58 protein-coding genes and 1 tRNA gene (1 of these 59 only partly in view) are annotated in these 54792 nt (G+C 69.3%); 39 read left to right on the top strand and 20 right to left on the bottom strand.

All coding sequences use genetic code 11. From position 1 onward, the window contains the following. Window positions 1–169: the 3' end of a SigE family RNA polymerase sigma factor gene (locus tag H5411_RS01805; RefSeq protein ID WP_183122850.1), read on the top strand. The gene continues 332 nt to the left of window position 1, outside the view; 169 of the gene's 501 nt are visible here — the last part of the coding sequence; its start codon lies beyond the left edge, outside the window; its stop codon occupies window positions 167–169. Continuing rightward, window positions 166–903 (top strand): hypothetical protein, encoded by a 738-nt coding sequence (locus tag H5411_RS01800; protein ID WP_183122764.1) that lies wholly within the window; start codon window positions 166–168, stop codon window positions 901–903. The genes H5411_RS01805 and H5411_RS01800 overlap by 4 nt, the downstream gene beginning before the upstream one ends. Here H5411_RS01800 and H5411_RS01795 read toward each other — a convergent pair whose 3' ends face one another. After that, a complete protein-coding gene (locus H5411_RS01795) occupies window positions 904–1857 on the bottom strand; it encodes a Gfo/Idh/MocA family protein (RefSeq protein WP_183122763.1) in 954 nt (317 codons plus the stop codon). It lies immediately after the preceding gene. Further along, window positions 1854–2960 (bottom strand): DegT/DnrJ/EryC1/StrS family aminotransferase, encoded by a 1107-nt coding sequence (locus H5411_RS01790; RefSeq protein WP_101436534.1) that lies wholly within the window; start codon window positions 2958–2960, stop codon window positions 1854–1856. Before H5411_RS01790 ends, H5411_RS01795 begins: the two co-directional genes overlap by 4 nt. Window positions 2961–3150: 190 nt before the next feature. Here H5411_RS01790 and H5411_RS01785 point away from each other — a divergent pair, with 190 nt between their 5' ends. From H5411_RS01785 to H5411_RS01745, 9 genes are all read left to right on the top strand, one after another. Further along, the gene (locus tag H5411_RS01785; protein ID WP_101436533.1) at window positions 3151–4221 is read left to right on the top strand and encodes an ATP-grasp domain-containing protein; all 1071 of its coding nucleotides are present in this window, start codon (window positions 3151–3153) and stop codon (window positions 4219–4221) included. After that, complete coding sequence (locus H5411_RS01780; RefSeq protein WP_183122762.1) at window positions 4200–4793, top strand: HAD family hydrolase; 594 nt, start codon at window positions 4200–4202, stop codon at window positions 4791–4793. The genes H5411_RS01785 and H5411_RS01780 overlap by 22 nt, the downstream gene beginning before the upstream one ends. A gap of 75 nt (window positions 4794–4868) precedes the next feature. Further along, window positions 4869–5108: an acyl carrier protein gene (locus H5411_RS01775; protein ID WP_101436531.1), complete on the top strand. Its 240-nt coding sequence runs from the start codon at window positions 4869–4871 to the stop codon at window positions 5106–5108. After that, window positions 5105–5839: an SDR family NAD(P)-dependent oxidoreductase gene (locus tag H5411_RS01770; RefSeq protein WP_101436530.1), complete on the top strand. Its 735-nt coding sequence runs from the start codon at window positions 5105–5107 to the stop codon at window positions 5837–5839. The genes H5411_RS01775 and H5411_RS01770 overlap by 4 nt, the downstream gene beginning before the upstream one ends. Continuing rightward, window positions 5836–7242, top strand: a complete 1407-nt coding sequence (locus H5411_RS01765) for an AMP-binding protein (protein WP_101436529.1) — start codon at window positions 5836–5838, stop codon at window positions 7240–7242. The genes H5411_RS01770 and H5411_RS01765 overlap by 4 nt, the downstream gene beginning before the upstream one ends. Further along, entirely contained in the window at window positions 7239–8291 is a 1053-nt protein-coding gene (locus H5411_RS01760; protein ID WP_183122761.1) for a LuxE/PaaK family acyltransferase, read from the top strand. Before H5411_RS01765 ends, H5411_RS01760 begins: the two co-directional genes overlap by 4 nt. Further along, window positions 8288–9532, top strand: coding sequence for an acyl-CoA reductase (locus H5411_RS01755; protein ID WP_183122760.1), 1245 nt, complete (start codon window positions 8288–8290; stop codon window positions 9530–9532). The genes H5411_RS01760 and H5411_RS01755 overlap by 4 nt, the downstream gene beginning before the upstream one ends. Window positions 9533–9546: 14 nt before the next feature. Continuing rightward, entirely contained in the window at window positions 9547–10563 is a 1017-nt protein-coding gene (locus H5411_RS01750; RefSeq protein ID WP_183122759.1) for a lysylphosphatidylglycerol synthase transmembrane domain-containing protein, read from the top strand. A gap of 245 nt (window positions 10564–10808) precedes the next feature. Then, window positions 10809–13394: an arabinosyltransferase domain-containing protein gene (locus H5411_RS01745; RefSeq protein ID WP_101436526.1), complete on the top strand. Its 2586-nt coding sequence runs from the start codon at window positions 10809–10811 to the stop codon at window positions 13392–13394. Between the two features lie 42 nt (window positions 13395–13436). Here the strand turns inward: H5411_RS01745 and H5411_RS01740 are convergent, their stop codons facing one another. Next, on the bottom strand, window positions 13437–15326 hold the full coding sequence (locus H5411_RS01740; RefSeq protein ID WP_312877374.1) for a DUF6541 family protein: 1890 nt from the start codon (window positions 15324–15326) through the stop codon (window positions 13437–13439). Between the two features lie 223 nt (window positions 15327–15549). Here H5411_RS01740 and H5411_RS01735 point away from each other — a divergent pair, with 223 nt between their 5' ends. After that, window positions 15550–17067 (top strand): hypothetical protein, encoded by a 1518-nt coding sequence (locus H5411_RS01735; protein WP_183122758.1) that lies wholly within the window; start codon window positions 15550–15552, stop codon window positions 17065–17067. Between the two features lie 65 nt (window positions 17068–17132). Next, on the top strand, window positions 17133–17864 hold the full coding sequence (locus tag H5411_RS01730; RefSeq protein ID WP_183122757.1) for a lysophospholipid acyltransferase family protein: 732 nt from the start codon (window positions 17133–17135) through the stop codon (window positions 17862–17864). A gap of 4 nt (window positions 17865–17868) precedes the next feature. On the opposite strand, the gene H5411_RS01725 is transcribed toward H5411_RS01730, so the two are convergent. Next, window positions 17869–18693 carry an HAD family hydrolase gene (locus H5411_RS01725; RefSeq protein WP_183122756.1) on the bottom strand — a complete coding sequence of 275 codons (825 nt, stop codon included), beginning with the start codon at window positions 18691–18693 and terminating at the stop codon, window positions 17869–17871. Window positions 18694–18750: 57 nt separating this feature from the next. Here H5411_RS01725 and H5411_RS01720 point away from each other — a divergent pair, with 57 nt between their 5' ends. After that, window positions 18751–19638: an LLM class flavin-dependent oxidoreductase gene (locus H5411_RS01720; protein ID WP_183122755.1), complete on the top strand. Its 888-nt coding sequence runs from the start codon at window positions 18751–18753 to the stop codon at window positions 19636–19638. A 41-nt stretch (window positions 19639–19679) separates the two neighbouring features. Here H5411_RS01720 and H5411_RS01715 read toward each other — a convergent pair whose 3' ends face one another. After that, a complete protein-coding gene (locus tag H5411_RS01715) occupies window positions 19680–21692 on the bottom strand; it encodes a DUF6541 family protein (protein ID WP_183122754.1) in 2013 nt (670 codons plus the stop codon). Between the two features lie 89 nt (window positions 21693–21781). Between H5411_RS01715 and glf the strand changes: the two genes are divergently transcribed. From glf to H5411_RS01695, 4 genes are all read left to right on the top strand, one after another. Further along, window positions 21782–23005 carry a UDP-galactopyranose mutase gene (glf, locus tag H5411_RS01710; protein WP_101436521.1) on the top strand — a complete coding sequence of 408 codons (1224 nt, stop codon included), beginning with the start codon at window positions 21782–21784 and terminating at the stop codon, window positions 23003–23005. Then, window positions 22998–23516, top strand: a complete 519-nt coding sequence (locus tag H5411_RS01705) for a phosphatase PAP2 family protein (protein ID WP_101436520.1) — start codon at window positions 22998–23000, stop codon at window positions 23514–23516. The genes glf and H5411_RS01705 overlap by 8 nt, the downstream gene beginning before the upstream one ends. Window positions 23517–23602: 86 nt before the next feature. Then, entirely contained in the window at window positions 23603–24553 is a 951-nt protein-coding gene (locus H5411_RS01700; protein ID WP_376772083.1) for a decaprenyl-phosphate phosphoribosyltransferase, read from the top strand. 113 nt (window positions 24554–24666) lie between these two features. Next, window positions 24667–25290, top strand: a complete 624-nt coding sequence (locus H5411_RS01695; RefSeq protein ID WP_101436518.1) for a hypothetical protein — start codon at window positions 24667–24669, stop codon at window positions 25288–25290. A 41-nt stretch (window positions 25291–25331) separates the two neighbouring features. Here H5411_RS01695 and H5411_RS01690 read toward each other — a convergent pair whose 3' ends face one another. Beyond that, window positions 25332–26024: an SDR family oxidoreductase gene (locus tag H5411_RS01690; protein WP_101436517.1), complete on the bottom strand. Its 693-nt coding sequence runs from the start codon at window positions 26022–26024 to the stop codon at window positions 25332–25334. A gap of 107 nt (window positions 26025–26131) precedes the next feature. Here H5411_RS01690 and H5411_RS01685 point away from each other — a divergent pair, with 107 nt between their 5' ends. Continuing rightward, on the top strand, window positions 26132–26500 hold the full coding sequence (locus H5411_RS01685) for a MerR family transcriptional regulator (RefSeq protein WP_101436516.1): 369 nt from the start codon (window positions 26132–26134) through the stop codon (window positions 26498–26500). Here H5411_RS01685 and H5411_RS01680 read toward each other — a convergent pair. Continuing rightward, the gene (locus H5411_RS01680; protein ID WP_244194643.1) at window positions 26497–27216 is read right to left on the bottom strand and encodes an ESX secretion-associated protein EspG; all 720 of its coding nucleotides are present in this window, start codon (window positions 27214–27216) and stop codon (window positions 26497–26499) included. The two genes, H5411_RS01685 and H5411_RS01680, sit on opposite strands and share 4 nt — an antisense overlap. Window positions 27217–27424: 208 nt before the next feature. On the opposite strand from H5411_RS01680, the gene H5411_RS01675 reads away from it, so the two are divergent. Next, window positions 27425–27670, top strand: coding sequence for a helix-turn-helix domain-containing protein (locus H5411_RS01675; RefSeq protein WP_101436515.1), 246 nt, complete (start codon window positions 27425–27427; stop codon window positions 27668–27670). On the opposite strand, the gene H5411_RS01670 is transcribed toward H5411_RS01675, so the two are convergent. The 3 genes from H5411_RS01670 to H5411_RS01660 all read right to left on the bottom strand — a co-directional run bounded on the left by H5411_RS01670 (window position 27667) and on the right by H5411_RS01660 (window position 30517). Continuing rightward, a complete protein-coding gene (locus tag H5411_RS01670; protein WP_101436514.1) occupies window positions 27667–28299 on the bottom strand; it encodes a VC0807 family protein in 633 nt (210 codons plus the stop codon). The genes H5411_RS01675 and H5411_RS01670 overlap by 4 nt on opposite strands. Before the next feature lie 92 nt (window positions 28300–28391). Continuing rightward, a complete protein-coding gene (locus tag H5411_RS01665; RefSeq protein ID WP_101436513.1) occupies window positions 28392–29147 on the bottom strand; it encodes a decaprenylphospho-beta-D-erythro-pentofuranosid-2-ulose 2-reductase in 756 nt (251 codons plus the stop codon). Continuing rightward, window positions 29144–30517 carry an FAD-binding oxidoreductase gene (locus H5411_RS01660; protein WP_101440903.1) on the bottom strand — a complete coding sequence of 458 codons (1374 nt, stop codon included), beginning with the start codon at window positions 30515–30517 and terminating at the stop codon, window positions 29144–29146. Before H5411_RS01660 ends, H5411_RS01665 begins: the two co-directional genes overlap by 4 nt. A gap of 145 nt (window positions 30518–30662) precedes the next feature. On the opposite strand from H5411_RS01660, the gene H5411_RS01655 reads away from it, so the two are divergent. The 3 genes from H5411_RS01655 to H5411_RS01645 all read left to right on the top strand — a co-directional run bounded on the left by H5411_RS01655 (window position 30663) and on the right by H5411_RS01645 (window position 34120). Further along, on the top strand, window positions 30663–31130 hold the full coding sequence (locus H5411_RS01655) for a GtrA family protein (RefSeq protein WP_167441935.1): 468 nt from the start codon (window positions 30663–30665) through the stop codon (window positions 31128–31130). Window positions 31131–31135: 5 nt separating this feature from the next. Then, complete coding sequence (locus H5411_RS01650; RefSeq protein ID WP_101436512.1) at window positions 31136–33043, top strand: glycosyltransferase; 1908 nt, start codon at window positions 31136–31138, stop codon at window positions 33041–33043. Between the two features lie 78 nt (window positions 33044–33121). After that, window positions 33122–34120, top strand: coding sequence for an acyl-CoA dehydrogenase family protein (locus H5411_RS01645; protein ID WP_167441934.1), 999 nt, complete (start codon window positions 33122–33124; stop codon window positions 34118–34120). Here the strand turns inward: H5411_RS01645 and H5411_RS01640 are convergent. Then, on the bottom strand, window positions 34117–34359 hold the full coding sequence (locus H5411_RS01640; RefSeq protein WP_101440900.1) for a hypothetical protein: 243 nt from the start codon (window positions 34357–34359) through the stop codon (window positions 34117–34119). The two genes, H5411_RS01645 and H5411_RS01640, sit on opposite strands and share 4 nt — an antisense overlap. Window positions 34360–34532: 173 nt before the next feature. Between H5411_RS01640 and H5411_RS01635 the strand changes: the two genes are divergently transcribed. Genes H5411_RS01635 through H5411_RS01625 form a run of 3 tightly spaced genes read left to right on the top strand, consistent with a single transcriptional unit; the run spans window position 34533 to window position 36945 of the window. Beyond that, entirely contained in the window at window positions 34533–35300 is a 768-nt protein-coding gene (locus tag H5411_RS01635; protein ID WP_101436511.1) for an ESX secretion-associated protein EspG, read from the top strand. 32 nt (window positions 35301–35332) lie between these two features. Further along, the gene (locus tag H5411_RS01630) at window positions 35333–35752 is read left to right on the top strand and encodes a hypothetical protein (RefSeq protein WP_101436510.1); all 420 of its coding nucleotides are present in this window, start codon (window positions 35333–35335) and stop codon (window positions 35750–35752) included. Next, a complete protein-coding gene (locus H5411_RS01625; RefSeq protein ID WP_101436509.1) occupies window positions 35749–36945 on the top strand; it encodes a hypothetical protein in 1197 nt (398 codons plus the stop codon). The genes H5411_RS01630 and H5411_RS01625 overlap by 4 nt, the downstream gene beginning before the upstream one ends. 58 nt (window positions 36946–37003) lie before the next feature. Here H5411_RS01625 and glfT1 read toward each other — a convergent pair whose 3' ends face one another. The 3 genes from glfT1 to wzm are packed head-to-tail and all read right to left on the bottom strand — an operon-like array spanning window position 37004 to window position 39684. After that, window positions 37004–37912, bottom strand: a complete 909-nt coding sequence (glfT1, locus tag H5411_RS01620; RefSeq protein ID WP_167442185.1) for a galactofuranosyltransferase GlfT1 — start codon at window positions 37910–37912, stop codon at window positions 37004–37006. Beyond that, window positions 37912–38727, bottom strand: coding sequence for a galactan export ABC transporter ATP-binding subunit Wzt/RfbE (gene wzt / locus H5411_RS01615; RefSeq protein ID WP_101436507.1), 816 nt, complete (start codon window positions 38725–38727; stop codon window positions 37912–37914). Before wzt ends, glfT1 begins: the two co-directional genes overlap by 1 nt. A gap of 3 nt (window positions 38728–38730) precedes the next feature. Beyond that, the gene (gene wzm, locus H5411_RS01610) at window positions 38731–39684 is read right to left on the bottom strand and encodes a galactan export ABC transporter permease subunit Wzm/RfbD (RefSeq protein WP_183122752.1); all 954 of its coding nucleotides are present in this window, start codon (window positions 39682–39684) and stop codon (window positions 38731–38733) included. A 156-nt stretch (window positions 39685–39840) separates the two neighbouring features. On the opposite strand from wzm, the gene H5411_RS01605 reads away from it, so the two are divergent. Genes H5411_RS01605 through H5411_RS01585 form a run of 5 tightly spaced genes read left to right on the top strand, consistent with a single transcriptional unit; the run spans window position 39841 to window position 42926 of the window. Continuing rightward, a complete protein-coding gene (locus H5411_RS01605; RefSeq protein WP_101436506.1) occupies window positions 39841–40470 on the top strand; it encodes a hypothetical protein in 630 nt (209 codons plus the stop codon). A gap of 33 nt (window positions 40471–40503) precedes the next feature. Continuing rightward, the gene (locus tag H5411_RS01600; protein ID WP_183122751.1) at window positions 40504–40947 is read left to right on the top strand and encodes a hypothetical protein; all 444 of its coding nucleotides are present in this window, start codon (window positions 40504–40506) and stop codon (window positions 40945–40947) included. Beyond that, entirely contained in the window at window positions 40944–41405 is a 462-nt protein-coding gene (locus H5411_RS01595) for a GNAT family N-acetyltransferase (protein WP_183122750.1), read from the top strand. Before H5411_RS01600 ends, H5411_RS01595 begins: the two co-directional genes overlap by 4 nt. A 23-nt stretch (window positions 41406–41428) precedes the next feature. Further along, window positions 41429–42478, top strand: a complete 1050-nt coding sequence (gene pseI, locus H5411_RS01590) for a pseudaminic acid synthase (protein ID WP_183122749.1) — start codon at window positions 41429–41431, stop codon at window positions 42476–42478. A 10-nt stretch (window positions 42479–42488) separates the two neighbouring features. Next, window positions 42489–42926, top strand: a complete 438-nt coding sequence (locus H5411_RS01585; RefSeq protein WP_183122748.1) for a DUF4345 domain-containing protein — start codon at window positions 42489–42491, stop codon at window positions 42924–42926. A 7-nt stretch (window positions 42927–42933) separates the two neighbouring features. Here H5411_RS01585 and H5411_RS01580 read toward each other — a convergent pair whose 3' ends face one another. Both H5411_RS01580 and pseB read right to left on the bottom strand, forming a co-directional pair. After that, on the bottom strand, window positions 42934–44103 hold the full coding sequence (locus H5411_RS01580) for a DegT/DnrJ/EryC1/StrS family aminotransferase (protein WP_183122747.1): 1170 nt from the start codon (window positions 44101–44103) through the stop codon (window positions 42934–42936). Continuing rightward, entirely contained in the window at window positions 44096–45079 is a 984-nt protein-coding gene (gene pseB, locus H5411_RS01575; RefSeq protein ID WP_101436500.1) for a UDP-N-acetylglucosamine 4,6-dehydratase (inverting), read from the bottom strand. The genes H5411_RS01580 and pseB overlap by 8 nt, the downstream gene beginning before the upstream one ends. A 63-nt stretch (window positions 45080–45142) precedes the next feature. Between pseB and H5411_RS01570 the strand changes: the two genes are divergently transcribed. The 3 genes from H5411_RS01570 to H5411_RS01560 are packed head-to-tail and all read left to right on the top strand — an operon-like array spanning window position 45143 to window position 48043. Further along, window positions 45143–45880 carry a cytidylyltransferase domain-containing protein gene (locus H5411_RS01570; protein ID WP_183122746.1) on the top strand — a complete coding sequence of 246 codons (738 nt, stop codon included), beginning with the start codon at window positions 45143–45145 and terminating at the stop codon, window positions 45878–45880. Further along, complete coding sequence (locus tag H5411_RS01565) at window positions 45877–46842, top strand: spore coat protein (RefSeq protein WP_183122745.1); 966 nt, start codon at window positions 45877–45879, stop codon at window positions 46840–46842. The genes H5411_RS01570 and H5411_RS01565 overlap by 4 nt, the downstream gene beginning before the upstream one ends. Before the next feature lie 43 nt (window positions 46843–46885). Beyond that, the gene (locus H5411_RS01560; RefSeq protein WP_183122744.1) at window positions 46886–48043 is read left to right on the top strand and encodes an epoxide hydrolase family protein; all 1158 of its coding nucleotides are present in this window, start codon (window positions 46886–46888) and stop codon (window positions 48041–48043) included. On the opposite strand, the gene H5411_RS01555 is transcribed toward H5411_RS01560, so the two are convergent. After that, window positions 48040–48618 carry a bacterial proteasome activator family protein gene (locus H5411_RS01555; protein WP_101436496.1) on the bottom strand — a complete coding sequence of 193 codons (579 nt, stop codon included), beginning with the start codon at window positions 48616–48618 and terminating at the stop codon, window positions 48040–48042. The genes H5411_RS01560 and H5411_RS01555 overlap by 4 nt on opposite strands. A gap of 100 nt (window positions 48619–48718) precedes the next feature. On the opposite strand from H5411_RS01555, the gene H5411_RS01550 reads away from it, so the two are divergent. Then, window positions 48719–49918, top strand: a complete 1200-nt coding sequence (locus tag H5411_RS01550; protein WP_101436495.1) for a cysteine desulfurase-like protein — start codon at window positions 48719–48721, stop codon at window positions 49916–49918. Between the two features lie 50 nt (window positions 49919–49968). Here the strand turns inward: H5411_RS01550 and H5411_RS01545 are convergent, their stop codons facing one another. Both H5411_RS01545 and ypfJ read right to left on the bottom strand, forming a co-directional pair. Further along, window positions 49969–50949, bottom strand: coding sequence for an NAD(P)H-quinone oxidoreductase (locus tag H5411_RS01545; RefSeq protein ID WP_183122743.1), 981 nt, complete (start codon window positions 50947–50949; stop codon window positions 49969–49971). Between the two features lie 20 nt (window positions 50950–50969). Beyond that, window positions 50970–51902, bottom strand: a complete 933-nt coding sequence (ypfJ, locus tag H5411_RS01540; RefSeq protein WP_183122742.1) for a KPN_02809 family neutral zinc metallopeptidase — start codon at window positions 51900–51902, stop codon at window positions 50970–50972. A gap of 513 nt (window positions 51903–52415) precedes the next feature. Between ypfJ and H5411_RS01535 the strand changes: the two genes are divergently transcribed. From H5411_RS01535 to H5411_RS01525, 3 genes are all read left to right on the top strand, one after another. Next, on the top strand, window positions 52416–52946 hold the full coding sequence (locus H5411_RS01535) for a MarR family winged helix-turn-helix transcriptional regulator (RefSeq protein WP_101436492.1): 531 nt from the start codon (window positions 52416–52418) through the stop codon (window positions 52944–52946). Beyond that, window positions 52910–52994, top strand: a tRNA-Ser gene (locus tag H5411_RS01530). The genes H5411_RS01535 and H5411_RS01530 overlap by 37 nt, the downstream gene beginning before the upstream one ends. Window positions 52995–53097: 103 nt before the next feature. Then, window positions 53098–53310, top strand: coding sequence for a KTSC domain-containing protein (locus H5411_RS01525; RefSeq protein ID WP_183122741.1), 213 nt, complete (start codon window positions 53098–53100; stop codon window positions 53308–53310). A gap of 8 nt (window positions 53311–53318) precedes the next feature. On the opposite strand, the gene H5411_RS01520 is transcribed toward H5411_RS01525, so the two are convergent. Continuing rightward, on the bottom strand, window positions 53319–53600 hold the full coding sequence (locus H5411_RS01520) for a DUF2277 domain-containing protein (RefSeq protein ID WP_183122740.1): 282 nt from the start codon (window positions 53598–53600) through the stop codon (window positions 53319–53321). Between the two features lie 92 nt (window positions 53601–53692). On the opposite strand from H5411_RS01520, the gene H5411_RS01515 reads away from it, so the two are divergent. After that, complete coding sequence (locus tag H5411_RS01515; RefSeq protein WP_183122739.1) at window positions 53693–54634, top strand: Ldh family oxidoreductase; 942 nt, start codon at window positions 53693–53695, stop codon at window positions 54632–54634. Window positions 54635–54792: the final 158 nt, after the last annotated feature.

Raw genomic sequence — 54792 nt, 5'->3', positions numbered from 1 at the left:
CGCCCGGGAACGCGCCGTAGTGGTTCTCCGGCATTTCTTCGATTTGCCGGAACACCAAGTCGCCGAGGAACTGGGCGTGTCCGTCGGCACGGTCAAGAGCACCAATTCGCGCGCGCTGGCAAAGCTGCGTGTCGACGGCGACGCGCTGGTCGGGGAGGTGAGCGCGTGACCGACGAACTCGACCGATTGCGTGCCGCGCTTCAGGAAGCGCCCGCGGAGCCTTTCGCCGAGCCCGATCTCGACCGGATCTTCAAAGAGGGCGGGCGGATCCGGCGTCGGCGGCGGGTTCTGACGTCGTCCGGCGCGGCGTTGGCCGTGGTCGCCGTCGTGTTCGGGGCGGCCTGGCTGCGTTCGCCGGGCAGTGCGCCGGAACCGGTGCACGCGGCGGCGTCACCGTCGCCGATGGTGACGAGCGTGGCCTCGTCGACTCCTCTTCCGGCGCCGACGTCGGCTGAATCGCGGCCGCTCGGCGAGGTGATTTCCACCGGCACCTACGCCGAAGGCGCCGAACTTGTCTTCTACGCAACGGAAATCGATGACCCGGAGAATCTGCCGAACGTCCAGTTCGGAGTGATGGCGAGCCTCTCCGAGCCGGACGGAAACCTGCGCCCGCTCTACCTCGCCAACGAATCCGACGGCAAGGACCGGTCTTTCGGCTTCCACGCCACCTCGGGCGGCACCACCGTCGCCGACGTCTGGGTGCCGGTGTACGGCTACTTCAGCGGCCCGGCCGCCCGCATTGAGACCACAGTGGACGGTCGCACGGTCCCGGCGCACACGGCGCGCTGGAGCGAGGACCCCGACGTGGTCGTGTTCTGGTTCGACCAGGACGACGTGCCGTCCGCCGAGAGCGCGACCCCGCTGGTCGCCTACTCCGCGGACGGCAAACGCCTCACCACGTAATCAGGCGGCTTCGGCCAAAACCTGCGCCACGACCTCGTGCGACGGCAGGATCAGCGCCCGCTCGACCTCCGCGTCGACCTTGCCTTCCAGCAGATCGACGAACCGGTCCAGCTGCGTCGCCAGCGGTTCGCGCGCGGTGACCAGCTCCGGGATTTCGATGACGGTCTGCTGCCGGTAGCCGAGGCCGTCCGGGGTGACCGAATCGTGCGAGACGTGCCGGTAGATCGTCACGTCGCGGCGCAGCAGGTCGATCTCCACCATCCGGTCCAGTTCGGACACCATCAGCGACCGCACCTTGCGCTGCGCCAGCCGCGAAGCCGACACGGTCGCCAGGCCGGTGGGGAAGGACAGCACCGTCTCGATGGTGTCCTCGGCGCCGGCGACCGACTGCGGGTGGAAATACCCCGCGCTGGAGGTGACCCGGCCCGGCGTGGCCCCGCCGAAGAACTGGATCGCCAGGTCGACGTCGTGCACCAGCAGGTCCCACGCGACACCGGTCTTGATCCGCGGCGCGTACGGGCCGTGCCGGCGCGCCATCAGGTGCACCGGTTCGTTCACCAGCGCCCGCGCGGTCATCACGGCCGGGTTGTAGCGCTCGAGGAGCCCGCACATCAGCGGGACGTCCTTTTTCGCCGACAGGGCAACGATTTCCTGCGAGAGCTCGAGGCTGTTGCACACCGGCTTCTCGACCAGCATCGGCTTGCCCTGGCCGAGAATCTCTTGTGCCAGCTCGTAATGCACCTCGGTGGCCGAGGCGAGCACCACCGCGTCCACATCGGACAGTGAGCCGATTTCCGGCGTCCACTCGGTTTCGTAGCGTTCGGCGACCGCGCGGCCGGCTTCCTCGCGCGGGTCGATCACGCGGGCCAGGTCCACCCGGTCGTTCTGCGACAGGACGCGGGCGTGCAGCGAGCCCATGTTGCCGGTGCCGACGAGTGCGATGCGGTGCGTCATGCGCCGAGCACCTCGCGAACGGTCTCGATGATCCGGTCCAGCTCGGACTCGGTCAGATGCGGGTGCACCGGCAGCGAAAGCGCTTGCGCGGCAACGGCGGACGCCACGGGGAAGTCCTCGACGCGAGCGTCCGGGATCAGCGGGTGCCCGCGGTAGCAGTCGTAGTCGAACACGATCTTCGGGTAGTAGATCCCGTTGCCGATGCCCTTTTCGGTCAGCGCGGCGGCGAACTCCTCGCGCGAGAGCATCGCGTGCGGGCCGACCAGCACGGTGTACTGGTGCCACACGTGCTCGCGGCCGGGCAGCACCTGCGGCACCTCGAGGCCCGGCGTGCCGGCGAGGCCCTCGGACAGCCGCTTCGCGTTGGCCTGGCGGGCCGCGGTGAGCTGGTCGAGCTTCTCCAGCTGCGGGATGCCGACCGCGGCGTGCAGGTCGGTCATCCGGTAGTTGTGGCCGGCCATCTCGTACTGGTACCGGGCCTTCATGCCCTGGTTGCGCATCACGCGCAGCTTGTCGGCCAGCGCGTCGTCGTCCGTGGTGATCACGCCGCCCTCGGCGGTGGTCACGTTCTTGGTCGCGTACAGCGAGAAGCAGCCGATGCCGTACGAACCGGCCTTGCGGCCCTCGAACGAGGCGCCGACAGCCTGCGCCGAATCCTCCACCACGTGCAGTCCGTGCTCCGCGGCCAGCGGCGCGAGCTTGCCCATGTCGGCGGTCTGGCCGTACAGGTGCACCGGCATCAGCACCTTGGTGCGCGGGCCGACGGCGGCCGCGACGGCGTCCGGGTCGATCGCGAAATCGTCGCGCCGGATGTCGGCGAACCGCACGGTCGCGCCCGCTTCCAGGATCGCGTTGAGCGTGGCGACGAAGGTGAACGGCGAGGTCACCACTTCGTCTCCGGGCCGCAGGTCGAGCGCCTGCAGGGACGCGACCAGCGCGGTCGTCCCGTTGTTCACGGCGATGGCGTGTTTCGTTCCGGACACGTGCGCGAACGCGTCTTCGAAACGCTTTACCATCGGGCCCTGGGCGATAGCGCCGGATCGCAGCACTTCGACGACCAGGTCCTCCGCAGCACGGACGTCGACCACGGTAATGGGGATCATCTGCAGTCTCTCGCTCTCGGCGGGCTCTTTCGGCGCGTCCGGTACAGTCTTGCCTCGGCATGGCACGAGCCCCGAGTTCGGTGCAGTCAGCACAGACGCGGGCGTCACGATACTCGCCGACCACAAGTGGGCTTCCGGCTACCGTCCCGGCTCCGGCGGGAACTGAACAGGTAAGGCTGAGAACACGCGAATGAGCAGCGCACGCATCCTCATCACCGGCGCCGGCGGATCTGCCGCCTACAACTTCCGGGACGCGCTCGCGGTCGCCGGAAACGACTACCAGGTCGTCGGCACCGACGTGAAGCCGTTCCATCTCGAGCTTCTCGACGTCGAGGCCAAATACCTGGTGCCGCCGGTCAGCGATCCCGGATACGCCGACGCGATCAACCGCGTCATCGAAGCCGAGCGCATCGATTTCGTGCACCCGCAGCCGGATGTCGAGGTCGGCTTCCTCGCCGAAAACCGCGACAAGCTCAACGCGCCGACGTTCCTGCCGGACGCGCGCGCCATCGCGTTGTGCCACGACAAGATGGCGTTCAACGCGCACATGAAGGCGAACGGCGTCTCGGTGCCGGAGGCCATCAAGATCGATTCGCCGGACGACCTCAAGGGCGGGCTCGAAGAGCTGCTCAAGATCAACCCGCGGGTCTGGCTGCGCGCCATCCGCGGCGCCGGTTCCCGGGGCAGCCTTCCGATCAACTCCTTCTACCAGGGCGACGCCTGGATCGACTACTGGCGCGGCTTCCGCGGCCTCGACTACGGCGACTTCATGGCCAGCGAGTACCTGCCGGGCGAGGAGTTCGCGTGGCAGAGCCTGTGGCACGAGGGCGAGCTGATCACCTCGCAGGCGCGCTCCCGCATCGAATACATCTTCGGCAACCTGACGCCCAGCGGGCAGAGCTCGTCGCCGTCAGTGGCCAAGACGGTCAACCGCGACGACGTGAACAAGATCGGCGAGTCCGCGGTGCGGGCGGTGTCGGACAAACCGCACGGCGTGTTCTGCGTGGACATGAAGGAGAACGCCGCCGGGGTGCCGATGGTCACCGAGATCAACGTCGGCCGCTTCTTCACCACGAGCAACTTCTTCGCGCACGCCGGGCTGAACATGCCCGACATGTACGTCCAGCTCGGCCTCGGCAACGAGCTGACCGAGCGGCCCGCGGTCTACAACCCGCTGCCCGACGACCTGTACTGGGTCCGCATGATCGACATGGGCTACCGCTTGGTCAAGGAAGGCGAATGGGCGTCGAAGCGGATCTGACCGGGCGGAAGGTGCTGGCCTTCGACTTCGACGGCACGCTCTTCCGGCTGCCGGTCGACTTCGCCGGCCTGCGCGCCGAGCTGGAGCTGGCGCCCGAGGACAAGCTCGGCGAGCTGTTCCAGCGCTGGCTCGACGAAGGCGACACCGCCCGGCTCGACGTCGTGACGCGGTTCGAACGCGCCTCGGTGCCCCGCGGCGAGTTCACCGACGGCGCCCGCGAACTGCTCGCCGAGCTGGCCGGGGACTACCGGCTCGCGATCGTGACGAGGAATTCGCGCCGGTGCGTCGAGGACGCGCTGGGCAACCTCGCCCGGGGCCTGCACGTCATAGGGCGGGAGGACGTCCGCCGGCTCAAGCCGGATCCCGAGGGCGTGACCGCGGTGCTCCGGCACTTCGGCGCGGCCCCGGAAGAGGCGGTGCTCGTCGGCGACACCTTCCACGACGTGGAGGCCGCGCACGCCGCCGGTGTCCTCAGCGTGGTCGTCCGCAACGACGCGCTGAAGTTTCGTCCCGAGGGCGCGGACCGCTACCTCGGGACGCTCCGTGAACTGCTGCCCGCACGCGCGGGCTGAAACCCCACGGTTGGTACCGTCGACAGTGGTCAACAGGGTCACCAGCCCCATTCGAGAAGGAAGTGCCGGGTAGACATGGCTGTGCAGGACAAGCTGAAGGAAGTCTTCATCGACGCTCTCCAGCTCGACGACGGGGTCGACGTCGAGAACCTGAAGTACCGCGACATCGAGGCGTGGGACTCGGTCGGCCACATGGCGCTGGTCGCGGCGATCGAGGACGAGTTCGACGTCGAATTCGACACCGACCAGGTGATCGACATGAGCAGCTTCAAGGTGGCCGTGGACATGGTCAAGGAGCTGCAGGGGCAGGCGTGAGCACGTTCGCGGGGAAGGTCGCACTGGTCACCGGGGGCACCAGGGGCATCGGCCTGGCCACTGTCCGCGCGCTCGCCGAGGCCGGGGCCACCGTGGTCCTCACCGGCCGCGACGAGACCGCCGCCAAGGAGACCGCCGCTTCGGTGGGCCCCTCGGTCAGCGGCCGCGCGCTCGACGTCACCGACGCGAAGGCCGTCGCCGCCGTGGTGAAGGACGTGGCCAAGGAGCACGGCCGGCTGGATGTCGCGGTCGCCAACGCCGGGATCATGGAGGGCGGCCTGCTCGGCATGATCCGCCCGGACGACGTCGACCGGACGCTGTCCACGAACGTCGCCGGCACGCTGCACACCGTGCAGGCGGCCGCGCGAGCCATGATGCGCAAGAAAACCGGCGCGATCGTGGTGCTGGCCTCGGTGGTCGGCGAGTACGGCAGCGCGGGCCAGACGGTCTACGCGGCCTCGAAGGCGGCGGTCGCGAACATCGCGCGCTCGGCGGCGAAGGAACTCGGCCGCTCCGGCATCCGGGTCAACGCGGTCGCCCCTGGCGTGATCGAAACCGCCCTCACGGAAAGCCTGAGCGAGGACGCCCGCGCCTCGAACGTCGCCAAGACCCCGCTCGGCCGCCTCGGCCAGGCCGAGGAGGTCGCGGCGGTGATCCGGTTCCTGGCGAGCGACGAGGCGTCGTTCGTGACCGGGCAGGTCCTGGGGATCGACGGAGGCTTGGTGCTGTGACTCTGGTGGGTGCGGGTTCCCGGCTGATCGACGTGGCCGGGGGCCGCACGCTGGACGACGCGGAACTGTCCGCCGAGGTGGCCCGGAAGACCGACGAGCTGGCCAAGCTGCCGGTGGGCGTCGTGTTCGCCCGGATGTCCGTCGACCTCGACAGCGTGCTGACCTACCTCGGCGCGTTCGAGGGCGGCCGGGCGATCGCGCTGATCGACCCGGCGCTGGACGCCGACGTGCTGATCGGCCTGGTCGAACGCTTCCGCCCGGCCGCCGTGCTCGCGGCGTCCGGCGACGCGCCGTCCGGGTACACCACCCGCGGCTCCGACTGGGTGCGCGACTCCGCCGAGGGCGTCGAGCCGCACCCCGACCTGGCCGTACTGCTGCCGACCAGCGGATCCACCGGCAATCCGAAGCTCGTCCGGCTGTCCCGCGACGGGCTGCTGGCCAATGCCGACGCCATCGCGCAGGTGCTGAAGATCGACGCGGACGAGGTCGCGCCGACCTGTTTGCCGCTGCACTACAGCTACGGGCTTTCGGTGCTGAATTCGCATCTTGTGCGCGGCGCGACGGTGGTTATCGAATCGTCTGGGGTTTTGGGTCGCGGATTCTGGGATGCGGTCAAGGAATACGGCGTGACTTCGCTGTCCGGCGTGCCCTATCACTACGAAATGCTGCGCCGGCTCAAGTTCGATCCGGCGAAGTATCCGACCCTGCGCACCCTCACCCAGGCGGGCGGGAAACTGCGGGACGAACTGGTCGCGGAATTCAACGAGAAGATGCTCGCGGTCGGCGGCCGGATGTACGTCATGTACGGCCAGACCGAGGCATCCCCGCGCATGACCACGCTGCCCGCGGAGCGGCTCGCGGACAAGATCGGTTCGGCCGGTCCGGCGCTGCCCGGCGGCTCGTTCGCCATCCGCCGCGACGACGGCGAGGAAACCACGCATCCCAAAATTGTCGGTGAGGTCCTTTACCGTGGACCCAACGTGATGATGGGTTACGCGGAGGACGAAGCGGGACTGAGCGCGGGCGACGAATACGGCGGCACGCTGGCCACCGGTGATCTCGGGTACCTCGACGAGGAGGGGTACCTCTACATCACCGGCAGGCTCAAGCGGATCGGCAAGGTGTTCGGCAACCGGGTCAGCCTCGACGACCTGGAGCAGGCCGTGCGCACGGCCGCGGTGGGCATCGACGTGGTGGCCGCGGTGGCGGCGGGCGACAAGGTCGTGCTGTTCGCCGAACTGCCCGAGGGCGACGGCGCGAAGGCGATCTGCAAGGACGCGTCGCGGGCGCTGGCGGAGCGGCTGCACCTGCACGCCAGCGGGTTCGACGTGCGTCCGATCGACACCGTGCCGCTGCTGGCCAGCGGCAAGATCGACTACCGGTCGCTGGAAGGACGGGTATGAGTGTGTTCACGCGCTCGCAGGCGGAGCGGGAGGCGGCGCTGCTCCCGGAGCTGGTGGAGCTGACGGCGCACCACCGGGCGAACTCCGCCGGGTACGAACGCATCCTGTCCTCGCTCGGTTTCGCGCCGGACGCGTCGTTCGACACGATCGCCGACCTGCCGTGGCTGCCGGTGCGCATGTTCAAAACGCACGACCTGAAGTCCATTCCGGACAGCGAGGTGTTCAAGACCCTCACGTCCTCGGGGACCACCGGAGCCGGTGCGTCGCGGATCTACCTCGACAAGGAAGCGGCGGCCGCGCAGACGAAGCAGCTCGGCGCCACCCTGCAGGAGGTGCTGGGCGCCGAGCGGCTGCCGATGCTGATGGTCGACACCATCGGCATCATCAAGAACCGCCGGTCGTTCTCGGCGCGCGGCGCGGGCGTGCTCGGCATGGCGAACTTCGGGCGCAAGCACACCTACGTGCTCGACGAGAACGACAAGCCGGACGTCGAGGCGGTGAAGAAGTTCCTCGCCGAGTACGGGGACCGCCCGTTCCTGATCTTCGGCTTCACGTTCATGGTGTGGCAGTACCTCTACGAGGTCGCCCGCGAGCACAAGCTCGACCTGTCGAACGGCATCCTCATTCACTCCGGCGGGTGGAAGAAGCTGATCGACCGCGCGGTGGACAACAGCGAGTTCCGCCGCCGGTTCGCGGCGGACACCGGCCTCACCCGGATCCACAACTACTACGGGATGATCGAGCAGATCGGCACCGTGTTTCTCGAGGGTCCGTCCGGGAATTCCTTGTACTGCCCCGATTTCGCCGACATCGTGATCCGCGACCCGGAGACCTGGGAAGAGCAGCCGGTCGGCAAGCCGGGTGTCATCGAGGTGGTGAGCACGCTGCCGCGCTCCTACCCGGGACACGTGTTGCTCACCGAGGATCTCGGTGTGTACAACGGCATTGACGACGGCGACTGGCCCGGCAAGCACTTCTCGGTGCTGGGCAGGCTGCCGAAGGCCGAGGCCCGCGGGTGCTCGGACACGTTCACGGGAGCCGCTGCGTGAGTGCTGTGGAACAGCGTTTTCCGCTGGGCGACCCGGTTTCGGTCGACGCGGTGCTCGACGAACTGCGCGAGGAACCGCCCGGCGGCCGGTTGACGGTCGGCGACCCGCGGGTGGTCGAGTTCGTCACCAAGTTCGCACGCAAGCTGCTCGCCCCCGCGCTGGCCCGTCGTTTCCCGGAGCTGGCCTCGCTGGGTTTCTTCCTGCGCAAGGGAGAACTCGCGAAGTCACTGTCCACTTTGGAAACCACGGGCACTTCGCTGCGGTTCCCGCGCGGGCTCGTTTTCCACGTGCCGCCGGCCAACGTGGACACCATTTTCGTGTACTCGTGGGCGCTGTCGGCGCTGGCGGGCAACAGCAACGTCGTGCGCGTTTCTTCGCGCTCGGCCGGTGCCGCCGAGGCCGTACTGGAAGCGTTGAACGCGGCGCTCGAAGACGTGTCGCCGGAAACCGCGGCCACCATCCGGGCCACCCAGCGCATGGTCACCTACGACCGCAGCGACGAGGTCAGCGGCGCGTTGTCACTGGCCGCCGACCTGCGGGTGATCTGGGGCGGCGACGCCTCCGTGGCCGCGCTGCGGAAGTACCCGCTGGCCCCGCACGCGCGGGACCTCACCTTCCCGGACCGCTCGTCGTTCGCGATCGCGTCGGTGCGCGGCTGGCAGGAGGCCTCGCCGGAGCGGCGCAAGGCCGCCGCCGAAGGCTTCTACAACGACTCGTACTGGTTCGACCAGGCCGCCTGCTCGTCGCCGCGCGCGGTGTTCTGGGTCGGCGACGCGACGGGTGCGCGGGCCGCCGGACAGGAGTTCCGCGAGCTGCTCGCCGAGGTGCTGGCAGCGAAACAGCACGTCACCGAGCCGGCGATGGCCGTGCAGAAGCGGGTGTCGGCCTATGGCGCGGCGGTCGACGGGCTGGTGTCGTCGATCCGCTTCGACGGCAACGCGCTGGCGACGCTGGAGCTGGCCGACGCCACGGTGATGCCGCGCGAATGGCTGGGCGCGGGCACGTTCGCGAACGCCTCGGTGGCGTCGCTGGACGAGCTGGTTCCGATCGTGCGGCGCAAAGACCAGACCGTGAGCCAGTTCGGGTTCACCCGCGAGGAACTGACCGGATTCGTGACGGCGCTCGCCGGACGGGGGGTGGACCGGGTCGTGCCGTTCGGGTCGGCCCTCACGTTCGCCGGAGTCTGGGACGGCTACGACCTGCTGTCCGAGTTCAGCCGGCTGGTCACGGTAGAGGCCTGAGGAGCTGAGAGGCAGTGACGACCGTTCGTACGCCGACGCCGGGGGATGACGCCCCGCCCACCGAGGACGCCCCGCCCACCGGGAAAGCCCGCAAGTCCACCAAGGCGCGGGTGCTCGACGTCGTGCGCTGGGTCGCCATCCTCTTGGTGATCGGCTTCGCGGCGAAGAGCCTCGCGTCCAACTGGCACGAGTTCTGGCACACGCTGGCGGACGTCGCCTGGCAGTCGTCGGTGCTGAGCCTGGTGGCGCTGATGGTGTCGATCCTCGTGTCCGTCTGGGGCTGGCAGGTCCTGGTCGACCATCTGGGCGGCAAGCCGGTCGGCTACGCCCGCGGCGCGCAGATCTGCCTCGTCGGCTCGCTCGGCAAGTACGTGCCCGGTTCGGTCTGGGCGTACCTGCTGCAGATGGAACTGGGTCGCAAGGCGGGCCTGGCGCGAGCCCGGATCTTCACCGGCTCGCTGATCCAGCTCGGCCTTGGCGTGGTGTCCGCGCTGGTCGTGTCGCTGCTCGCGGCACCGGCGCTGTTCAGCAACAGCCCGCGCGCGATGTGGCTGTTCGTGCTGATCCCGGTCGGCCTTGCGCTGCTGCACCCGCGCATCCTGAGCTGGGGCACGTCGCTGGTGCTGAAGATCCTGCGCCGCCCGCCGCTCGCCGAGCCGCTCGGCTGGGGCGTGGTGCTGAAGGCGTTCGGCGCGTCCATGGGCGCCTGGGTGTTCCAGGGCGTGCACCTGTGGCTGCTGGCGAACTCGGTCGGCGCGCCCGGCTTCAACGGCCTGATCCTGTGCATCGGCGCGATGGCCGTCGCGATGACGGTCGGCACGTTCGCGTTCATCCTGCCCAGCGGCGTCGGTGTCCGCGAGGTCGCCCAGGTCGCGGTCCTCACGGCGAGCGGCCTGACCGTCGGTCAGGCAACGGCGTTCGCGGTCGCGTCGCGAGTCATGTTCACGGTCGCGGACCTGCTGACCGCCGGTTTCGCGGCGCTGGCGGCCAAGGTGGCGGCTCGACGTCCGGCTGAGGTGGACGCGGCCTGATTCAGGCATCCGAGGAGGTCGCCCGTACTCGGGCGGCCTCCTTTTTTTGCCTGCGCGGTGAGCACGCTGTTCGTGCTCGGGGTAACGAAATCCGGTATTCCGCGGATTATTCTCAATAGGGACATATCCCTAGCCGCTCGGCGGTGCCCGCGTTCGACAGCGGAACCCTTTCCGCGCCGCGATGAACTGATTGGTCGTGCTCCTTGACAGCCTTCCGGGCAAAGCATGCGAAGCGAAGACCGCGGATGTCTTCCTCGCGGTGGCTGCTGGCGCTCGGCGCGGGGACGATCGCCCTCGCGCTGGCAATCCCGTTCGCGCCGGTGCGGTCCGACCAGGTGGACGTGAGCTGGCCCAAGGAGGGGCAGCCGGCCTCGTCCACGGTCGCGATGTTCATGCCCTACCGGCCGTTGCAGCTCGACGTGTCGCTGGCCTGCTCGGCCGTGTCGGCCTCCGTGGGCTCGGGAGCGGTCACGGCGTTCGCTACTTTTCCGCCGGACGCGGACGGCGCACGCAAATGGGGGATGTCGCTCGTCACGCGCGACCAGCAGCTGTTCCTTGCGGTCGCCGACCGCGAACACGCGCTGGGAAAGGCACCGTCGGCGGATTGTTCCTACCGCCTGCACGCCGAGGGCCGGCAGTTGGTGGTTTCCGTGGCCGACGGTTCTCAGCTACGGGAGCTGACCCGGATCGACACTCTGGTCCCGCAGGTGGTCGCTTTTGTCACCGACCTGCCGCCCGCGCAGGCAGCGGACACAGTCTCGGCACACGCGCAGGCTGACGCGCGATTCCAGACCTCGCCCACGCCGCTCAAATCGATCCTCATGATCGGCTGCGCGCTCGGAGTGCTGGCGTGTCTGGTAGCCGGGTTCTGCTTCTTCGGCAAGCGTGACCGGCCCCGCGAGGTCGACGCGAGCAGGCGGCGGGCGGCCGACCTGGTGTGGACCGGGCTGGCCGCGGCCGGGATCGTGGCGTGGGGGATTCTTGGCCCGCAAAGCGTGGACGACGGCTGGTTCCTCGGCATGCACCGGAACTTCGGCGCCGCCGGGTACGCCGGTGATTACTACATGTCCTTGAACGCGGCAGAAACGCCCGCGGTGGGACTGCAGTATCTGTTCGCTCCGCTGTTCCATTTTTCCTGGTCGCCGCTGTGGTTGCGGATCCCGGTAATGCTTGCCGGCCTCGCGATGTGGGGGCTCGCGCTCGGCGTCGTGCGCCTGGTACGCCGCTATACCGACCGGCCGCGGGTACCTCATTGGCTGTTCGCCGCGGCGTTCTTCGTCGCCTGGATGCCCGGAGGCGCCGGACTCCGGCCAGAACCGTTCGTGGCGTTGTGCGTAGCTGTGAGCGGCTACGCTGCCGTTCGAGCGCATTTGACGCAGGCACCTGCCTGGCTGCTCGTGGGCGCGGTGGCGGCAGGGCTGTCGTTCACGGTGACGTCCACGGGCTTCCTCGCGGTGGTCCCGCTCGCCATCGGTCTCGTCTACACGTGCCGGCGGCTGACCGCCTTGCCCGACCGCGTCATCCTGCTCGTCCTCACTCTGGCCGCGATGACTGTCGCGGTACCGATCGCTTTCCAGGCCACCGGTCTCGGCGGTTTCCTCGACTCCGCCGGAGCGCGCTACTGGTACGGCGCGGACCTGAGCTGGCATCACGAGTTCAACCGGTACCAGATGCTGCTCGGCGGGGGCATCTCCGACGAGTTCCAGTTCGAGCAGCACCCGATGCGCAGGCTTCCGGTCCTGCTGGCCATCGGACTGACGGTCATCGTGCTGGCGCTACGGGTGCGGCACCGGGACGGGAGCACTTTCTCCGGTCCGTTCGGCTGGCCGTTCGCCTGGTACGGCCTCGGGCTCGCGACCCTGGTGTTCACTCCTACGAAGATCGGTTCGCACTTCTTCGCACTCGCGTTCTTCACCGTGCTCGTGCTGGCTTTCGGGCTGTCCGGACTTCCCCGCGCCTTCGCCAGGGAGCACGTCGGCTGGGTCTTCCGGCTCAGTGCGTTGTTCCTCGTCCTGCTGCTGACCAGCGTTGCCTTCAACGGCATCAACTCGTGGTGGGCCTACCACCGCCTGGGGATGCCGCAGCTGAACAAGAAACTCCTCCACGGCGTCCTCGCCAACCCGGTGCTCATCTTGGTGGCCGGCGCGGTGACGGCGGCCGCGATCATGCTGGTCGTTCGCCGGTGGGGAAGGGGCTCGCATGACGTCGCTCCCGCGCCGGTCCGCTGGATCGGCTGGACCGTTGTCGCGATCGCCGGGCTTTCCGTGCTGGTGATGCCGCCGCTTACCGCCGGGCTGCTCACCAAGGCCGCGGTGAACCAGCACAACCGCGGTGCCTGGTCCACGGTCGCGTCCAATCTCCATTCCGTGACCGGTTCGACGTGCGGTGCTTCCGACGCCATCACGGTCGACGGCACCGACCGGACGCTCAGCCAGGTCATCGCCGGGCAACCCGGACCGACCCTGGTGGACTGGCCCATTTCCTTCTGGTTCCCGTGCGCGCGGTTTCCCCAGCTCGCCGACGGTCTGCTCGAAGCTCCGGCGACCGTCGTCGTAGCACCGGGCCCGTATCGCTTCGACGGCGACCTCACGCGCGCCGCCAAACCGCACGGCGGTGCGTTCGCCCCGATGACCAAGGTCGCCGCCTACCGCGAACTCCCGTCGCGACTGGTCAACGACCCGGAACTCACCGGTCTCCTGCTCGCGGTCGACTACCGGTACCCCGTCGGCGCGTATGACGTCCGCAAGACCGTCGCCGATCAGCCTGGCTGGCATCGGGATCCCCCGTACGCCAGCCAGGATTACGTCGGCCAGGCCCCGCCCGGAGGCTGAACGGTTCTGGCCCTGGGCTTCGAGAGCCGGAAGCGCTCAAGCTCAGCGATTCACCTGGTAAATCACCGCGTCCTCATTGCGGTAGACCTCTTTCAGGAACGGCAGCCCGTCCAGTCCGATCAGGCCTTCGTTCGCGTACGCGGGCTTCGGCGGCGCGGCCGGGCGGCCCAGGATCACCCAGTGGACGTTGAGCCGTGCCACCGCGGCACGGACCGCCGGATCCGTTTCGTAGTCTCGGAAATGCGCGGCGAGCAGTACCGCGTCCGACGGCGGGCGGGAGCCGTCGTCGTGGGCGGCGACGGTTCGGACCCCGCTGAGGGCGTACGTCCACGTCGTGCCGTCGTAGCGGTCGTTCATCGCCCATTCGCCGGGCTTGGCCAGCTTGCCCAACTCCACCATCGCGCGTTCCTCGCCGGGCGTGATGTTCTGGGTGCGCGGATCAGGGCTGTGGTAGCCGCCGGCGACCACGTCGCTGTTGGTCCGGGTGTACAGGCCCTTCGTGACGCCGGTGAAAGCGAGCAGCACCACCGCGGCGAGCACGGCCGGCGGCACCCGCGAAGGCAGCCGTTCCTTCAGCCATTCGTGCAGCGCCGCGACGCCGTGGCCGGCGATGAACGACAGCGGCACGATCGCCATCGTGATGAACCGGTACGGGTCGTCCCACCACGGCCGCGACAGTGCCATCACCAGGGGCGCGTCCGAGGAGGACACCGCCATGTAGAACAGGCCGGTGATCAGCGCGGTCAGCCCGATCCAGCGCAGCGCGCCGAGCCTGCGGAAGAAGATGAAGCCGACGAGCAGCGCCGCCGACAGCCAGATCTGCGGGCGCGGCTCGAAGTGCTGGAACCCGAGCAGCGCGCCGAGCGCGGTCGTCGCCCGCCATTCGCTGGGCCAGCCGAGATATCCCCAGCTGCTCGCCTGTCCCAGCGCGCCGAACAACTGCAGCGACGCGACGAGAACCGACACCGCCGCGATCGGCAGCAGCGCCAGCAGATCCCGTCCGATCGAGCGCCACCGCTCGATCCAGCGCTGCACGAGCAGCGGCCCGGCGAACAGGATCGCGCCGAACAACGCGGACGAGTGAACGCACAGCAGGCCGATCGCCGCGACCATCAGCACGAAGCCGGTGTCCGGCGCGACCCGGTCGAGGTAGCGGCGCAGCACCACGGCGGCCAGCGGGGTGAGGGCGATGCCCAGCAGGAAGGGGAACAGCGGGCCGCGATTCATCGACTCGTACAGGCCCATCACCGGCGCGACCGACGCGAGCGCGACGGCCCCGGCCAGCACCGCGCGGCCGCGGAACGCCCGCACCATCACCACGAGCGAAAGGGCCAGCAACCCCGGCAACAGAGCGGTGTTGACGTCCAGGGTCAGCGGGATCGAGCCGCCGCTGAGCGTGTACTGCACGGAAGCGAGCAGGTGGTAGGCGTTGGGGTAGAACGGCGCGGCGCCGTCGCCGTACCAGTTCAGCTTGCTCATGCCGAAGAGGCTGCCGTCGCCGCTTTCGGCGATGTAGCGCACGCCGTTGGCCGCGTACGGGGCGTCGCCGCCCTGAGCGATCGCGCCGAGGTGGCCCATGCCGTGCACGGCCGTGTAGAACCCGATCGCCGTCGCGAGGACGAGGCACGCGCCGACTGCCCAGTTCGCCCGCGGTTCCCAGGCCCGAGGTTCCGGTTCGGGCGGCCACCGGCGCACGGTGAGCCGCCGGAGTCCGAACGCGACAGCGGCGAAGATCACCGTGGTCAGTGCGAAGGTCCAGGCGTTGAAGGGCAGGCCGATCGCCGCCGTCCACGGACCAGCGAGCCCGCCGATCGCGTAGCTCAGCAACGGGGTCAGCCCGGCCAGCAGCCAGCCGCGCAGACCGGCGGCGAGACCGGTGACGAGCCCGGGAATTCCGAGCACGAGCAGGCAACAGGCGATGCTGGCTGCCACGGACAGCAAAGTGGGTTCGCTCGGCACAGTCTTCCTCAGGTCACGGGGCATCCGCCGGCCCCCGCCGTGGCGGATTGAATTCGGGGCCCAGACTAGCGGGCACCCACATACACTCGAACGGCTGATGTCGGCGGAGCGCGGCCGCGCGCTTGACTGGAACCGGTGAGGAGCGGTCCGCCAGGGGTCGGCTGGACGGGTGAGGGGCGCGGGAGGCAGGGGGCGCGTGGTTTACGCGGTCGTGGGGGGATGGCTGGCGCTTGCCGCGCTGGTCGTCGCCGCCTGGCGGCGGATGGGGCAGGACCGGCGGTGGCGGGTCGCGGTTCTTCTTTTCGTTCTCGGGTTTTCGCTGCTGCATCAGCTGTTGTTCGCCACCGCGACCGAGGACGCGTACGTCAGTTTCCGGTACGCGCAGAACATCGCCGACGGCAATGGCCCGGTATTCAATATGGGCGACCGCAGCGAGACGTACGCGAATTTCCTCTGGCTCGTGGTGATCGCATTGCCGCGCGGCGCATTCGGCGCGGAAGTGCCGACGGCAGCCGTGGTATTGAGTTGCGCGGCGGCGCTGGGATGCGTGTTGACGGCGTATTTCCTCGCCAATCGCATTGCCGCGCTCGGTTTGCCGGAAGGGGTTGAGCCGCGGCGGGCGATCGGGGTCGCGGCCGCGTTGCTGACCGCGGGGGCGAACGGGCTCGCGGTGTACGGGCTTTCGGGCACTGAGCTGCCGATGTTCTCGTTGCTCGTGCTCTGCGTCGCCTACGCGTTGGTCGCGGGGCGGCCGTTGGTTGCCGGGGTGCTCGTGGCCAGCGCGGTGATGACGCGTCCCGAAGGGCTGGTGCTCGCCGTCGTCGGCGCGGTATGGCTCGTTTCAGCTGCCGTGCGAGGGCGGCATACCTGGTGGGCGCCGGTCGGTTTTGTGCTGGGCGCGTTGGTGTTCCTGGTTCCGTGGACGGCTTGGCGCGTCACCTATTACGACCGATTCGTGCCCGCCGCGGAGCTGCCGCCCGGTCCCGATTGGCCGTATCTGGGCGGCTTCGCCTTGGCGCACTTGGGGTTTCTCGTCCCCGCCGCGGTTGTGGCGGGACTGGTCGCGGCCCGGGGACGCTCGGTCGAGGCCCGGTCGGCGTTGTGGTTGTTGCTGGCGCTCGCCATCGGCCACGCAGGGATCGTGCTGTTCTTCGAGAAGGATCCGGGACTTTCGTGGCGGCTGCTCGTGCCGGTGCCGCCGTTGCTCGCGGTCGCCGCGGTGGCGGGCTGCGGCGTCCTCACTCCGGTGCCGAGGCCGCGAGCGGTTTCCCGGGCGGTTCCGGCGGTCACCGCGGCGCTCACCGGGATCGCGGTGGCCGTTTCGGTGTTCAGCCCCGAGGTGCTGGAGCGCGTGCGGGCTTGGAGCACGCAGGGCGCGCAGCTGGCCGAGGTCGGCGACTGGCTCGCCCGCTACCTGCCGCCGGGATCCGTGGTGAGCGCCGGGTCACCAGGGCTGCTCGCGAGCCGCGCCGGTTCGAAGGTGCTGGTCGTCGGGCTGGACGCGGAACGGTCGACGCTCGCCGTGCCCGGCCGGTCCGGGTACGCCAGCCGCCAGGATTGTGCCGACGACCTGCCCGCCTGGTACCGCGTCGCGACCTTCCGGCGCATCGGGACCCCGTTCTGGATCTCGGTCTATCCGCGCGCCGACGACGCCAGCCAGCTCGTCGACGAGCTCGACCGCGCCCCGGACTTCCACTACGTGTCCTGCCCCTGAAGTGTGGCGGAACCGACCCGCGCGACCTACCGGCGGGAAACCTACGGTCCCGTAGCCTTGGTCGCATGGCTGACTTCGTGTACCCGCCCGTCCTGGTTGCCGCGCGGCTGATGTTCCGGCTGCTCGACAACCGGCTCCGGGTGACCGGCGCCGAGAACGTCCCCGCGCGCGGCGGTGCGGTGCTCGCCTGCACGCACGTCAGCTACCTGGACTTCATCTACTGCGGCCTCGGCGCCCGTCCGGCGAAGCGGCTCGTGCGGTTCATGGCCAAGCAGGAGATCTTCAGCAATCGGATCGCCGGTCCGCTGATGCGCGGCATGCACCACATCCCGGTGGACCGCGCGGCCGGACAGGCGTCCTACGACGAGGCCGTGGCGCGGCTGCGCGCGGGCGAGGTCGTCGGCGTCTTCCCGGAGGCCACGATCAGCCAGTCGTTCACCGTGAAGGACATCAAAACCGGCGCGGTCCGGATGGCCGCCGAGGCGGGCGTGCCGGTGGTTCCGATGGCGCTGTGGGGTACGCAGCGGCTGTGGACGAAGGGCCGTCCGAAGGACCTCACCCGCAGGCACGTGCCGATTTCCGTGGTGATCGGCGAGCCGATGCGCCCGGGCCCGGACGACTCGTGCGAAGCGCTGACGACGGCCCTGCGGGCCCGGATGACGGAGCTGCTGGAGAAGGCGCAGGCGGAGTACCCGGAGGTCCCGGAAAGCGACGCCGAACGCTGGTGGCTGCCCGCGCACCTCGGCGGCAGCGCGCCGACGCCGGAGGAAGCCGCCGCGCTCGACCGCCGCTCGTGAGCGCCTAGAACCAGCGCTCCAGCACCTGAGCCACGCCGTCCTCCGCGGCCGGGCCGGTGATCTCGTCCGCCACGGCCAGCACGGCCGGGTGGCCGTTGGCCATCGCGACGCCGTGGCCGGCCCACTGCAGCATCTCGACGTCGTTGGGCATGTCGCCGAAGGCGATCACCGAGGACTGGGGCACGTCGAAGCGTTCGGCGATGTCCGCGAGCCCGGTCGCCTTCGTCACGCCGTGTGCGGACAGTTCGATCAGCCCGCCCGACGACGAGTACGTGACGTCCACCGCGCCGTCGAGCACCGCGCTCGCCGCCTCGGCCATCTCCTCCGACGTCATCCCTCGACGGCTGACCAGCAGCTTGATCGCCGTTTTCCCGAGCACCTCCGCCCGCGGCGCGGTCCGGCTCTCCTCGTCGCCCCACGGGTTGTGGTACTCGGGCTCGATCACGAAGTTGCGCAGTTCGTGGTCGACCGACCCGGTGCTGATCCGTTCCGCCGCCAGCCGGCAGCCGGGCAGCGCCTTGTCGAGCGTCGAGGCCAGGTCGTGCAGCAGTTTCGGCTTGAGTTCGCCGTGCACCGCGACCACCGAATCGGTGCCGATGTCGAGCAGCACTGCACCGTTGGCACACACCGCGTACCCGGTCAGCCCGAGCGGCTCGGCGATCGGCGCGATCCAGCGCGGCGGGCGGCCGGTGCACAGCACGAACGGCACGTCGCCGGCCAGGATCCGCTGGACGACCGCCACCGTGCGCGGCGTCACTTGTTCGCTGGGGCCGAGCAGGGTGCCGTCGACATCGGACGCGATCAACCGGGGTTTCTCCACCCGTCCCATTCTCCCGGTCGCCGCCCGTTCGAGCGAATGTCAGTGCCGGACGTTACGGTCGGCCTCGTGCGAGCAGGCATCGTAATTCTTCCTGAAGACCGCTGGTGGGCGGCCGAGCCGAAGTGGCGCGCGGCCGAGGAGTACGGCTTCGACCACGCGTGGACCTACGACCATCTCGGCTGGCGATCGCTGGTCGACGGGCCGTGGTTCTCCGCTGTGCCCACCCTCACCGCGGCCGCCATGGTCACCTCCACGATCCGGCTGGGCACCTTCGTCGCCTCTCCGGTCGCGCGGCACCCGGTGCCGTTCGCGCGCGAGCTGATCACCCTCGACGACGTGTCCGACGGGCGGTTCGTGCTGGGCGTCGGCGCCGGCGTGGACAGTTCGCGCTACGACGCGCAGGTGCTCGCCGCACCGGAGCTGACCGCGCGGCAGCGGGTCGACCGCTTCACCGAGTTCGTCGAGGCCCTCGACGGGCTGCTGATGACCGACAACTTCGACTTCTCCGGCGAGTACTACTCCGCGCGCGGCGCGCGGAATCTGCCCGGCACGGTGCAGCGCCCGAGGCTGCCGTTCCTGGTCGCGGCCAACGGCCCGCGCACCATGACGCTGGCCGCCCGGTTCGGGGCGGGCTGGGTCACCACCGGTCGCGGCGGCGACACCCTCGACGAATGGTGGACCGGCATCGCGGAGCTGGTCCGCACGTTCGACCAGCGGCTCGAGGCGGCGGGCCGCGAACCGGGGAGCATCCAGCGGCACCTGAGCCTCGACGCGGCGCCGGTGTTCTCGCTCAGCAGCGTCGCGGCGTTCCGTGAGGCCACCGAACGGGCCCGCGAGCTGGGCTTCACCGACGTCATCTCGCACTGGCCGCGGTCGAGCGGGCCGTACGAGGGGCACGAATCGGTGCTGGAAAAGGTCGTCGAAGAAGTGCTGCCGGGCCTCAAGGCCGAATGACCCCTCGGGACCGCGGCCAGGCAAGGCCGCGGTCCCGAGGGTCACTTGATGATCGTGTAGATCTGCGCGCCGGGATTGCGGTAGACCAGCCGCAGGAAATCGCTGCCCATGAGGTTCCGCAGCCCGGGGGCGATCTGCGCGCCTCTGGCGATCGAACCGCTGCCGACCAGCACGTGGTGCACATTCAGTCGCCGCACCGCTTCGCGCACGCGGACGTCGAGGTCGTAGTCGCGGAAATGCAGCGCCAGGTACGTCGCGTCGGGCGAGATCGGGCCGCCGCCGTCGTAGTGGCCAGCCACCGGGTGCACGCCGGTCAGCGCGTACATCCACGCGGTGCCGTCCAGCCGGTCGTTCAGCACCTTCTCGTCCGCCGGGATGCCCATCCGGCCGAGGAAGTCCATGGCCGCGATCTCGTCCGGGCTGACCGGCGGCGTGACCTCGCCCTCCGGGCCGTTGTAGTACAGGAACGACACCGCGGTGGCGTTCGCGGTGCGGTAGAACCCGCCGGTCAGCACCGCGGTCACGGCCACGACGACCGCCGCCGCGGAGATCCCGAGCCTGGACACGACCTTCGGCCGCGCCTTCGCCCAGCTGACCGAGCGGATCAGCTGCGCGATCCAGCGCTGCAGTTCCGCCATGCCGTGCCCGGCGAGCAGGCACAGCGGGATCGCGGCCAGCGCCATCAGCCGGAACCGGTCGTTCCACCACGGCCGCGACAGCGAGATCACCAGCGGCGAGGCGCCGTAGGACGTGACCAGCACGAACATTCCGGACAGCCCGATCGCGGACACGATCAGCCAGCGCATCCGGCCGAGCGTGCGGAAGCTCAGCACGCCGACCACGAGCAGCACGGTGAGCCATAGCTGCGGTTTGTGCAGCACCTGCTGGAAGGTGGCGAGCATGTTCAGCGCCGACATGACCGGCAGGTCCGAATTCCACGGCTGATACGGGTACGCGCCGTTGGTGAAGCCGATCGCGCCCAGGATCTGCAGCGCGGCGAGCCCGAGCCCGAGCACCATGACCGGCACCGTGCGCACGATGTCGCCGCCGATCACGCGCAGCCCGCCGCGGCCTTCGGGCACACCGTCCACTCGAAGCCCGCGAAGCGACCGGTACCAGCGCTGCAGTACCAGCGGAGCCGCGAAGAGCGTGCCGCCGAACAGCGCGCTCGAATGCGCCACTAGCAAGCCGTCGACAGTGAGCGCGAGCACCAGACCGGTGTCGACGCCTGGGCGTACGAGGAAGCGCTGCAGCGAGACCACCATGAGCGGTGTCAGGACGACGCCCAGCGCGTACGGCAGCAGGCCGCTCGACACCGACTCGTACGCGCCCGTGGTGGCCGCGGAGGCGATGAGAGCCGCGCAGCCCGCGAAGACCGCTCGGCCGCCCATCTGGCGGACCACGGCGACCATCGACAGCGCGAAGATGCCCGCGACCGGCATGGTGACCGCGTTCAGCGTGACCGGGATGCTCGTCCCGGAGATCTGGTACACCAGCGCGGCGACCAGGTGGTAGCCGTTCGGGTAGAACGAGCCGTCCGGGTACCAGTTGATCTTGCTCATGCCGATGAGCGAGCCGTCGCCGGTGTCGGCGATGTAGCGGACGCCGTTCGCGTGGTAGACGGTGTCCCAGCGCTGGAAGACCGCGGTCGTCCCGCCGCGCGCGGACAGCACCACGGCGATCGACAGCGCCGTCGCCACCACGACGCACGCGGCGACCGACCAGTGCGCGCGCGTGCTCCAGACGACCGGGGGCTCCTCCGCGCCGGGGTTGATCCAGCCGCGCACGAGGCAGAGCCTGCGGACGCCCCACGCGACCCCCGCCAGCAGCACAGTGCAGACCGCGGCGGTCAAGACGTTGTACGGAAGGCCGACGGCCGCCAGCCACGGTCCGCCCAATCCGGTGACCGCATAGCTGAGCAACGGCGCCAGTCCGGCGAGGGCCCAGCCGCGCAATCCCGCGGCCCTCCCGACGATGCCGCCCGGGACCACCAGCACGGCCAGATAAGTGGCGACCGCGCCGAAATAAGTCCAGAAGGTGTCTGGTGCAGGCATGCTTCTCACTTGTGTAGTGCGGGTAAAACCCGGCGGGATGCCGAGGTCGGTTCGGGAGGCGGTCGCGCGACTGCGTACCCTGAGCGCCCGTGAGCGAGCACACGAACTCCGCCAAGATTACTGAAGACGACTTTCGCGGTTACGACCTCGTCGTCGTCGGGTCCGGTTTCTTCGGCCTGACCATCGCCGAACGGGCCGCGGCCGAGCTGGGCAAGAAGGTCCTGGTCCTCGAGCGCCGCCACCACCTCGGGGGCAACGCCTACTCCGAGGTCGAGCCCGAAACGGGCATCGAGGTGCACCGCTACGGCGCGCACCTGTTCCACACGTCCAACAAGCGGGTGTGGGACTACGTCAACCGCTTCACCGAGTTCACCGGGTACCAGCACCGGGTCTTCGCCCGGGTGAAGGACCAGGTCTACTCGTTCCCGATGAACCTCGGCCTGATCAACCAGTTCTTCGGCAAATCGCACACGCCGGACGAGGCGCGCGAGCTCATCGCGAAGCAGGCCGCCGAGTTCCGGACCGAGGACGCGCAGAACCTCGAGGAGAAGGCGATCTCCCTGATCGGCCGTCCCCTCTACGAGGCGTTCATCCGCGGGTACACCGCGAAGCAGTGGGAGAACGACCCGAAGAACCTCGGCACGAACATCATCAACCGGCTGCCGGTGCGCTACACCTTCGACAACCGGTACTTCAACGACACCTACGAGGGTCTGCCGGTCAACGGCTACACCGCGTGGCTCGAGAAGATGGCCGAGCACGAGAACATCGAGATCCGGCTGAACGTCGACTACTTCGACGTCCGCGAGCACATCCCGGCGGGCACCCCGACCGTCTACACCGGGCCGCTGGACCGCTACTTCGACTACTCGGCGGGCCGGTTCACCTGGCGCACCGTCGACTTCGAGTCCGAGGTCGCGCAGACGGGCGACTTCCAGGGCACCTCGGTCGTCAACTACAACGACGAAGAGGTCCCGTACACGCGGATCATCGAGTTCCGTCACTTCCACCCGGAGCGGGACTACCCGAAGGACAAGACGGTCATCTTCCGCGAGTACTCCCGGTTCGCGAAGGAAGACGACGAGCCGTACTACCCGATCAACACCGCCGAGAACCGCGAGAAGCTGGAAAGCTACCGCGAGCTCGCGAAGGCCGAGGCGCGCGAGAAGAACGTGCTGTTCGGCGGACGGCTGGGCACGTACAAGTACCTCGACATGCACATGGCGATCGGGTCGGCGCTCTCGATGTTCGACAACAAGATCGCCCCGCATTTCACCGAGGGTGCGCCCCTGGACGGGACGATCGATGCTTGAGAAAGACACCCCGCGCGGGGAAGTGGCCGTGCTCTCCAGCACCCAGAAGGCGCTGAAGAAGCCGGGCACGGTGAAGGTCGCGCGGGGAATGTCGCTGTTCGGGGAGCACAGCGCGGGATGGTTCGCGCTGGGCTTGCTCGGAGCGGCGGTGGACCGTGACCGGCGCAAAGACTGGCTGGTCGCGTCGGCCGGAGTGGTGGGCGCGCACGCCGCGTCGATCGCCGTGAAGCGCGTCGTGCGGCGGCGCCGTCCGGAGCACCCCAGCGTGGAGGTTCTGGTCGGCACGCCGAGCAAGCTGAGCTTTCCGTCGTCGCACGCGACGTCGACGACAGCGGCGGCGGTGCTTTACTCCGGATTGACCGGGCGTAACCTGGTCCCCGCCCTGGTACCGCCGATGCTCGCCTCGAGGCTGCTGCTCGGCGTTCACTATCCGACAGACGTTCTGGCCGGAGCCGCCCTGGGTGGCGTTGTCGGCGGTCTGATCCGACGGAAGCTGACCACAAAGCGATGAGCGAAACGACCGACGAGCGAACCGAAAACGCGTCCGGTACGGCCGAATCCGCGGAAGCGACGGAGCCGGCTGCCGAAAAGACCGACGTGTCCGAGGAGACCGAGAAGGCCGAAACCCCGACCCCGACCCCCGCGCCGGCCCCGGCCTCCGGCACGAGCCCGGTGGGCCTGGTGCTCGGGGTGATCAAAACCGCGCGCCCGAAGCAGTGGGTGAAGAACGTCCTCGTTTTCGCGGCGCCGTTCTTCGCGTTCTCGAAGGCGACGAACCGGACCGAGCTGGTCCTCGACGCGCTGATCGCGTTCGTGGCGTTCTCGCTCACCGCCTCGTCGGTCTACCTGATCAACGACGCGGTCGACGTCGAGGCCGACCGGGCCCACCCGACGAAGCGCAACCGCCCGATCGCGGCGGGCATCGTCCCGGTCCCGGTGGCCTACGCGTCAGCCGTGGTGTTCTTCCTGGCCGGGCTCGCCGTGTCGTTCGCGGCGGACTGGCGGCTGGCGATCGTGCTGGCGGTCTACGAAGCCGTGCAGCTCGGCTACTGCTTCGGCCTGAAGCACCAGCCGGTGGTGGACCTGGCGATCGTCGGCTCGGGCTTCCTGATGCGCTCGGTCGCCGGCGGCGTCGCGGGCGGCATCGCGATGTCGCAGTGGTTCCTGCTGGTCACGGCGTTCGGCTCGCTGTTCATGGTGGCGGGCAAGCGGTACGCGGAGATCATGCTGTTCGAACGCACCGGGGCGAAGATCCGGTCCTCGCTGAAGAAGTACTCGGCGAGCTACCTGCGCTTCGTGTGGGCGACGTCCGCGGCGATCCTGATCATGTCCTACTGCCTGTGGGCGTTCGAGATCCGGCAGGCCGAGCACAACTCGGTGTGGGCGGTCGTGTCGATGGTCCCGTTCGTGATCGCGGTGCTCCGCTACGCGGTCGACGTGGACGGCGGCAACGCGGGCGCGCCCGACGAGATCGCCTTGAAGGACCGCGTGCTGCAGGTGCTCGGCGCGACCTGGGTCGTGACCCTGTTCCTGTCGTTCTACCTGTGAACGGCGCGCGGATTTAAACAGCTGGGATTCAGCTTCTCCACAGCATCGACGGTCACCCTCGGGGTGGGAGCCGGTACCCCCGTCTCCCACCCGCACAGCCCGGAGGACCGACGATGAACGACGACAAGAACCCCTCGCCCGGCGAGCCTGCCGGGCAGGAGCCGACTGAGCAGTTCGGCCAGGTCGGTGACGCTTCCGGCGAGGGGCCGGCTGGCCAGCCGGGCCGATCCGAGGACGCCGCTCAGGCGGTGCCGCCTGCCGAGCGGACCAGCGAACTGGGCCAGCCCGCGCCGTCCGAGGGACGGGCAGGCCAGCCGGGTGAGTCCGTCCCTCCCGCCGGATCGGCGGACCACCCCGCACCGTCCGCGGAGCAGGCGACTCACCCGGGCCAGCAGGCCGCTCAGCAGCCGACTCAGCCCGCCCACTTCGCTCAAGCAGACCCGTGGGGCATGCCGCTGCCGCCGCCGAGGCAGAGCGGCTTCCGCCGGTTCGTTGCCCACCGGGCAACGCAGCTGGTCGCGGTCGGCGTCCTGGGCTTGGTCGTCGGAGGAGGCATCGTCGGCGGCGTCATGGCCGCGACGACGCACCACTCCGGCCGTCCGGGCATGAGCCAGCACCAAGGCGGTCACCGCTTCAACGGAGGCCCTGGTCAGCGCCACCGCGTTACGGACGGCCAGAACGGCGGCAACCAGAACAACGGGCCCGGCTTCGGCAACGGGAATGGCACCGGCAGCTGAGCGGATTACCCCTTTCGCGCGGAATCCCTGCCTGGTGAGCCTCAGTCGCCTAGCAGCATCGGGTACAGCACCGTCGGATGCTCGGACAGCCCGGCTTTCGCCGTCGCGCTGTCCGCATCCGCGATGATCTCGATTTCGCCGGCTTCCAGGCCGTCCAACGCGGTACGGACGACCTCGGCCGGGTCGTTCTTCGGGATGTCGAAGCCCGCCATCATGTCGGTGTCGGTGCTGGCCATGACCAGGCCGCTCACCAGCGTGCGCTGCGCCAGAAGCTCCAGCCGCACCGAGTTGGTCAGGCTCCACGCCGCCGATTTCGACGCGGCGTATCCCGCGGACCCCGGGTAGGTCGCCCAGGACAAGGCGGAGAGAACGTTCAGAATCGCGCCATTCTTCAATCCTGGCGCGAATGCCTGGATTACCTGAAGCGGGCCGAAGAAATTGGTTTCCATTTCTCGCCGAATCGTGGCCAGGTCGCCGGTCACCAGGTCGGTGAAGGAGGCGATCCCGGCGTTGTTGATCAGCAGGGTGACGTCCGGGGCGGCGGCCGCGGCAGCCGCGATCGAGTCGGGATCGGTGACGTCCAGCGGCAGGGACACGGCACCGTCGAGGTCGACCGGACGGCGAGCGGTCGCGTAGACCTTCGCCGCTCCGCGGTCCAGGAGGGCGCGGACGAAGTGGCTGCCGAGCCCGCGTCCGGCACCGGTGACCAGCGCGGTTGAGCCTGCGATCTGCATGAGGATTCTCCTGGGAAAACCGTCGGAAGGGGACAACGGCTATCGTGGATCCTGACGTCGGTGTCAGGTTCTCGTGTTTGTCGTGCGGATCACTGCGGAGGGCTCGGATGCGGATCGGCGAGGTGGCGGAGCGCGCCGGCGTCAGCGTGCGTTCGCTGCGGTACTACGAGCAGCAAGGGCTGATCGAGTCGACGCGCACGTCCGGCGGGCAGCGCCGGTACGGCGAGGACGCGGTGTCGTGGGTGGGGCTGATCCAGCAGCTTTACGCGGCCGGACTGTCGAGCGCGACCATCCGCGAGCTGATGCCGTGCCTGCAGTCGGGCGTCAGCACGCCCGAGTCGCGCGTTCGGCTGCGCGAGGAGAAAGCCCGGCTCGACGAGTACATCTCCGGTCTCGAACGCACTCGGGAGCGGCTGGAAGAGATGATCGAATTGGCGGAGACGCCGAATCCGCATTGCCCGGTCGTGCTGGGCTAAAGGGCGGCGAAGGTGTCGTTCAAAACCTTCACGATCGCCCGCGGGGTGCCGGAGATGAGTTCGGTCCGCCCGTCGGTCGTCGGGTAGGTGAGGATCCGGCCTGATTTCACATCGGCGGCGAGGACGGGACCGCCGGTGAGGTGCCTGCCGTTCGCGCGTCGCGCGACGTAGAGGTGATGGGTGGCGTCGGCGGGCTGGTTCAGCGTCGAGGCGAGGTATTCGTGGCTGTTGGTCTCGTCGAACGGGTCCGGGGCCGCGTCGGAAGCGGACGTGACCGAGACCGAGCGCACCGGTGCGCCGGGGATTTGCGGAAGTGTGTCGAAAAGCGTCGTGGCCAGCCGGGTCGGTGCGGCTGGCTGTATTTCGACCAAGCCGTCCTGGGCGGATACCAGAATCGCGGCTTGTTCTCGTTGCGCGACAATGACGGTCCGCTGGATTCCGCCTCGCATGGCCGACCAGGCGAAATACTCGCGTTCGGCGTCGGCGAGCACTTGCAGGGTGCTGCGCAAATGCGCGGACGGCGCGTCGTGGTCCGCGAGGCCGAGTTGAGCGAGGAGATTGATGGTGGCGGCGTGAAGTTCGCGCTGTGCCCCGGTTTTGACCCAGACTCGTTTCGCGCGCAGCATCGGGTGCTGTTCGCCGAGGTCGAGCATGTCCCAGACCGCGGAAAGTGCTTCGACCGGCAGGATCACCGCCTGATCGACGTCCTCTCGCACCTGCGCCCCCTCGGCCCTGGCTTTCGCAATCGGCTGCCGTGAGCACGGTAGCCGATTGATCACCCGCGTGGTGTTGGTGTCTGCAATTGAGAACAGGTAGCGGTTATCGGAAAAGCTGCTACCGGCAAGACGTATACGCTATAGACACCAATGTTCTGATTATTTCTTCTCTGGTCTTGGCGGCGGTAGACGTGTGTGATTACCGACGATGGCCAAGCCCCCGCTCTCCGCTGCGACGCGCACTATTGGCGAGCGCGTGCGCGAATTCCGCAACGACGCGGGGCTGAGCCAGGAACAGCTCGCCGAACTGGCCGGGGTGCACTGGACGTTCGTGAGCCAGGTCGAACGCGGGCTGCGCAACATCAATCTGCACAACCTGCTCAAATTCGCCGACGGTCTCGGCGTGAATCCGGCCCGGCTGGTGGACGGGCTGCGGCCGCCGTCCGGCGATTAGTCCACTGTGGACGGGCGCATGACCTGGCGCAGCGTGCCCTCCCGGAGCAGCAGGATCTGGGTGACCACCTGCAGTCCGACGAAGAACGCGATCGACAACCCGGCGTCGAGCGCGGGAACGTCGTCGACCGGCAGCGTGTAGGCCATTCCGATGCTCAGTCCACTGTGGATCAGGCTGCCGATGCCCCACACCACGGTCAGCGTCCGCCACGCCCGGCGGAACGACGGCCGCTCCTCCCAGGCAGAGTCCAGCCGGGAGCCGCGGCCGGGGAGCAGCGCGCGGGCTGCCTGGTAGGTCGTCGGATACTGGCCGATGACCAGGCTCGCGAGGAGCCAGACGCCGGCCAGCGTGCTGAACCAGGCGCCGCGAACCAGCATCAGCCGGGCGTCGCCGGTCATCAGGGTGGTGGCCAAACCGACGGCCAGGAACATCAGGACGAGCAGGCCGATCCCGTCCACGCGACGCCGGGTGACCAGCGTGTACAGCACGCGCAGCGCGGGCGGCAGGCCACTCAGCAAGAGCGCCCACACCGGCGGGACGTCGAAGGCGCGGAGCAGGTAGTAGCCGCCGACCGGCGCGGCGAGATCGAGCAGCAGCGCGGCCAGCGACGAGCGGAATTCGTTCCCCATGCCCCGAGTTTCGGCGCGCTGGGCGCCTCAGGGCATCGTCGAGCCGGTCAGCCCGGCATCCACCGAACGGTGGATGCCCGGCTGAGAGACCGTCAGACCGGCAGCTTGCGGAAGATCGGCCGCGGCACGTGCCGCAGGATCGACATCACCAGCCGGAACTCCGACGGCGACCACACGAGGTCCTTGCCCTTGCGAGCGGCCTCGACCGCGACGTCGGCGACCTGCTCGGCGGTCCGGGTCAGCGGAGCGTCCTTCATCCCGGCGGTCATCTTGGTCTTGACCTGCCCCGAACGGACGACGGTCACCTGCACGCCGTGCGGCGCGAGCGCCTCGCCGAGACCGAGGTAGAAGCCGTCGAAACCGGCCTTGCTCGAGCCGTACACGAAGTTCGACCGGCGGACCCGCTCGCCCGCGACCGACGACAGCGCGATGACCTTGCCGTGGCCCTGGGTCTTCAGCTTCTCCGACAGCGCCACGCCGACCGACACCGCGGCGGTGTAGTTGACCGTCGCCAGCTCAACGGCCTTGGCGTGGTCCTGCCACAGCTCCTCGGCCTCGCCGAGCAGGCCGAACGCGACCACCGTGACGTCGATGTCGCCGCCGGCGAACGCCTCGTCCAGCACCTTCGGGTGGGAGGCGAGGTCCTTGGCGTCAAAAGCCACAGTGGACACTTCGGCTCCGCGATCCTTCAGGCGCTGCGCGGCTTCCTCCAGCCGCGGCGAAGGACGAGCGGCCAGCACGACCCGCAGCGGCTTCTCCGCGAGGTACTTCTCCGCGATCGCCAGCGCGATGTCGGACGTGCCGCCGAGCAGCAGCAGGGACTGGGGGTTACCGACCGCGTCGATCACAGTGCGAGCCTCCGGCTCATGTCAGAGGCGAAAACGCCTTCGGGGTCAACGGAAGCGCGCACCTTGCGCCACTCCTCCAGCCGCGGGTACATCTTCGCGAACGTCTCGGGCGAGGTGCGCGAGTCCTTCGCGGTGTAGAGGCGGCCGTTCGCGTCCAGGACCATCTCGTCCATTTCCTCGCAGAACCGGCTGAGCCCGTTCTTGATCGGGAAATCGACACTCAGCATCCAGCCCGGCGCGGGCCAGGACATCGGAGCCGGGTTCGCATCGCCCATGCGCTTGAACACGTTCAGGAACGAGTAGTGCCCGGACCGCGAGATGGCCCGGCAGATGGTCTTGAGCTGGTCTTCCGCGCCGAACGGCACGGAGAACTGGTACTGCAGGAAGCCCTTGCTGCCGTACGCGCGGTTCCACTCGCTCAGCATGTCGAGGGGGTGATAGAACTGCGTGAGGTTCTGGATCTTGCCGCGCGCGCCCTTCTTGGGCACCGTCTTCTGCCACAGCTCGTTGATCAAGCCGAAGGTGAGCTTGTTGCCGAGCCCGTTCGGGAACACGTCCGGCAGCGTCAGGAGCTGCGGCGCGTCGAACTTCAACGGGTTGCTGCGCAGCTTCGGGGGCAGCTGGTCGAGCTTCGCGAGCGAACCGCGCGAGAACGTGGCGCGGCCGAGACGGCTGTCGGACGAGATCAGGTCCGGCACCGACATCGAGTAGTCGTAGTTGAGGTCCGAACCATCGGTGAAGAGGCCGAGGGTCTCGTCGAGGTTCGAGGTGCGGTCGGCGTCCACGTAGAAGTACGCCGTTTCCGTCTTCTTCATCCGGATCGTCGCGCGGACGATGATCCCGGTAAGTCCGATTCCGGCCACGGTCGCCCAGAAGAGCTCCGAATCCGGGCCCTCCGGGGTGAGCGTGCGCACGGAACCGTCGGCGGTGAGCAGGTCCATCGACACGACGTGGTTGCCGAAGCTGCCCGCCGAGTGGTGGTTCTTGCCGTGGATGTCGTTGGCGATCGCGCCGCCGATCGTCACCTGGCGGGTGCCCGGGAGGACCGGGACCCACAGGCCGTACGGCAGCGCCTCGCGCATCAGCTTGTCGAGGCTGACGCCGGCGTCGAGGTCGACGAGGCCGGAGTCCGGGTCGATCGAGTGGATACGGTCGAGCACGGTCATGTCGACGACCAGGCCGCCCGCGTTCTGCGCCGGGTCGCCGTACGACCGGCCGAGGCCGCGAGCGATGACCCCGCGCGGGCCTGCGGAGGCGACGGCGCGAGCGATCGCGTCGACGTCGCGGGTGCTCAGCACGTCGGCGACGGTCCCGGCGGTGCGGCCCCAGCCGGTGAGCGTGCGGCGCTGTGTCTGCGGTGCTTGGGTCACGCGGACCAGGGTAGCCACGCCGAACACCGCCCGGAACGTGACCCTGAAGTGCCCGCTTCTACACTTTGCGCATCAAGGCACAAGCGTCCGAGCGTCGAAGTGGGTAATACGGACACTGACGCAATAGGCCGAGAAGGTATTCCAAGTGGTGGCTACAGAACCGCAGAGTGACCAAGCGCAGGCGGCGCCCGCGGGCCCCGGGCTGCTCGGCCAGCTGATCCGGTTCGGGGTGATCGGCGGCTTCTGCGCGCTGCTCGACCTGGGCACGTACTCGCTGCTGCGAGCGATCGGCATGGACGCCACCCCCTGGGTGGACGTCGCGCGCGCGATCAGTTTCGTGGTGGGCACGACCACCGCGTTCTTCCTGAACCGGCGTTTCACGTTCGCCGACGGGCGGCGAGACGGGAACGCCCAGGTCGGCAGCTTCGTTCTGCTGTACGCCGTCACCTTCTTCGTCGCGGTCGGCGTGAACCAGCTCATGCTGCACGTGCTGCCGGAGTCGGGATGGAAGGCCACGCTGGCCTGGGTGGTTTCCCAGGCAACGGCGACTGTGATCAATTTCGTGATGCTCAAGTGGGTCGTGTTCCGTGTACGGCCGGTAAAGGAGAACTGAGTTCGATGCCCGGTAAAGCAGCCCCGGTCGCGGAGGCGGCCCCCGCAGGCGAGACGCGGTTCGCCGAACACGCCCCCGAAGGCAGGCTCACGGCCCAGCGCGGGCTGTACGCCGGGCCGGCTCCGATCGTCAGCAAGGACATGTACGCCGAGGTCGTGCAGGGCAACGCCCAGCGCGAGCGCGGCAGCGTGGTCCTCGAGCCGTCCGCGAAGGTCACCGGCAACACCTACTTCGGCCGCTTCCCGGCGAGCTACTGGCAGCGCTGGACCACGGCGACCGAGGTGAAGGCCGAAGCCGTCGTCACCGGCGACGGGCTGCTGTCGCTCGGCGCGTCCGACATGCTCGGCGACCCGCGCGTGGTCGACGCGCAGCAGGTCTCCGGCGCGAAGGGCGTCAAGATCGAGCTGACCGGCAAGCTGGACAAGTTCCACGACGGCGGCGCGCTGTGGCTCGACTTCGAGACCGAGGCCGGCCAGACGCTGCGGGTCGAGCAGGTCCGCTGGACCGTCGACGCGCCGGAGACGATCCGCCCGACCGCGGTCACCATCTGCACGATGAACCGCGCCGACGACTGCCTCAAGAACCTCCAGGCGCTCGCCGCGGACGTGTCCTCGCTCGACACCCTCGACGCCATCTACGTCGCCGACCAGGGCACTGACCTGGTCGAATCGCGCGAGGGCTTCGAGCAGGTCGCGAAGGACCTCGGCGAGAAGCTGCACTACATCAAGCAGCCGAACCTCGGCGGCGCGGGCGGCTTCACCCGCGGCCTGTACGAGGTCGCCGGGCACACCGCGACCGAGCACGCGAACGTGCTGTTCATGGACGACGACGTGCTGCTCGAGCCGGACCTCGTCGTGCGCATGACGGCGTTCTCCAACCGCGCGGCCAACCCGATCATCGTCGGCGGCCAGATGCTCAACCTGCTGCACCCCAACCAGCTGCACGTCGGGGCCGAGTACGCCCGGCTGAACACGCTGGAGCCGGGACAACCGGTGCAGCACTCGCTGTCCACCGCCGACCTGCTCGGCGTCGACGAGGACGGTAACCCGAACCGCCAGGAACGCCGCCTCGACGCCGGGTACAACGGCTGGTGGTCGTGCCTGATCCCGTACGAGGTCGTCAAGGCCATCGGCTACCCGCTGCCGTTCTTCTTCCAGTGGGACGACGCGGAGTACTCCTACCGGGCCCGCGAATACGGCTTCCCCACGGTGACCCTTCCGGGCGCCGGCGTGTGGCACGCGGACTTCCACTGGAAGGACTGGGACGAGTGGCACCGGTACTTCAACCTGCGCAACTCGATCATCACCGCCGCGCTGCACTCGCCGTTCAACCTGAACCTGCTCTCCCGCGTGCTGATGGCGCAGCTGGTGCGCTACCTGCTCGGCATGCAGTACGGGCTGTCCGCGACGCTGATCAAGGCGGTCGAGGACTTCCTGGAGGGCCCGGAGATCCTGCGCGACGGCGGCGTCGAGGCGATGAAGGAGATCCGCCGGATCCGCGACGCGTACCCGGAGACCAAGCGGCACAAGGCCACTGACGTGCCGGGCATCGCGTCCAACGACATCGGCATCATCAACAGCGCGCCGCGGCCGAGCATGCAGCGGCTCGTCCTGATCAAGCGCATCCTCGACAAGGTGCTCGGCCGCAGCCGTTTCGGGCTGGGCGCGGTGCCGGTCGACGAGGCGCACTGGTGGCACGTCGCGCTCTTCGACACCGCCGTGGTCACCGACGCGTCGCAGGAAGGCGTGCGCGTGCGCACCTACGACAAGGTCAAGATGTTCGACCTGGCCAAGCGCGGCGCGAAGGTGATCAACCGGCTGCGCAAGGAGGGGGCGAGCGTGCAGGAGCAGTACAAGCGCGCGATGCCGGAACTCACCTCGCGGGAGAACTGGAAGCGGCTGTACGAGCTGTGATCGTCTGAGCTGTCCGGGAAGGGCGTCTCGCGTTTCGGCGCGGGCGCCCTTTCTGTCTTTTTCGGTAGCTTTGAATTCATGGCCGACCTGGTTTCCCGCGCGCGTGCCCTTGCCGACGATCTGTTGTTTCCGGCGGCGGCCGAGGTGGACCGGCTCGGCGTGGTGCCGCGATCGCATTTCGACGCGCTCGCCGAGGAGGGTTTCTACGGTCTCGCCGCGCCCGGTTCCGGCGTCGATCTCGACCAGCTGGTCGGCGTGCTCGAAGCGCTGGCCGGCGGGTGCCTGAGCACCGCGTTCACATGGCTGCAGCACCACGGTCTCGTCGCCGGGCTGGCCGCGACGGACCGGGAGGACCTGCGCGAGCGATATCTGCCGGACCTGATCAGCGGGCGGTTGCGCGCGGGCGTCGCGTACGCGGGCGTGATCCCGACGCCGCCGCGGGTGCGGGTACAGCGCGTCGACGGCGGTTACCGATTTGACGGGGAAGCGCCGTTCGTGAGCGGCTGGGACGCGATCGACCTGCTGCAGTTGTCGGGGCGCGACGGCGACACGGTGGTCAACGCCTTGGTGTCGCCGATAGTCGGGCACAGTTTGGTCGCCGAGCCCTTGACCCTCATGGCCGCGCAAGGCACCGCGACCGTGCGGCTGAAGCTCGACAATCACTTCATTCCCGACGAATCGGTTTTCGCCCAGGTCAGCTACGACAAATTCGTGGCTGGCAATACGTTCGCTTCGCGGCTCAACGGATGCGCGCCGCTGGGGCTGGCCGAGCGCTGCGCGCGGTTGATCGAGGCCGCTGGCGAGGAAGAAACGGCGACGGCGGTGCGCTCCGAACAGGACGAAATCCGGCGTCGGCTCAACGCCGGCCTCGCCGATCCGACCACGCTCCCGGCCGCCCGCGCGGCGGGTGCCGACCTGGCGTACCGGTCAGCAGGCGCGCTCGCCGCGGCAACGGGCAGCCGCGCGGTGCTGGCAGGGGCGCACGCCGGGCGGCTGGTGCGCGAGGCGACGTTCCTGCTCGTGGCCGCGAGCAGACCGGAAATCCGCGCCGGACTGCTCGAACTCGCCCGTCGCTAAACGGACAGGCCGAATTTGCCCTTCCGGCTCAGATCCTCCACATAAGCGGCTGCCACGTGGACGAAATTTACCGAAACAGCGTTGCCGTCCCGGGTTTCCAGCGAATGGACGCCGCCGTGTTTCAGGAGGTCCGGGAGCTTTTCCTGAACGGCGGAGGAACTGTCGGCGGTGAGCGGGAAGATCAGCGGTTCGCCGCCCGCCGCGAGGTGCAGGACGAGTGCTGGTTTGGGATCTGCCATGAAGCCATCGCAGCAGCGAGTGATCATCGGCGGCAAGAGCGGTTCGCCGACAGCGGATCCGCTCACAGCGGAAGAGGGCCTGGCCCTGACCTTGGCGGCCCGGAGCCGATGGCCGCGACAGCGCGGAGTGGACTACGGTTTCGCCGGGGAGAGACCGGATTTAGGGGTGGGTCGTGCCGTACACGTTGACGCTGTCACCGGCAGCGGTGGATCTCCTGCTGGCCGAACTCGGACTCGGCCGCGCGCCGGTGCCGTTCGTGGTGCCGCACATCGGCATCACCGGCGAGGAACGCGCGGCGGTGCGCGACGCTGTCTTCCGCGACCTCGACGGACGCGGTCTGCTGCGGCGCGGGACCATCGACGATGACGTCCAAATCGCGCTCGCGACGTTCGCCCGGCCCGGCCTCGCGGTGTCCGCGGCGGCGAAGCTCGGCGACGAGCAGCTCTTTGCGCGGGTGGCGTCGAACGGCCAGTTCGCGGTGCTCGTCTGCCAGCGGGACGGGATGTTCGTCTTCGAGGAGGTTCGCCCGACGGGGATCGTCCCGGCGATCGTCGACCTGCTGCCGCTCACACCCGCCGCGCCAGGCCAGTCGGTGACTGTCGCGAAGCCGTCGAAGCAGCCGGTCCGGGGCGACGCGTACGACCCGTTCGCCGGGGTCAGCGGTCCGCGCACGCACAATCCGCAACTGCGGGCCGTCCAGCGGATCTTCGAAAAGCCGCGGCTGGCGGTCGGCCAGTTCACGCCGTACGTGGGCGACGGCGCCGGCCAGGAAAGGGCGCTGCCGCCGCTCGTGTGGTTCGACACCGAACTCGGCCGCTACCTGCTCAGCACGCGCGATTCGAGCGACGGCAACCGCTGGCTCACCTACGCCCCGGCCGACAATGCCCGTCTGGCCCAACAACTGTTCACCCAGCTTGAAGGCTATTCGGCAAACGCCTGACCGGAGCGGCTCGCGTCGGTAAACTCCGCCGCATGAGCACTGATCCGCTGGCGGCAGGCGGGCTGAACGCCAAGGGCATCGCCGAAGCCGCGGCCGAAACGCACAAGCTGGCCGGCACCGCGAAGGCCGGCGGGTTCAGCATCGACGGCGACGCACTCGGTGACCTGCGCAAAGCGCTCACCGACATGGTCACGCGCCTCGAACGGCTCAAGCCGCAGACGCAGGCGCTGACGACCGCGCCGAAGCTCGGCAGCCACCCGTACGGGCACACCGTGGCCGAGCACGACCGCAAGAGCGGCGCCGACGCGCCCGGGGCGGCCCTCGACGTGCTGGACCAGTTCGGCCGGATCCTGCGCGAGGCCGACGAGGCCCTCGCGCGCGCCGGCGGGGTCTACACCGAGAACGAGAACCAGGCCATCGACACCCACCGGACCGTGAAGGGCACCGAATGAGCACGCCGCAGCCGGGGCTCGCGCCGTCGGACGCCGACTACCTCGGGCACCCGCACGAGCAGCTGAAGTCGTACGTCGAGGCGAATCTCGACGTGGAGCAGGTTTCCTCGGTGTCGCACGCGTACACCGAGGTGCAGAAAGCGTTCGAGGATTTCGCGACGCAGCTGGGCGAGGCCGTGAAGAAGGCCGCACACGCCTGGAGCGGCGAGGCCGCGGCCAGTGCGCAGGCGTATTTCGTGAGCCTCGCGGAATGGGCCGAGGCGAATAGCCAGAACGCGAAACTGGCCGCGCAGATCGTCGAGGAACAGGCGTCCGCCGCGCAGGCGGCGAAGCATTCGATGCCGGACCCCGTCCCGTTCGACTGGTCCGAGGAATTCGACAAATGGTCGCACGCGAGCCCGCTCGAAATGGGTGACGCGATCGATGCGACGCTGAAGAAACAGCAGGCCAGCCGTTCCGCGCACGAGCAGGCCGCGGAGACGATGTCGAAGTACGACGCTTCGCTGTACTCGTCGGGCTCTCAGCAGCCGACTTTCGCGCATCCGCCGAAATTCGGCGTCGCCGCTGGTGGCGGTGCCGCGGTGGCGATGCCGACGGGGCCGGAGCACCACGACGCCGCTCCGGCCGGTCACGCCGCTCCTGCTCCGGCTAGCCCTGCTCCTGCGGTGGCCGACGCTGGCTCGGGTTCGGCTTCGGCCTCGGCGGGTGCCGCTGGTGGCGGCGGCGCGGTGGCTGGGCACGCTAGTGCGCCGACTGTCAGCGGCCCGAGCCAGTTCACCGGTGCCGTGCACCAGCCGATGCCGGACGGCTCGACCACCGCGGCGGGTTACGCACCGGCCGCCGGCCAAGCGGCCTCGAACGGCGGCGCAGCCGGGGCGGGCGCGGGCATGGGCGCGATGCCGATGGGCGGCATGATGGGCGGTGGCGGCGGAGGTTTCGGTGCCGACGAGGAGCACGAAACCAAGGTCGGCCGCGGCGGCGGTTCGTTCGGCCCCGGCGACGGAGCCATGGCCCCCGGCGCGGCGGACGTAGCGGCCGGCGGAATGGGCGGTGCCCCGGCCCGCCCCGGCATGGGCTTCGGAGCCCGCCCGTACGACGACGGCAACGACCAGCCCGCGTTCGTGATGGAAATCGAGGAGAACGAAGTCTTCGGCGGCGGACATCGTTCCGCGCCGCCGGTCATCGGGGAATAGCCGGATAGTCCGTTGTGGACGGTGGGGTTAGCGCACTGTCCACAACGGACTGACTGGCTCAGTACCGGTAGAACTTCTCCGCGCGTCCCTGCCGCAGCAGTTTCAGCCACTGCAGGAACGCCTTCGGGTCTCGCTTCACGCCCACGAAATACAGGCCGAAGCGCAGCACTTCCAGCGCGCCGATCTTCCGCATTCCCGGCTGCGACAGCAAATACCCGCGGTTGCGATACGTGTAGTACCGCTTGACCTCGTTCTCCGGGTCCTGCGCGTGGAATTTCCCGCCCAGCATCGGCTTGAACTCGTCCGAGCCGTCGGGGTGCAGGTAGGTCGTGCGCAGCGACGTGCCGAACGGCAGGCCGGACCGCACCAGGCGGCGGTGCAGTTCCACCTCGTCGCCGCGGAAGAACAGGCGCAGGTCGGGCACGCCGGTGACGTCCAAAGTGGACGCGCGGAACAACGCGCCGTTCATCAGGGACGCGATGCCCGGCAGGAAATCCGTGCCCAGTTCGGCCGACGAGCGCTTCCAGGTGAGGCCGCGGCGCAGCGGGAACGCCAGTTTCGCCGGGGAGTCGATGTTCGCCACCACCGGGGAAATCTCGGCGAGACCGCGCTTCTCGGCTTCCTCCAGCAGGATCTCGAGCACGTGCTCGTCCGCTGGGCGGCCGTCGTCGTCGGCGAGCCAGACCCAGTCCGCGCCGAGCGACAGTGCGTGCAGCATGCCGAGCGCGAAACCGCCCGCGCCGCCGAGGTTCCGGTGCGACGGGAGGTACGTGTACGGCAGCGGGTAGGCCTCGACCACTTCCCGCGCGGACTTGTCCGGGCCGTTGTCGACCACGACGAGGTGGTCGACCGGCCGGGTCTGGGCGGCGATGATCTTCAGCGAGTCCGCGAGCAGCTCGCGGCGATGCCGCGTGACGACCACGCCGACGACGGCGCCCTCGGGCAGCTCTCGCGTCTCGCCGGCCATCATTCCCCGCCGTTCTTCGTGGTCGCGGGCTCGATGCCGAGGCGCTCGAGACCTTCCTGGCTCATGTTCTCGAACGGGTCGCGGCCCTTGTACTCGGTGAGCACCTCGCGCAGCGAACCCTGCTTCTTCAGGTGCCCCTCGTCCATCCAGATCGCCGAGTCGCACAGCTCGAAGAGGAACTCGTCGGAGTGGCTCGCGAAAACCAGGATGCCGGACCGTTTGACCAGGTCCTTGAGCCGGTCGCGCGCCTTGTTGAGGAACGCCGCGTCGACCGCGCCGATGCCCTCGTCGAGGATCAGGATCTCCGGGTCGATCGAGGTCACCACGCCGAGCGCGAGCCGCACCCGCATGCCGGTGGAGTACGTCCGCAGCGGCATCTGCAGGTAGTCGCCGAGTTCGGTGAACTCCGCGATGTCGTCGACCCGCTTCTCCATCTCCTTGGCGCTCATGCCGAGGAAGAGGCCGCGGATGATGATGTTCTCCTCGCCGGAGATCTCCGGGTCCATGCCGATGCCGAGGTCGAACACCGGCGCGATCTTGCCGACGATCCGCGACGATCCGCGGGTCGGCTCGTAGATCCCGGCGAGCAGCCGCAGCAGCGTGGACTTGCCCGCACCGTTGTGCCCGACCAGGCCGACCCGGTCGCCCTCGCGGAGGCTGACCGACACGTCGTGCAGCGCCTCGATGATCGGCACCTTCTGCTCGGTGCCGATCTTGCCGCCGACCTTGCCGAGCACGCGCTTTTTCATCGAACGCGTCTTCGCGTCGAAAATCGGGAAGTCCACGTACGCGTTGTGGACGTCAATGCTGACCATCTGTCACACCCAATACGAGACGCGAGACCGGTAATTGCGCATGGCGACGAGCGCGAGCCCCCAGCCGACGACGGTGATCGTGCCGACCACGACCCAGCTGGTCCAGCTCACCGCCTGTCCGATGAGCGGCGACCGCACCACCTGCATGTAGTGGTAAAGCGGATTCAGCTTGATGATCGGCAGCGCCCACGACGCACCGTCGCGCGCCCCGCCGGACAGCAGCTGGTCGACCGGCCAGACGATCGGGGTGCCGTAGAACATCAGCTGGATCAGCGAGTTGATCAGCTGCGGGATGTCGCGGAACCGGGTCGAGATGATGCCGAGCAGCAGCGCGGCCCAGCCCGCGGTGAGCGCGAGCAGCATGAATCCCGGAATGGCGAGGAAAATGTTCCAGCTCAGGCCCGGGTGGCAGTACTTGTCCGGCGTGCACGCGCCGTCCTTCGAGCCCAGCGAGTACGGGGCGTCGAGCGCCGAGAAGAAGATGATCAGCAGCACGACGTAGACGATCATGTTGTGCGCCAGCAGCAGCGTCTGCCGCCAGATCGTGCGCAGCACGTACACGCTCAGCGGTGCGGGAACCTGTTTGATCAGCCCCTCGTTCGCGATGAACGTCTCCATGCCTTCGGTGAGGCAGCCCTGGATGAAGCCCCAGATGATGAAGCCGGTGGAGAGGTAGGGCAGGAACACCTCGATCGGCGTCCGGAACAGCTGCGAGTACAGCAGGCCGAGGCCGAGCGCGATGACGCCCTGGCTGATGGTGATCCAGAACGGCCCGATGATGGACCGACGGTAGCGCTGCTTGATGTCCTGCCAGCCGAGATGGGTCCAGAGCTCGCGGGCGGCGAAACCGGTCTTGATGTCGTCGATCGCACGCGCGAACGTCTTGCTGTCCGACGACGGTGGAGCCGGAGTCGAGACATCGGGTTCGGCTGCGTGAACCGTGCTGGTGGCATGCACGTGGACGAGGGTACCGATGGGACGCACCGGCCTCGGCTCGCCCCGGCCCGACCGGCTGGCGGCCGCTGAGCGGATACGGGCGATACGGACCCGGACGTTCCCGGTGTCCTGGTAGTTTCTTCCCCTATGACTGCTGCTCTTGGTGCGGCGAGCCTCATGGTCGACCTCCTTTCGGTGTACGCGGACCGGCCGGACCCGCGTTCGGTGGCCGTGGTCGGCAACCAGCCGCTGGAGCCGGACCCCGCCCGGGCCAAGGCGGTCGACGACTGTGACCTGGTCATTCGGGTCAACGGGTTCGTCATCGACGAACCGGACGGACCGGACATCACCGGACGCAAGGTGCACACGGTCGTCTTCAACCGGGCCGTGCGCGCCACCCGGCACGTGTTCAGCGACTACCGCTCCCGGCTGTACCTGCTGGTCGAGCCGGGCCGCCTGCACTGGGAGCCGGAGGCGCTGCCCGGCTGGTGGCCCTCGGATCTCGGGTTCGTCCCGGTGTCGAACCGCGACGTCGTGCTGCCCCTCTCGGACGCGCTCGGCCTGCCGACGCGCACCGAACCCACCTGGTCGACCACCGGTACGCTCGCGGCCTGGATCGCCCGCACCTCGTTCCCCGAGGCGCAGCTGGTGCTGACCGGGTTTTCGTTCATCGACAACCCGGAACAGACCTCGTGGGAACACGCGGCGGGCGACTCGTGCATCGTGGGGCCGGAGCACCAGATCGCCGCCGAGGGCAGGCTGCTGGAGTCGTGGACTCGCACCGGCACCACCACCTTGCTCCGCTGAAACCCGCTTGCACTCGTCGAAGGAACTTCCGTCATGCCCTTCACCAAGTTCAGAAACCTGTTCGGCTCCCGGATCGCCCGGCTCGTCGATTACCGCCTCGAAGAGCGCACGCGAGGTGTGCTCCAGGACTTCGAGACCCGGATCGACGAGCTTGAGCACTGCACAACCGACCACCGCCGCCGGCTCGCCGAGACCGACGAGAAGCTGGAGTCCGCGCTCGGCGACCTCCGCTGGATCCGCGGCGAGCTGGACCGGATGATCCCGCACGTCGCCGCGCAGGAGGAGCAGCTGGAAACGCTCCGGGAGAAGCTCGCGATGACTCCGCGCGCCAACGACGCCGAGGCTCTCGAAGCGCGTTCGCTGGTCGAGGAGATCCAGCGGCAGCACGCGCAGGTCCGCGTCCGGCTGGCCGGGATGGCCCGGTACGAGGAGCGGTTGAGCCGGCTCGAGGACGCGAAGTTCACCCCTGCGCAGTGACGTCCGTCATCGCCCGCGACGCGACCGAGGCCGACGCTGAACTGCTGCTGGCCTGGCGCAACGACCCGGCGACCCGCCAGGCGTCGCGGTCCACCGACGTGATCGATCCGGACAGCCACCGGCGCTGGCTGCGGGGGGTGCTCGCCGCGCCCGGCCGGATCCTGCTCGTGCTGGAGGAAGCCGGAAAACCGGTGGGCACGGTGCGGTTCGACGACGAGGGCGGCCGCGAGTGGGAGGTCAGCATCACGCTCGCGCCGGAAAGCCGCGGCCGCGGGCTGGCGCGACCGGTGCTCGACGCGGCGGAGCGGACGCTGGCGGCCCGGACGGACGCGGTGGCCGTGCTGGCCGCGGTGCACGAGGAGAACGCGGCGTCGGCGGCGTTGTTCGAGCGGGCTGGTTACCTGGAGGTCGCGCCCCCTGCCGACGGTTTCCGCCGGCTGCGCAAGACTCTGCACTGAACCCCACCGGAAGGACGCCACCCATGTCCGAAGTGCGCATCGGCAAGCACCTGGTCGGCCCGGCGCGGCCGCCGTTCGTGATCGCGGAGATGTCCGGCAACCACAACGGCGACCTGGACCGCGCGCTGGCCATCGTGGACGCGATCGCCGACGCCGGCGCGCACGCGGTGAAACTGCAGACCTACCGTCCGGACACGATCACCGTCGACGTCGACGGCCCGGCGTTCCGGATCGGCGACGGGCATTCCCTGTGGGGCGGGGAAAATCTGTACAAACTGTACGAAAAGGCGCATACGCCGTGGGAATGGCACGAACCGATCTTCGGTCGCGCCCGCGAACGCGGCCTGGAAGTGTTCTCCAGCCCCTTCGACCCGACCGCGGTGGAGCTGCTGGAATCGCTGGACGCGCCGGCGTACAAGATCGCCTCGTCGGAGATCGTCGACCTGCCGCTGATCGAACTGTGCGCCCGCACCGGCAAACCGCTGGTGATTTCGACCGGGATGGCGAACGTCGCGGAAATCGACGCGGCCGTGCGCACCGCTCGCTCGGTCGGCAATGACCAGCTGATCGTGCTCGGCTGCACGGCGAGCTACCCGGCGTCTCCGACGGAAAGCAACCTGCGCGGGTTGCCGTTGCTGGCCGGGCTGACCGGGACGCTGGTCGGGTTGTCCGACCACACGCCGGGGCTGGGCGCGCCGGTCGCCGCGGTCGCGCTGGGTGCGGTGGCGATCGAGAAACACGTGACGCTCGCTCGCAGCGACGGCGGCGTGGACTCGGAGTTTTCGCTGGAGCCAGCGGAGTTGGCCGCGTTGGTCACGGAGACCCATCGGGCGTGGGAAGCGCTCGGCGAGCCGGTGCTGGGCCCGCGCGAGAGCGAGAAGGAAGGGCTGCGGCTCCGGCGTTCGCTGTACGTGGTGGAGGACGTCAAGGCCGGGGATCCGGTGACGGAGCGGAACGTTCGCTCGATCCGCCCGGCCGGCGGGCTCGCCCCGGCGGAGATCGCGAACGTGCTGGGGCGGACGTTCCGGGTCGACGCCGCCAAGGGGACCGCATTGAGCTGGGATTTGATCTAGGCTCGGTCGCATGGCAGGCGAGAAGTCCCGCAAGGCGTTGCTGGCCACGCTCGGCGTCCTCGGGGCGATTCCGGTCGCCTCCGGGCTCACCGGAATCCTCGGCGGGCCGGAACGCGCCCCGGGCGGCGCCGCGACGACGCCGAGCGTCGACAGCGAGTACCGGTTCGTGAACACGTTCTGGACCGCGGCCGGGTTCGCGTTGTGGTGGTCGATCCGCCGCCCGGAGAAGCGTGCGGCGACGACCCGGCTGGTCTTGGGGACAGCGGCTGCGGGAGGACTGCCGCGGCTTCTCTCGGCGCGGCGGGCTGGGGCACCGCATCCGGTGTTCAGGGCGGCGACGGTGTTGGAGCTGGCTGTGGTGCCGGCTGTGCTGGTGTGGCACGCGAAGGTGGTTCGGGACGGTCAGCGCACGGAAGACCCGAGCGCAGACCTGCCAGCAGCCCTCTGATCGGCAGTCAGCTGCCGAAGAACCCGCGCACCCCGTCGATCACCCGGTCCACGTCGGAGTCCTTCAGCGACGGGAACAGCGGCAGCGAAAGCTCCTGCTCGTAATACGCCTCGGCATTCGGGCACAACCCTCGGCGGTAGCCGAGATCCTCGAACACCGGATGCCAGTAAGCCGGGATGTAGTTCACCTGCACCCCGATCCCCTGGCCGCGCAGGTGGTCGAACAGCGCACGCCGGCGGCCGTCCAGCACTCGCAGCGGGTACAGGTGCCACACCGGGTCCGCGCCTTCGCGGCGAGGCGGTGTCCGGACGCCGGGAACGTCCGCGAGCGCCGCGTTGTACCGCGCGTGGATCTCGGCGCGCCGCAGCTTGAATTCCGTCAGCCGCTTGAGCTGGCTGCTTCCCAGCGCGCACAGGACGTCCGGCAGCCGGTAGTTCAGGCCGAACTCGTGCACTTCCTGGTGCCACGCGCCCTCGTCCGGGTATCGCTGGTGCGACTTGTCCCGGACCAAGCCGTGGTTGCGGAACGCTTGTGCGCGCTGCAGCAACTCGTCGGAGCCGGAGACGACTGCGCCGCCCTCGGCGGTGGTCAGGTTTTTGGTGGGGAAGAAGGAAAATGTGGTCAGATCGGCGAGCGAGCCGACCGGGCGACCCTGCCAGGAACCGCCGACCGAGTGTGCCGCGTCTTCCAGCAGCAGGGCATCGGCGTCGTGCGCGAGCTTCGCCAGTGCGTCCAGTTCGGCGGGATGCCCGGCGTAGTCGACAGCGGCGACCACCTTGGTGCGGCTGGTGATCGCTGCCGCGGCCGCGTCGACGGACAGGTTGCCGGTGTCTGGCTCGACGTCGGCGAACACCACCTTCGCGCCGTGCAGTGCCGCGGTCGCCGCGGTGGCGACGAAGGTCATCGGCGACGCTACGACCTCGTCGCCCTCGCCGATTCCGGCCGCGGCGTACGCGACGTGCAAGGCCGCGGTGCCGGACGTGACGGCCACGGCGGGGGTGCCGCCGGTGTGTTCCGCCAGGTCTGCCTCGAACTTCGCGACCGCGGGACCCGTCGTGAGCCAATCGCCGCGCAGGACCGAGACGACGGCCTCGATGTCTTCTTCGCTGACGGACTGGCGGCCGTACGGCAGGAAGCCCGCCGACGGTCCCTCGGAGGCGGCGGGGGACTCAGGCATATTGCTCGACCAGTTCGCGGAGTTCGTCGGCCTCGAGCCAGAGGTCGTTGGTGTCCGAGCGGTACGCGAAGCCTTCGGGCACCTGCTCCCCGGCGGCGGGCGATTCGTAGCCCCAGCCTGCGAGGTGCGGCTGCACGACGTAGCGGTCGGTCAGCCGGAGAGTCCGTCGCGCGTCGTCCGGCGCGATCATCTCCTCGTGCAGTTTCTCGCCCGGTCGCACACCGACCTCGTGCATCGGCGAACCCGGCGCGATCGCCTGCGCGAGGTCGACCAGCCGCATGCTCGGAATCCGCGGCACGTACAGCTCGCCGCCGGACATCTGGTCGAACGAGTCGACCACGAACCGCACGGCCTGCGGGAGCGTGATCCAGAACCGGGTCATCTCCTTGTGCGTGATCGGCAGCGATTCGCCCTGCTCGGCGAGCTTGCGGAAGAACGGGATGACGCTGCCGCGCGAGCCCATCACGTTGCCGTAGCGCACCACGGAGAACCGCGTCGGATGCGCGGCCGCGTAGTGGTTGCCGCTGATGAACATCCGGTCCGCGCACAGCTTCGTCGCGCCGTAGAGGTTGATCGGGCTGGACGCCTTGTCGGTCGACAGCGCGACGACCTTCTTCACGCCGGTGTCGATCGCCGCCTCGATCACGTTCTGCGAGCCCGTGACATTGGTCTGGACGAACTCGAACGGGTTGTACTCGCCGGTGTCGACCTGTTTGAGCGCCGCGGCGTGCACCACGTAGTCGACGCCGTGCATGGCGCGCTCGAGGCGGCGGCGGTCGCGCACGTCGCCGATGAACCAGCGCAGCCGCGGGTCGTCGTTGAACAGCTGCCGGGCTTCGTACTGCTTCAGCTCGTCGCGGGAAAGCACCACCAGCCGGCTGGGGTTGAGCTCGGCCAGCGCGTAGGCGATGAACGCCTTGCCGAAGGAGCCGGTCCCGCCGGTGAGCAGGATGCTGGAACCATCCAGCTCGGACATCGATGACCTCCGCGATCGGGGTTCGTGGATCGGCGCGGGGCGCCGCAGGCCATCATGTCACCCATGCGTGCAGGCCCTGGCGTCAACGCCGTGATACAGGCCCGGTCGTCGTCCACCCGGCTGCCGGGGAAGGTGCTGCGGCCGCTCGCCGGGCGGAGCGTGCTGGGCTGGGTCGTGCGAGCCGCGGCGGCCGCCCCCGGTGTGGCCAAGGTAGTGGTCGCGACCTCGGACGACGCGTCCGACGACGCTGTCGCCGCCGAGGCGGAACAGTGCGGCGCGCACGTCGTCCGGGGGCCGCTGGACGACGTCGTGGCCCGGTTCGGGCTCGCGCTGTCGGAGCACCCGGCGGACGCAGTGATCCGTCTCACGGCGGACTGCCCGCTGCTCGATCCCGCCCTGATCGGCCGGCTGGTCGCGGTGTGGCGGGCCGAACCGGCGCTGGACTACGTCTCGACCACGCTCGTCCGCACCCTGCCGCGGGGTTTCGACGCGGAGCTGGTGCGCGCGCCGGTCCTGGCCGAACAGGTGGCGACCGCGACCGGGGCGGACCGCGAGCACGTGACGTCGGCGATCTACCGGCAGCCCGACCGGTACTCGTGCACCGGCATCGTGGTCAGCCCGGCGGCCGACGACCTGCGCGTCACCTTGGACACCCCGGAGGACTGGGAGCTGATCTCGGCTCTCGTGGCTGAGCTCGGCGACGTGCCGGGTTCGTGGCGTTCGGTGGTGTCGCTGCTGCGGTCGCGGCCGGATTTGGCGGCGGTGAACGCACACGTCGAGCAGAAGAAGGTCGGCCAGTGAAGCTGCTGCTCCGCGCGGACGCTTCGCCGGACATCGGGGCCGGGCACATCTCCCGGGCGGTCGCCTACGCCGAGCGCGCGGTCGCGCGGGGCTGGGACGTGCACTTCGCCGGCTCCACGACTAACGCGGAGTGGCTGGCGGCGCGGTTCGACGAGCTGTCGGTACCGCGTTTGCCGGTTTCTTCCTTGGCTGACTTGGCTTCCGGCTTCGATGCCGTGCTCGTGGACCACTACGGGATCGGCGACGTCCGCGCCGAGGTCAACGCCGCTGGTGCTCGTTTGGTGTCCATTGAGGACGATGTGTTCGGTCGTCGTCCGGCAGATGTGGTGGTGGATTCGGGGTTTGCGCCGGGCCCGCGTCCCGAGGATGGTTCGGGCGTGCTGTTGCGCGGGGTGGAGTACACGCCGCTTCGAGACGTCGTGCTGCGCGCGCGTTCTCGCCGGAGCACCTCGTCGCCGCCGCAGGTGACTGTGGTTTTGGGCGGCGGTGCCGAGTGGGCTTCGACGGTTTCTCTGTTGCTCCAAGCGCTTGCCGAAACGGGATTGCCGTTCACGGCGGACGCTGTGGTTCGCGGCACGCCGACGTTGCCGTCCACTGTGGAGGGACAGACGATCCGGGTAGCCGCGCCGCATGCCGGATTGCTGGACCTGCTCGCCGGGACGGACATCGCGATCAGCGCGTCCGGGGTGACGTTCCTGGAGCTGTGCTGCCTCGGGGTGCCGACGGCCGCGGTGCAACTGGTGGACAACCAAGCGGCCGGGTACCGGGCGGCGCTGGAACGAGGTCTGGCGTGCGGTTTGGGTCCGGCGGACACCTTGGGCGCACGGCTGCCGGAAGCGACGGAGACGTTGCGGCAGCTGCTGTCGGACGCTTCACTGCGGTCACGGCTTTCGGCAGCTGGCCAGTCTGCTGTGGACGGTCGGGGAGTGGACCGGGTGCTGGACGTTCTGTCCGGGTTCTGATCGAGGACCGGAACAGTCCGCAATCCTTCCTACTGTCCTCCGCATGACCGAGACCCCGTTCCGGATCGACATCCCCGAGTCCGCCCTCACCGACCTCAACCGTCGCCTGGCGGACACCCGCTGGCCCGACCCCTTCCCCGACCCGGGCTGGGACCTTGGCATCCCCGTCGAAGCCGTCCAGGACCTCGTCGAGTACTGGCGGCTCGGCTTCGACTGGCGGGCACAGGAAGAACGCCTCAACGGCTTTCCCCAGTTCACCACCACCATCGACGGCGCGAACATCCACTTCCTGCACCTCGAATCCCCCGAACCGAACGCCCTCCCGCTCCTGCTCACCCACGGCTGGCCCGGTTCGATCGTCGAATTCCTCGACCTCGTCGGCCCCCTCGCCGACCCCCGCGCCTACGGCGGCGACCCGGACGTGGCGTTCCACGTCGTCGTTCCCTCGGTGCCCGGGTTCGGCTTTTCCGGGCCGACCCCCGACCGCGGCTGGGGTCCGGCTCGGACGGCGCGCGCCTGGGCCGAGTTGATGACCCGCCTCGGGTACGCGGAATTCGGCACGCACGGCGGTGACTGGGGCGCGTTGATCTCCCGCGAACTCGGAGTCCAATTCCCGGAGCGGATCATCGGGGCGCACGTGACGATGCTTCCGTCCGCGGTGGCGCGCGAAGAGGCGGACCTCGACGGACTCCGCGGCGCAGAGCTGGCGAAGGGGCAGCGGTCACTGGCGAAGGCGCGGGCCTTCCAGCAGAACGGCGTCGGCTACGCGATGATCCAGTCCACCAAGCCGCAAACGCTTGCGTACGGGCTCACCGACTCCCCGGCCGGCCAGCTGGCCTGGATCGCCGAGAAGTTCCGGGCGTTTTCGAACACCGACCACGACCTGATCGACCGGGACGACCTGCTCGCCAACGTGTCGATCTACTGGTTCACCCGCACCGCCGCGTCGTCCGGGCGGATCTACGCCGATCAGGACGTCCAGTGGGGCGCGCCGCTGGCGACGTCGACCGTGCCGACGGCTGTCGCGGTGTTTCCGGACGACATCGGGCTTCCGCTCCGGCACCTGGCCGAGCGCGCCGACCGGATCGTGCGGTGGACGGAACTCCCGCGCGGCGGGCACTTCCCGGCGCTCGAAGAACCCGATCTGCTGATCGGCGATCTTCGAGCGTTCTTCTCCGCGGAAACCCAGGGGAAAAGCTAGAGGTACTGCCCGGTTCCGGTGATGCCGTGCCCGTGCCCCTCGCCCGGGTGCGCACCGGAGCCGGACGATCCCGCGGGAAGGCCGCGGCGCATCTGCTCCAGCTGCACCCGCGCCGCCATCTGCTGCGCGAACAGCGCGGTCTGGATGCCGTGGAACAAGCCCTCCAGCCAGCCGACCAGCTGGGCCTGCGCGATCCGCAGCTCGGCGTCCGAGGGCGTCTCGTCCTCGGTGAACGGCCGCACGAGGCGCTCCAGTTCCTCGCGCAGCTCCGGCGCGAGCGCCTCCTCCAGTTCGCGCACCGACGTCTGGTGGATCTCGCGGACCCGGTTGCGGCTGGCGTCGTCCAGCGGTGCGGCGCGGACCTCCTCCAGCAGCTGCTTGATCATGGTCCCGATGCGCATCACCTTGGCCGGTTCCTCGACCAGGTCGCCGACGGACTCGTTCTCCTCGCCCTCGGGTGCCGCCTGCGCGGTGCCGACCGGGACCCCGTCCGGCCCGACGACGACCACGCGCGGCGCGTCCGCGTCCCTGGCTGCGCCCGTTCCCCCGAAGTTCGGCTCGCTCATATGCTCCATCCCCGTCGGTTAGCGGTCCTGACCCGAGCCTAGCGGCCGTTCGGGCAGTTCTGCCCAACCCCGCGGCAACCGCGAAACCGCACGTCCGTACGGTGTCCCCATGGCGTTTGACGTCGCTCGTATCCGTGGGCTCTTCCCCGCGCTTGGCGACGGCTGGATTCACTTCGACGGCGCCGCCGGAATGCTCGTGCCCGAACAGGTCGCTTCGGCCGTTTCGACAGCTATGCGGGCACCGGTGTCCGGGCCGGGCGGGGCGTTTCCGGCCTCCCAGCGGGCGGAAAGCATCGTCACCGCGGCCCGCCGGGCCGTGGCTGATCTGGTCGGGGCGGACCCGGCTGCCGTCGTGCTCGGTCCGAGCGCGCCGGTCCTGTTGCGCCGCCTCGTCGACGCGCTCGCCGAGCGCTGGACGATCGGCGACGAGATCGTCGTCTCCCGGCTCGACGAAGAGGCCAACATCGCGCCGTGGCGGCGGGCCGCGAAACGCGTCGGCGCGGTCGTGCGGTGGAGCGAAATCGACATCGAGACCTGCGAGCTGCCCGCGTGGCAGTACGAGAACCTCGTGTCCGCGCGGACGAAAGCGGTGTCGGTGACGCTGGCGTCCGGGTCCGTCGGGACCCGGCCGGACGTGCCGACGGTGATCGAATTCGCCAAACGCGTCGGCGCGCTGGTCGTGGTCGACGCGACGTACGCGGCCCCGTTCGTGCCGCTTGACCTGCAAGAACTCGGTGCCGACGTCATGGTCGTCTCCGCTCCCTCGTGGGGCGGGCCTGCCGTCGGCGCGCTGGTGTTCCGCGATCCGGAGCTGCTCGAGCGCGTCTCGTCGGTGTCGCTCGACCCGGCCGCGACCGGTCCCGCGCGGCTCGAACTCGGGCCGCACGCGTACCCGCTGCTGGCCGGTGTCGTCGCGTCCATCGACTACCTCGCCGGCCTCGACGACGCCGCGACCGGCTCCCGCCGCGAACGCCTGGTGACGTCGCTCGGCTCGGCCAAGTCGTACCACGCGGGCCTGCTCGCGCAGCTGTCCACGGAACTGCGCTCGCTGCGGCACGTGATGGTGATCGGCGACGCGATGCGCCGGATCCCCGCGCTCGCGTTCGCGGTGGCCGGCACGAAAGCGTCCCAGGTCGCCGAATACCTGGCGTCGCAAGGCTTGTGCGCGTTCGCCGACGACGGCACCAGCGGCGTGTTCGCGTCGCTGGGCGTCGGCGAGGTCGGCGGAGCGGTGCGGATCGGGCTCGCGCACTACTCCAACGTGTTCGAGATCAACCAGCTGGTGCGGGTGCTGGAAGAACTGCGCTGACCCTGGTGCGTGGTGGTCCCGAGGAGAACCGGGATCACCACGCACGAGCGTCAGGACTTCGCGGCCAGCAGGACCTTCCCGAAGATGCTGCCCTCCTCGAGCATCCGGTGCGCGGACGCCGCCTCGGCCATCGGCACCACGTGGCCGACGATCGGCCGCACCGAACCTTGTTCCACCAGCGGCCACAACCGATTCCGGACATCCGCGACGATCGCCGCTTTCTGGTCCAGCGGGCGGAATCGCAGCCCGGCCGCGAACACGCTCGCGCGTTTGCCCAGCAGCTTGCCGATGTTCAGCTCGCCCTTGACCCCGCCCTGCATGCCGATGATGACGAGCCGGCCGTCGGCGGCGAGCGCGTCGACGTTGCGGTCCAGGTACTTCGCGCCCATGTTGTCGAGGATGACGTCGGCGCCGCTCTTCGTCTCCGCGCGCAGCACCTCGACGAAGTCCTGCTCCTTGTAGTTGATCGTGATGTCCGCGCCGAGCTGGCGGCAGCGGTCGAGCCGGTCGGCCGAACCCGCGGTGACCGCGACGGTCGCGCCGAGCGCTTTGCCCACCTGGATCGCGTGCGTGCCGATGCCGCCCGCGCCGCCGTGCACGAGCAGGACCTGGCCTTCGCTGAGACCGGCGTGCATCACGACGTTCGCCCACACCGTGCAGGCCACCTCGGGCAGCCCCGCCGCGGCGACAGTCTCGATTTCGCCGGGCACCGGCAGCAACTGTCCGGCCGGGACCGCGACGCGCTCGGCGTATCCGCCGCCGGCGAGCAGCGCGCACACCTCGTCGCCGACCTGCCAGCCCTCGACGCCCTCGCCGAGTTCGGCGATCGTGCCGGAGCATTCCAGGCCGAGGATGTCGCTCGCCCCGGGCGGCGGCGGGTAGTTGCCCTGGCGTTGCAGCAGGTCGGCGCGGTTGACCGCGCTGGCCGTGACGTCCAGCAGTACCTCGCCGGGCCCCGGTTCCGGATCGGGGACCTCGGTCCATTCGAGCACGTCAGGGGCACCGGGTTCGCGGATCGTGATCGCGTGCATGCGCCCGACTGTATCCCGGGTCAGCCGAGATCGTTGGTGCTGAAGGTGTTGCAGCGCGCGGGCTGTCCGGTCTGGAAGCCGGTGGTGAACCACTTCTCGCGCTGAGCCGAGGTTCCGTGCGTGAAGCTCGACTTGTCGACGTGGCCGTTGCCCAGGTTCTTCTGGATGTAGTCGTCGCCGATCCGGGACGCGGTGTCCAGCGCGCGCGAGATGTCGTCCTTCGTGACGTCCTGGACCAGCGGTTTCCCGGAGCTGGTCGGGGTCGTGCTGGCGTGGTTGGCCCAGACGCCCGCGTAGCAGTCGGCCTGCAGTTCCAGTCGGACCGAACCGGAGGTCGGGCCGGTGCCGGTGCCGCGCTTGGACGTTCCGGTGAGGTTCTGCACGTGGTGGCCGTATTCGTGGGCCAGCACGTACGCCTCGGTGAACAGCCCGCCCTGTGCGCCGAAGCGGGTCTTCAGCTCGTTGAAGAACGTGAGGTCGATGTACACGTACGAGTCGGCCGGGCAGTAGAACGGCCCGGTGTCCGACGTCGCGCTGCCGCAGCCGGTGCGCACGCCGCCGCTGAAGAAGCGGGTGGTCGCCTTGCGGTAGGTCTGGCCGGAACGGGAGAACTCCTGCGTCCAGTAGTCCTGGATGGAGTTGACGATCGCGACGACCGCGCAGTCGTGGTCGCGGTTCGCGTCGGCGCCGGTGCGGCACTTCTTCGCGAGCGTGCCCGCGTCCAGCTGCTGCCCGGCGTGGACGTCGCTGAGCCCTAGTCCGCCCGCCGCGGGCGAGGTTCCGGTGCTGGGAACGCCGCCGAACTGGGAGATCAGGAAGTAGATGACCAGGCCGACGATGCCGAGTCCACCGCCGCCGATGGCCACCCGGCCGCCGATGCCGCCGCCTCCGCCGCTGCCGCGCATGTCCTGGACTTCGGAGGAATCCAGACCCGCGTTGTCGTCGAATCGCACGCGGAAAGGGTAGCCGCACACCCCGGAACGCGGCTGGGTGCGGCCCCTGCGCTGGGGGCCGCACCCAGGTACTACCGAGGTTTCGTTGAGAGCGGTTGGCCACCGGCCGGGCTGGCGTCCGGCGCTGCCTTCGCGGTGCCGAGGCCGCGAAGTGAAGCAGCGGCATAACGACGCCGGGTGCGCGTGGCCGATGCCGAGCGCACGGGGTGCTCGTGCTGTTCGCAATCGCGACCGAACCGGAACGGGGCCGTGCCGGTCGCGGGGACACAGCGGGCGGTCAACCGCGGGAACTACCTGCCATGCCACCACCTGGCCCTTCCCGGGGGGAAACGCGGCCCGGCGTGCCCTTCGGCGCGCTCCGGAGATCCTCGTCGTCCCTCCGCTGCCCCCGAGGATGCGCTTCTTCGCGCCGAGTCTCAACCTTTTCGTAACCCTCCATTGGGGGAAGTTCGACCGAGAATTTCACGCCGGGCCGAAACGGAGCCGCGAAACCGGCCTTCTACGCTTCCGGACATGAGCGATGACCAGGACGTGCGCTGGCTCGACCCGGACGAGCAGCACGCCTGGCGGGCCTACATCGTCGCGTCCCTGCGGCTGCGCCAGCGGCTGCATCGCGAACTGACCGAAAGCCACGGCATCTCGCTCGCGGACTACGAGGTCCTGGTGTGCCTGAACATGGCCCCGGACCGGTGCACCCGGATGACGGAACTGGCGGGGCAGCTGGGCTCGACGAAGAGCAGGCTGTCGCACCAGATAGGCAAACTGGAGGACGCGGGGCTGGTCGCGCGCCGCCCGGATCCGGAAGACAAACGCGGCGTGCTCACCCAGCTGACCGACGCTGGCCAGCGCGTACTGGACGAAGCCGCCCCGACGCACGTGCGCGGCGCCCGCGAGCACCTGATCGACCTGCTGACGCCGGACGAGCAGACCGCGGTGGCCACGGCGTTCACCCGGGTCCTCGAACACCTGGACGACGTCGAAGGACGGCGCGATACCCTGACCCAGAAGGAAGCGTGGCAGAGCGGCCGAATGCAGACGCCTTGAAAGCGTCCGTAGGGAAACCTACCGGGGGTTCAAATCCCTCCGCTTCCGCTTGGCGCCTCGAGCGTCCGGCCCCGGATTCCGCGCCTCGCGCGGGAGACCGGGGCCGTTTTCTTCAGCTGTCCCCCTTCTCGCGGGTACCCTGGCTGGTGCTGTGCGCCGGGTTCCCGTGGAGTCTTCCGTCATTCGCGACGTCGGCTACGACGCCGCGAAGTCGGTGCTGGAGGTCGGGTTCCACAACGGCACCGTCTACCGCTACCACCTCGTGCCCGCGCGGGTGCATCGCGAGCTGATGGCCGCGGAGAGTCCCGGGCGCTACCTCAACCAGGAGATCAAGCCGAGGTTCCCGGGGCAGGCCGTGGAGTGATTGCCGCGTCAGGCTTTCTTGGCTTCGCGCTGGGCGATTCGCGCCAGGACTTCCGGGCGGCGCAGCGGCGGCACGGTCGCCGGCGGCTGACGGCGCTGCGGGAGTTCTTCCAGCAGCCGCGCGGTGATCTGGGCGATTTCGGCGACCGCCGCCTCGAACGGTTCGCGTGTCGCGTCCGAAAGAGACTGCACCCCGGTCACTTTGCGCACGTACTGGCGCGCCGCGGCTTCGATCTCGTCCGTGGTGGCGGCGGGCTGCAGGCCGCGGAGCGTCGTGATGTTTCGGCACATGCGGTTCAGGGTACGTCTCTGCGGCTGACTGCATCACACTCTAGGGCCAACCTCGTTGACGGGGTCCGAGACCGCCCGGCAACCTTGATGAAGTGCCCCTCAGACCGCGATCTCCCCGGCTCAGCCGCCCCGTTCCGGAAGTTCCCGCCGACACCCCGATTCCCGAGCAGGCCTGGCACCGCGTTGCCGTCGACGAACTGGTCACGCTCGTCTCCGTTGTCCTGATGGCACAAGGCTTTCCCGAAGAACGCGCCCGTCCGGCCGCGGAGGCGTTGTGCCACGGCGATCTCACCGGCGCACCCGAAACGGGCGTCGGCGAACTGACCCGCGTGCATCTGCCCGCGATCGAAAGCGGATTGGTCAGTCCCGGTGCCCAGCCGTTGCTGATCGCGGACCGCGGAGCCGCGGCGCTCATCGATTACCGGCGTGCGTCGGGGCTGTGGGCGGTCGGCGACGCGATGGACCGCGCGGTGCAACGGGCGGGCCGGTTCGGCGTCGGGCTGCTGTCGCTGCGCGGGGTCGGGCCGTTCGGCCGCGTCGGACACCACGCGGCGCGGGCGTTGCCGCACGGGATGATCGGGATCGTGATGGCCGCGGGCGGGTATGCCGACCAGCCGGTGCATCCGCTCGGGATGGCCGCGCCCGCGGGGGCGTATCCGGAGTTCGTGTTCGATATCGATCTTGCGGACGCGGCTCGCAATCCGCAGTTCGCGGGGTTCGCGTTGATGGTGGACGTGCTGGCCGGGGTGTTGTCCGGGGTGGCCGATCATGAGCACGACACTGGGTTGCTGGTGTTGGCGATCGCTCCTACGACGTTGCGCAGTGCGGACGGGTTTTACCGGGCGGCCAGTGCGGTGTTCGGGAGCATGCTCGGGTGGGAGGGCGGGACGCCGGTCCGCTATCCCGGGTGGCGGGAGGCGCAGTATCTCGAGCAGTGCCGGGCGTTGGGGGTTCCGCTGCAGGCCGCGGTGCGGCGGCAGTTGGATTCGTTGGCGTTGAAGTTGGGGAGGGCGCCGTTGACGACTGTGGGGTGAGGGGGCTGGGTCGTTCGGCTCGTCGCCTGGCGGCGACATTGCAGGTGGGTGTGTGCGTGGGGCACCCCGAAGCCTGAGTGTGCTGACGGTTCGGGGGGGCTTGTCAAGGCGGGGAAAATGCCTTGGCAAGCACCCCCCGACAGGTCGGAGAAGCGGCG

Origin of the sequence: Amycolatopsis echigonensis (genome assembly GCF_014174495.1) — a bacterium.
Taxonomy (GTDB): domain Bacteria; phylum Actinomycetota; class Actinomycetes; order Mycobacteriales; family Pseudonocardiaceae; genus Amycolatopsis; species Amycolatopsis echigonensis.
Note: the sequence above shows the minus strand (reverse complement) of the source record. Positions and strands in the feature narration are given on the sequence as shown.

What these genes read in the sequence shown, in the direction of transcription:
- H5411_RS01795 (WP_183122763.1), bottom strand. Translation starts at nt 1,857, where the DNA reads ATGACGCACCGCATCGCACTCGTCGGCACCGGCAACATGGGCTCGCTG.
- H5411_RS01790 (WP_101436534.1), bottom strand. Translation starts at nt 2,960, where the DNA reads ATGATCCCCATTACCGTGGTCGACGTCCGTGCTGCGGAGGACCTGGTC.
- H5411_RS01785 (WP_101436533.1), top strand. Translation starts at nt 3,151, where the DNA reads ATGAGCAGCGCACGCATCCTCATCACCGGCGCCGGCGGATCTGCCGCC.
- H5411_RS01780 (WP_183122762.1), top strand. Translation starts at nt 4,200, where the DNA reads ATGGGCGTCGAAGCGGATCTGACCGGGCGGAAGGTGCTGGCCTTCGAC.
- H5411_RS01775 (WP_101436531.1), top strand. Translation starts at nt 4,869, where the DNA reads ATGGCTGTGCAGGACAAGCTGAAGGAAGTCTTCATCGACGCTCTCCAG.
- H5411_RS01760 (WP_183122761.1), top strand. Translation starts at nt 7,239, where the DNA reads ATGAGTGTGTTCACGCGCTCGCAGGCGGAGCGGGAGGCGGCGCTGCTC.
- H5411_RS01745 (WP_101436526.1), top strand. Translation starts at nt 10,809, where the DNA reads ATGTCTTCCTCGCGGTGGCTGCTGGCGCTCGGCGCGGGGACGATCGCC.
- H5411_RS01730 (WP_183122757.1), top strand. Translation starts at nt 17,133, where the DNA reads ATGGCTGACTTCGTGTACCCGCCCGTCCTGGTTGCCGCGCGGCTGATG.
- H5411_RS01725 (WP_183122756.1), bottom strand. Translation starts at nt 18,693, where the DNA reads ATGGGACGGGTGGAGAAACCCCGGTTGATCGCGTCCGATGTCGACGGC.
- H5411_RS01715 (WP_183122754.1), bottom strand. Translation starts at nt 21,692, where the DNA reads ATGCCTGCACCAGACACCTTCTGGACTTATTTCGGCGCGGTCGCCACT.
- H5411_RS01705 (WP_101436520.1), top strand. Translation starts at nt 22,998, where the DNA reads ATGCTTGAGAAAGACACCCCGCGCGGGGAAGTGGCCGTGCTCTCCAGC.
- H5411_RS01695 (WP_101436518.1), top strand. Translation starts at nt 24,667, where the DNA reads ATGAACGACGACAAGAACCCCTCGCCCGGCGAGCCTGCCGGGCAGGAG.
- H5411_RS01690 (WP_101436517.1), bottom strand. Translation starts at nt 26,024, where the DNA reads ATGCAGATCGCAGGCTCAACCGCGCTGGTCACCGGTGCCGGACGCGGG.
- H5411_RS01685 (WP_101436516.1), top strand. Translation starts at nt 26,132, where the DNA reads ATGCGGATCGGCGAGGTGGCGGAGCGCGCCGGCGTCAGCGTGCGTTCG.
- H5411_RS01675 (WP_101436515.1), top strand. Translation starts at nt 27,425, where the DNA reads ATGGCCAAGCCCCCGCTCTCCGCTGCGACGCGCACTATTGGCGAGCGC.
- H5411_RS01670 (WP_101436514.1), bottom strand. Translation starts at nt 28,299, where the DNA reads ATGGGGAACGAATTCCGCTCGTCGCTGGCCGCGCTGCTGCTCGATCTC.
- H5411_RS01650 (WP_101436512.1), top strand. Translation starts at nt 31,136, where the DNA reads ATGCCCGGTAAAGCAGCCCCGGTCGCGGAGGCGGCCCCCGCAGGCGAG.
- H5411_RS01645 (WP_167441934.1), top strand. Translation starts at nt 33,122, where the DNA reads ATGGCCGACCTGGTTTCCCGCGCGCGTGCCCTTGCCGACGATCTGTTG.
- H5411_RS01640 (WP_101440900.1), bottom strand. Translation starts at nt 34,359, where the DNA reads ATGGCAGATCCCAAACCAGCACTCGTCCTGCACCTCGCGGCGGGCGGC.
- H5411_RS01630 (WP_101436510.1), top strand. Translation starts at nt 35,333, where the DNA reads ATGAGCACTGATCCGCTGGCGGCAGGCGGGCTGAACGCCAAGGGCATC.
- H5411_RS01625 (WP_101436509.1), top strand. Translation starts at nt 35,749, where the DNA reads ATGAGCACGCCGCAGCCGGGGCTCGCGCCGTCGGACGCCGACTACCTC.
- glfT1 (WP_167442185.1), bottom strand. Translation starts at nt 37,912, where the DNA reads ATGGCCGGCGAGACGCGAGAGCTGCCCGAGGGCGCCGTCGTCGGCGTG.
- wzt (WP_101436507.1), bottom strand. Translation starts at nt 38,727, where the DNA reads ATGGTCAGCATTGACGTCCACAACGCGTACGTGGACTTCCCGATTTTC.
- H5411_RS01605 (WP_101436506.1), top strand. Translation starts at nt 39,841, where the DNA reads ATGGTCGACCTCCTTTCGGTGTACGCGGACCGGCCGGACCCGCGTTCG.
- H5411_RS01600 (WP_183122751.1), top strand. Translation starts at nt 40,504, where the DNA reads ATGCCCTTCACCAAGTTCAGAAACCTGTTCGGCTCCCGGATCGCCCGG.
- pseI (WP_183122749.1), top strand. Translation starts at nt 41,429, where the DNA reads ATGTCCGAAGTGCGCATCGGCAAGCACCTGGTCGGCCCGGCGCGGCCG.
- H5411_RS01585 (WP_183122748.1), top strand. Translation starts at nt 42,489, where the DNA reads ATGGCAGGCGAGAAGTCCCGCAAGGCGTTGCTGGCCACGCTCGGCGTC.
- H5411_RS01580 (WP_183122747.1), bottom strand. Translation starts at nt 44,103, where the DNA reads ATGCCTGAGTCCCCCGCCGCCTCCGAGGGACCGTCGGCGGGCTTCCTG.
- pseB (WP_101436500.1), bottom strand. Translation starts at nt 45,079, where the DNA reads ATGTCCGAGCTGGATGGTTCCAGCATCCTGCTCACCGGCGGGACCGGC.
- H5411_RS01570 (WP_183122746.1), top strand. Translation starts at nt 45,143, where the DNA reads ATGCGTGCAGGCCCTGGCGTCAACGCCGTGATACAGGCCCGGTCGTCG.
- H5411_RS01560 (WP_183122744.1), top strand. Translation starts at nt 46,886, where the DNA reads ATGACCGAGACCCCGTTCCGGATCGACATCCCCGAGTCCGCCCTCACC.
- H5411_RS01555 (WP_101436496.1), bottom strand. Translation starts at nt 48,618, where the DNA reads ATGGAGCATATGAGCGAGCCGAACTTCGGGGGAACGGGCGCAGCCAGG.
- H5411_RS01550 (WP_101436495.1), top strand. Translation starts at nt 48,719, where the DNA reads ATGGCGTTTGACGTCGCTCGTATCCGTGGGCTCTTCCCCGCGCTTGGC.
- H5411_RS01545 (WP_183122743.1), bottom strand. Translation starts at nt 50,949, where the DNA reads ATGCACGCGATCACGATCCGCGAACCCGGTGCCCCTGACGTGCTCGAA.
- H5411_RS01535 (WP_101436492.1), top strand. Translation starts at nt 52,416, where the DNA reads ATGAGCGATGACCAGGACGTGCGCTGGCTCGACCCGGACGAGCAGCAC.
- H5411_RS01520 (WP_183122740.1), bottom strand. Translation starts at nt 53,600, where the DNA reads ATGTGCCGAAACATCACGACGCTCCGCGGCCTGCAGCCCGCCGCCACC.